This is a genomic window from Microbacterium sp. Root53, from assembly GCF_001426925.1.
Lineage (GTDB): Bacteria > Actinomycetota > Actinomycetes > Actinomycetales > Microbacteriaceae > Microbacterium.
Genome location: NZ_LMFR01000008.1, coordinates 1 through 42947, shown reverse-complemented (window position 1 = coordinate 42947; position 42947 = coordinate 1). Strand labels below are relative to the sequence as shown.

General features: G+C 71.7%; 41 protein-coding genes and 1 riboswitch. Of the genes, 14 read left to right on the top strand and 27 right to left on the bottom strand.

Annotation, left to right across the window (positions count from 1 at the left end; all coding sequences use genetic code 11):
- Positions 1 to 99: 99 nt before the first annotated feature.
- Entirely contained in the window at positions 100 to 3813 is a 3714-nt protein-coding gene (locus ASD19_RS04085) for a YobI family P-loop NTPase (RefSeq protein ID WP_156377102.1), read from the bottom strand.
- A 799-nt stretch (positions 3814 to 4612) separates the two neighbouring features.
- Positions 4613 to 5137 (bottom strand): hypothetical protein, encoded by a 525-nt coding sequence (locus tag ASD19_RS04080; protein WP_055988885.1) that lies wholly within the window; start codon positions 5135 to 5137, stop codon positions 4613 to 4615.
- Positions 5138 to 5234: 97 nt separating this feature from the next.
- On the opposite strand from ASD19_RS04080, the gene ASD19_RS04075 reads away from it, so the two are divergent.
- The 3 genes from ASD19_RS04075 (at position 5235) to ASD19_RS04065 (ending at position 8927) form a co-directional block, all read left to right on the top strand.
- Positions 5235 to 6461: a hypothetical protein gene (locus ASD19_RS04075; RefSeq protein WP_235562963.1), complete on the top strand. Its 1227-nt coding sequence runs from the start codon at positions 5235 to 5237 to the stop codon at positions 6459 to 6461.
- Positions 6462 to 6735: 274 nt separating this feature from the next.
- Entirely contained in the window at positions 6736 to 7353 is a 618-nt protein-coding gene (locus ASD19_RS04070) for a GntR family transcriptional regulator (protein WP_162246646.1), read from the top strand.
- 83 nt (positions 7354 to 7436) lie between these two features.
- A complete protein-coding gene (locus ASD19_RS04065; protein ID WP_055988876.1) occupies positions 7437 to 8927 on the top strand; it encodes a hypothetical protein in 1491 nt (496 codons plus the stop codon).
- Positions 8928 to 9011: 84 nt separating this feature from the next.
- Here the strand turns inward: ASD19_RS04065 and ASD19_RS04060 are convergent, their stop codons facing one another.
- From ASD19_RS04060 to ASD19_RS04035, 6 genes are all read right to left on the bottom strand, one after another.
- Positions 9012 to 10382, bottom strand: coding sequence for a glycoside hydrolase family 32 protein (locus tag ASD19_RS04060; RefSeq protein WP_055988875.1), 1371 nt, complete (start codon positions 10380 to 10382; stop codon positions 9012 to 9014).
- Positions 10383 to 10516: 134 nt separating this feature from the next.
- On the bottom strand, positions 10517 to 12127 hold the full coding sequence (locus ASD19_RS04055; protein WP_055988874.1) for an ABC transporter substrate-binding protein: 1611 nt from the start codon (positions 12125 to 12127) through the stop codon (positions 10517 to 10519).
- Between the two features lie 46 nt (positions 12128 to 12173).
- On the bottom strand, positions 12174 to 13139 hold the full coding sequence (locus ASD19_RS04050) for a carbohydrate ABC transporter permease (protein WP_055988873.1): 966 nt from the start codon (positions 13137 to 13139) through the stop codon (positions 12174 to 12176).
- Positions 13140 to 13146: 7 nt separating this feature from the next.
- The gene (locus ASD19_RS04045; RefSeq protein WP_055988872.1) at positions 13147 to 14112 is read right to left on the bottom strand and encodes an ABC transporter permease; all 966 of its coding nucleotides are present in this window, start codon (positions 14110 to 14112) and stop codon (positions 13147 to 13149) included.
- Positions 14109 to 15134, bottom strand: a complete 1026-nt coding sequence (locus ASD19_RS04040) for a LacI family DNA-binding transcriptional regulator (RefSeq protein ID WP_055988883.1) — start codon at positions 15132 to 15134, stop codon at positions 14109 to 14111. The genes ASD19_RS04045 and ASD19_RS04040 overlap by 4 nt, the downstream gene beginning before the upstream one ends.
- 112 nt (positions 15135 to 15246) lie before the next feature.
- Positions 15247 to 16134 carry a carbohydrate kinase family protein gene (locus ASD19_RS04035; protein ID WP_055988871.1) on the bottom strand — a complete coding sequence of 296 codons (888 nt, stop codon included), beginning with the start codon at positions 16132 to 16134 and terminating at the stop codon, positions 15247 to 15249.
- A gap of 122 nt (positions 16135 to 16256) precedes the next feature.
- Between ASD19_RS04035 and ASD19_RS04030 the strand changes: the two genes are divergently transcribed.
- Complete coding sequence (locus tag ASD19_RS04030) at positions 16257 to 17042, top strand: hypothetical protein (protein WP_200941059.1); 786 nt, start codon at positions 16257 to 16259, stop codon at positions 17040 to 17042.
- 11 nt (positions 17043 to 17053) lie between these two features.
- Here ASD19_RS04030 and ASD19_RS04025 read toward each other — a convergent pair whose 3' ends face one another.
- The 7 genes from ASD19_RS04025 to ASD19_RS03995 form a co-directional block, all read right to left on the bottom strand.
- Entirely contained in the window at positions 17054 to 17539 is a 486-nt protein-coding gene (locus tag ASD19_RS04025; RefSeq protein WP_235562965.1) for a phospholipase A2, read from the bottom strand.
- 154 nt (positions 17540 to 17693) lie between these two features.
- Positions 17694 to 18272 carry a J-domain-containing protein gene (locus ASD19_RS04020; protein WP_055988869.1) on the bottom strand — a complete coding sequence of 193 codons (579 nt, stop codon included), beginning with the start codon at positions 18270 to 18272 and terminating at the stop codon, positions 17694 to 17696.
- 9 nt (positions 18273 to 18281) lie between these two features.
- Positions 18282 to 19013, bottom strand: a complete 732-nt coding sequence (locus tag ASD19_RS04015; RefSeq protein WP_442922500.1) for an ABC transporter ATP-binding protein — start codon at positions 19011 to 19013, stop codon at positions 18282 to 18284.
- Positions 19010 to 19819 carry an ABC transporter permease subunit gene (locus ASD19_RS04010; protein WP_055988868.1) on the bottom strand — a complete coding sequence of 270 codons (810 nt, stop codon included), beginning with the start codon at positions 19817 to 19819 and terminating at the stop codon, positions 19010 to 19012. Before ASD19_RS04010 ends, ASD19_RS04015 begins: the two co-directional genes overlap by 4 nt.
- Positions 19820 to 19825: 6 nt before the next feature.
- On the bottom strand, positions 19826 to 20815 hold the full coding sequence (locus ASD19_RS04005; protein WP_055988867.1) for an ABC transporter substrate-binding protein: 990 nt from the start codon (positions 20813 to 20815) through the stop codon (positions 19826 to 19828).
- Positions 20812 to 22632, bottom strand: a complete 1821-nt coding sequence (gene thiC, locus ASD19_RS04000) for a phosphomethylpyrimidine synthase ThiC (RefSeq protein ID WP_055988866.1) — start codon at positions 22630 to 22632, stop codon at positions 20812 to 20814. The genes ASD19_RS04005 and thiC overlap by 4 nt, the downstream gene beginning before the upstream one ends.
- A riboswitch (TPP riboswitch) is annotated at positions 22629 to 22737 on the bottom strand. It overlaps the preceding gene by 4 nt.
- 46 nt (positions 22738 to 22783) lie before the next feature.
- Positions 22784 to 23494 carry an NRDE family protein gene (locus tag ASD19_RS03995; protein ID WP_055988865.1) on the bottom strand — a complete coding sequence of 237 codons (711 nt, stop codon included), beginning with the start codon at positions 23492 to 23494 and terminating at the stop codon, positions 22784 to 22786.
- 145 nt (positions 23495 to 23639) lie between these two features.
- Here ASD19_RS03995 and coaBC point away from each other — a divergent pair, with 145 nt between their 5' ends.
- Positions 23640 to 24863 (top strand): bifunctional phosphopantothenoylcysteine decarboxylase/phosphopantothenate--cysteine ligase CoaBC, encoded by a 1224-nt coding sequence (gene coaBC, locus ASD19_RS03990; protein ID WP_055988864.1) that lies wholly within the window; start codon positions 23640 to 23642, stop codon positions 24861 to 24863.
- Positions 24864 to 25064: 201 nt separating this feature from the next.
- Entirely contained in the window at positions 25065 to 25904 is an 840-nt protein-coding gene (locus ASD19_RS03985; protein WP_055988863.1) for an aldo/keto reductase, read from the top strand.
- Between the two features lie 52 nt (positions 25905 to 25956).
- Here ASD19_RS03985 and ASD19_RS03980 read toward each other — a convergent pair whose 3' ends face one another.
- From ASD19_RS03980 to ASD19_RS03970, 3 genes are all read right to left on the bottom strand, one after another.
- Positions 25957 to 26430 (bottom strand): VOC family protein, encoded by a 474-nt coding sequence (locus ASD19_RS03980; protein ID WP_082542963.1) that lies wholly within the window; start codon positions 26428 to 26430, stop codon positions 25957 to 25959.
- A gap of 93 nt (positions 26431 to 26523) precedes the next feature.
- Positions 26524 to 27417 (bottom strand): VOC family protein, encoded by an 894-nt coding sequence (locus tag ASD19_RS03975; protein WP_055988862.1) that lies wholly within the window; start codon positions 27415 to 27417, stop codon positions 26524 to 26526.
- Positions 27418 to 27419: 2 nt separating this feature from the next.
- Complete coding sequence (locus tag ASD19_RS03970) at positions 27420 to 27992, bottom strand: NADPH-dependent F420 reductase (RefSeq protein WP_055988861.1); 573 nt, start codon at positions 27990 to 27992, stop codon at positions 27420 to 27422.
- An 84-nt stretch (positions 27993 to 28076) separates the two neighbouring features.
- On the opposite strand from ASD19_RS03970, the gene ASD19_RS03965 reads away from it, so the two are divergent.
- Positions 28077 to 28562 (top strand): MarR family winged helix-turn-helix transcriptional regulator, encoded by a 486-nt coding sequence (locus ASD19_RS03965; protein ID WP_055988860.1) that lies wholly within the window; start codon positions 28077 to 28079, stop codon positions 28560 to 28562.
- Here the strand turns inward: ASD19_RS03965 and ASD19_RS03960 are convergent.
- The 4 genes from ASD19_RS03960 to ASD19_RS03945 all read right to left on the bottom strand — a co-directional run bounded on the left by ASD19_RS03960 (position 28546) and on the right by ASD19_RS03945 (position 32185).
- Complete coding sequence (locus tag ASD19_RS03960; RefSeq protein ID WP_055988859.1) at positions 28546 to 30051, bottom strand: amino acid permease; 1506 nt, start codon at positions 30049 to 30051, stop codon at positions 28546 to 28548. The genes ASD19_RS03965 and ASD19_RS03960 overlap by 17 nt on opposite strands.
- An 83-nt stretch (positions 30052 to 30134) precedes the next feature.
- Positions 30135 to 30989, bottom strand: a complete 855-nt coding sequence (locus ASD19_RS03955) for an NAD-dependent epimerase/dehydratase family protein (protein ID WP_055988858.1) — start codon at positions 30987 to 30989, stop codon at positions 30135 to 30137.
- 150 nt (positions 30990 to 31139) lie between these two features.
- Positions 31140 to 31349 carry a PLDc N-terminal domain-containing protein gene (locus ASD19_RS03950; RefSeq protein WP_055988857.1) on the bottom strand — a complete coding sequence of 70 codons (210 nt, stop codon included), beginning with the start codon at positions 31347 to 31349 and terminating at the stop codon, positions 31140 to 31142.
- 32 nt (positions 31350 to 31381) lie between these two features.
- Complete coding sequence (locus ASD19_RS03945; protein ID WP_055988856.1) at positions 31382 to 32185, bottom strand: siderophore-interacting protein; 804 nt, start codon at positions 32183 to 32185, stop codon at positions 31382 to 31384.
- 130 nt (positions 32186 to 32315) lie between these two features.
- Between ASD19_RS03945 and ASD19_RS03940 the strand changes: the two genes are divergently transcribed.
- Genes ASD19_RS03940 through ASD19_RS03925 form a run of 4 tightly spaced genes read left to right on the top strand, consistent with a single transcriptional unit; the run spans position 32316 to position 36088 of the window.
- Entirely contained in the window at positions 32316 to 33323 is a 1008-nt protein-coding gene (locus ASD19_RS03940) for a siderophore ABC transporter substrate-binding protein (protein ID WP_055988855.1), read from the top strand.
- A gap of 5 nt (positions 33324 to 33328) precedes the next feature.
- Complete coding sequence (locus ASD19_RS03935; RefSeq protein WP_374198170.1) at positions 33329 to 34303, top strand: iron chelate uptake ABC transporter family permease subunit; 975 nt, start codon at positions 33329 to 33331, stop codon at positions 34301 to 34303.
- Between the two features lie 4 nt (positions 34304 to 34307).
- Positions 34308 to 35336, top strand: coding sequence for an iron chelate uptake ABC transporter family permease subunit (locus tag ASD19_RS03930; protein WP_055988853.1), 1029 nt, complete (start codon positions 34308 to 34310; stop codon positions 35334 to 35336).
- A complete protein-coding gene (locus tag ASD19_RS03925) occupies positions 35333 to 36088 on the top strand; it encodes an iron ABC transporter ATP-binding protein (protein WP_055988852.1) in 756 nt (251 codons plus the stop codon). The genes ASD19_RS03930 and ASD19_RS03925 overlap by 4 nt, the downstream gene beginning before the upstream one ends.
- Positions 36089 to 36162: 74 nt before the next feature.
- Here the strand turns inward: ASD19_RS03925 and ASD19_RS03920 are convergent, their stop codons facing one another.
- From ASD19_RS03920 to ASD19_RS03910, 3 genes are all read right to left on the bottom strand, one after another.
- Positions 36163 to 36351, bottom strand: a complete 189-nt coding sequence (locus ASD19_RS03920; RefSeq protein ID WP_055988851.1) for a hypothetical protein — start codon at positions 36349 to 36351, stop codon at positions 36163 to 36165.
- A 25-nt stretch (positions 36352 to 36376) separates the two neighbouring features.
- Positions 36377 to 37342 (bottom strand): DNA-3-methyladenine glycosylase family protein, encoded by a 966-nt coding sequence (locus ASD19_RS03915; protein ID WP_082542962.1) that lies wholly within the window; start codon positions 37340 to 37342, stop codon positions 36377 to 36379.
- 177 nt (positions 37343 to 37519) lie between these two features.
- On the bottom strand, positions 37520 to 38233 hold the full coding sequence (locus ASD19_RS03910) for a winged helix-turn-helix domain-containing protein (RefSeq protein WP_082542961.1): 714 nt from the start codon (positions 38231 to 38233) through the stop codon (positions 37520 to 37522).
- Positions 38234 to 38775: 542 nt separating this feature from the next.
- Here ASD19_RS03910 and ASD19_RS03905 point away from each other — a divergent pair.
- Positions 38776 to 39210 carry a pyrimidine dimer DNA glycosylase/endonuclease V gene (locus ASD19_RS03905; protein WP_055988850.1) on the top strand — a complete coding sequence of 145 codons (435 nt, stop codon included), beginning with the start codon at positions 38776 to 38778 and terminating at the stop codon, positions 39208 to 39210.
- Positions 39211 to 39225: 15 nt separating this feature from the next.
- Positions 39226 to 41418 carry an MMPL family transporter gene (locus tag ASD19_RS03900; protein ID WP_082542960.1) on the top strand — a complete coding sequence of 731 codons (2193 nt, stop codon included), beginning with the start codon at positions 39226 to 39228 and terminating at the stop codon, positions 41416 to 41418.
- Positions 41419 to 41420: 2 nt separating this feature from the next.
- On the opposite strand, the gene ASD19_RS03895 is transcribed toward ASD19_RS03900, so the two are convergent.
- Positions 41421 to 41768, bottom strand: a complete 348-nt coding sequence (locus tag ASD19_RS03895; RefSeq protein ID WP_156377100.1) for a hypothetical protein — start codon at positions 41766 to 41768, stop codon at positions 41421 to 41423.
- A gap of 209 nt (positions 41769 to 41977) precedes the next feature.
- Between ASD19_RS03895 and ASD19_RS03890 the strand changes: the two genes are divergently transcribed.
- Positions 41978 to 42277 carry a GNAT family N-acetyltransferase gene (locus tag ASD19_RS03890; protein WP_055988848.1) on the top strand — a complete coding sequence of 100 codons (300 nt, stop codon included), beginning with the start codon at positions 41978 to 41980 and terminating at the stop codon, positions 42275 to 42277.
- Positions 42278 to 42295: 18 nt separating this feature from the next.
- Here the strand turns inward: ASD19_RS03890 and ASD19_RS03885 are convergent.
- On the bottom strand, positions 42296 to 42947 hold a 652-nt coding region (locus tag ASD19_RS03885), incomplete at its 5' end, for an HNH endonuclease signature motif containing protein (protein WP_156377099.1).

Here is a 42947-nt window from a genome sequence, read left to right as displayed (position 1 = left end):
CTCCCTGGTTCAGAGCGGATGCGGTAGCAGCTCCACTCTGCCGGGAGGTTCTCGTCACATCAGGGAAGCCAGATCAAACAACGTCCCTGGGCAGTACATCTAGGCCGGATGCCGGAGCGCAACACGACGTCGACCGCCGTCGGCACGGTGACTGCTGACCACGCCGGCAGTCGCCAACCGGTCCAGCACGGCAACAATCTCGGCCTCGTCAGGAACCAGCGGGCGTTCAGTCCCCGGGTCGGCGAGCACGACGTACGGGGGCGGCAGCCGCCGCAGGAAGGCGCGAAGATCCCCGAGCGGCAGATCGACCAGGCGTGCCACGAGCCGCACCATGTCGTCCGCCTCGGCACCGCCCGCGCGCAGGAACTCCAGCATCCCCGGCTGCACGGTGGCACCCGAGGCGACCGCGTACGAGACCGCGGATCGGATGTCGGCTCGCGCCGCCCCAGCGGCGAACGAGTCGAGCCGGGCAAGCACATGCGTCTTGACCGCGTCCGGTACGACGGCGCTGTCGAATAGGTTCCGCACCGCGGGCGACGGCAGGATCTGCGGCGTGAGGAACTCGATGATCCGGCGGGACTTCGCGGCTGCGAACGCCCATGTCTCCCAGTCCTGGGTCACCGGTGGGAGGAACGACGATGCGTCATCGGCGATCAGGCCGGCGGCGAGCATCAGCCCGGCGCGTTCCCCGCTCTCCGGGGTGAACGATGCCGGCGGCAGGGGTGTCGGCGGGTGAAGGCTCGTCGCGACCGACACCCGATCCGCCGGCCGAGGAATCGAAATCTCCGCGTTGAGGACATGTGTGGCCAACCGAGTCCGTTCCGCGTCATCGAGGTCGTCCGCGTCAGCGGCACGGAAGCCTGGTTCGATGAGAGCGGCGACGTTCTCGTCGATCTCATCGAACTCATCGAGGTACGTCAGCAGGTTCCGCGCCGACGGATCGGTACGTTTCGACGCCGCCAGCGACGCCCACGCCGACTCCGGGGCATCCGCCAGGACCGGCACCGCGCAGGACGCGGCGGCGCGCCGCACCACCTCCGACACCCGGACGGTGTCCTTCCCGGTCGCCGCGTCGACCGAAGCCAGGATCCGTGCGAACTGGTCGGCATCATCCACGGAGGTCGAGCCGGTTTCGGTGGCGAGCATGTCCAGGTACTCGCCGATCCGCTTCAGCGCGGTGCCGGCGATGCGCGTGTCGGACGCCACGAGCGAGTCCAGCGCCAGCGAATCGCGGGACGTCAGATCCCGCAGGTTCCTTGCCGTCAGGTCGTATCCGCCGTGCCGGATCACGGCCTCACGGGCCGTGTCGCTGAGGAACGACGTGTCCGGCAGCCGGCACCCGAACCGGGCGAGGGAATCCACAACTCTCGTCGCGCGCACCGTCGTCAGGGGTTCCTCCGGCGTGTCCGTGCGAAGGCTGGTGAAGTCGGCGGCATACGCGCGTACGACATCGTCCAGCTCCAACGGCACCGCGTACTCGACATCGTCATCGGTCGAAGCCAGGACGGCTTCCACGAGCGGGGCAAGCTGCTCACCCGACAGCGGCGCGTCTTGGATGAGCCACCGCAGCAGATCGGCGGCCCTCGGGGTGAGCATCTCGATCAGGCGGACCGGCGCAGCCCCCGCTTGCAGGTACTGCTCCAGGAACGCGCGATCATCGTCTTCCCAGGCGGCGATTTGGGCCACCATCAGCGCGGCCTCTCCCGGCCGGCTCACGAGGAGGTGATCGAGGATGGCGATGTTGTAGGCGGCGCGGTCGCCGAGGATGTCCGGGCCCTTGTCGGTGATGATCGCTTCGACGTCGTCGGGCTCGAGCGGATAGTTGATGTCCGGTGCGCCCCGGTCCAGGGCGTGGACGATGTAGTTCTGCGCGTCGCGGCGCAGGTGATCACCGTAGTACTGCGAGATGTACAGCGCGAAGTAGTCGTTGATGTAGCCGCCGGCGACCAGGGCGCGTGCCAGCCGCGACTGCAGCAGCCGATGCGTGGCGGCCGCGAACGACTCCGCCTCGCCTTCGGCGGCGGCATGTGTGAAGTCGGTGCGTGCGTGGATCTCCTGCCACGTGTGATGCCGCAGGAAGCGGATGTCGTCTCGGGCGGAAGCGAGCCGCCGAGTCTGCACGGGCCGCTCCGCATCCGACAGAGCGACCGGGTCGATCTTGTACCCCATCAGCGTCTCGAGACGGGCCGGCGTCCACACCGTGGACCCGCCTCCATGCGTCGAGGCCACGATGATCCTCGTGTCAGGGGTCCTCGCTTTCGTCCAGAACGACGCCTGCCGTACCTCTTCCGCCCGGTACTGGTTCTGCTCGATCTGGATGTACCAGTGGTCCCGATAGGTCGGCTCAACGATGGCGCGCACAACGTTCTCGAGCCGGGCGCCGAGCTGAGCTGCACGGGTGGCGGAGATACCGTGGCGGGCGAGCAGGTCGGCGGCGTCCCGTTCCCGCTTCCGGGCCGCAGCGAGGGACGTGTTCACGATCTCGCGCCACGCGGCGTGAAGCTGATCGAGCCGGCTCTTCCCGAACCGGATCCGCTCGAAGTCCCCCATGTGCACGCTCTTGTACAGGATCATCGCGAACAGACGGTCAGGATCCAGCCCCGGCATCCGGCTCGGGGTGTCCAGGAGACGCGACGCGTACACGTCGTACTCGTTGCGCATGCTCTTGATCAGCCGCATGTCCGCGACGTGCTGCGCGGCGAGGTTCACCAGCGGGGCGGAGACCCCGGTGCCGGTCAACTCACGTGCCATCAGATCGCGCGCGTTGCGGTGCGTGATGAACGGCACCACGGGGATCACCAGGTCAAAGAACTTCGTCCGGTTGGCGCGCTTGACCTCGTCGTCGGCGGCGTCCTCGCCGTCCACCTCGCTGCCGAGCTGTTCGAACACGCTGTCCCGCAAGGCATAGATGAACTTCACATCCGGCGCCGGTTCGCGATCAAACCACGTCCGGCCCGGGCGGCGGCGGTTGCGGACCTGCTCCGAGCCGTTCAGCAGTCCGTTCAAGGCGCGCAGCGCCTCGAAGATCTCGACGTTCTCGAACCGATCGATGTCCTCGAACACCACGATGTCGCGGCCGCTCTGCTCGAAGTAGTACACGATCTCGTCCATGTACTTGTCGAAATAACTGGAGGACTGATCCGACAGGGCGACCGTCGCCGGTCCCGCGCTCAGCCGCTCCAGGAAGATCCGATTGTGACTCACCCACCGCAACGCGGCCACGGTCGAGGCGACGACCAGCACGACCGCCGCGTACGCCGCCTCCGGGGTCAGCGCTAGCGGCTGCTGCTGTAGCACCTCCACGACCGGCTGCAGCAGCCGCAGCAAATACATCACCGCGGCGATCAGCGCCCCAGCCGCGACCGCCAGGCCGATCTCCCGCGGCCATCGGAACCGGGAGATCCGGCGGAACCGGGACCCGCGGGTGCGGCCGGGCTCGTCCCGGTACAGGATCTGCTTGACGATCTCCTTCTGGATCAGATTCGTCGTCGACTCGACCGCCGGCTCATCAACCCCGTCATCCCCATCGTCCCCGTCGGCATTGCGGCGCGCTGGGTTGTCCCCGACCGTGGAGAGCGACAGCTGCAGCACCCGGTCGTGCAGCTGCTCCGACTCGGCGAGATGCTCCAGGATGCTGCTCTTGCCCGTCCCGTACGGTCCCGTCAGTGCGATGTTCCGGACATCGTCCTGCTCGGTGACAGCGCGCATAACTGCACGGAAATAGACATCATGCTGTGCCTCGTCGAACGCTGGCGCGAGGCTCCGAAGGGCAGGCGCGCCGGCACCGGGCTCTGCATGGACCGAGGCATTCATGCCCGCGATGCTAGAGGACGCCAAGGACATCCCGAGGCGACCGGACTGCGAAGCCGGCCTGGGCGAGTCCCTGTCGCGACCAACACGACACACGCTCGGGCGTCGTCCGCTTCGCAGTCTCAGATATCCCAGGGTTCCGGGTTCAGCACCCACACCGCTCCCGCAGCCCGGACCGTCGGCATCAAGGGTCTGCCTATATCAATGAGCGCACTAGAGAGGATCACCCGCATCCGCGGTGGTACGAGCGCATTGGGGTTCACCACGTCGAGGTTACGCGGGGACGAACCTCGCCGGAGGTCCGGCGCGCGAAGCATGGCTTTTGGTCTTCGCGCCGTGACCTTGGGCGGCATAGCGATCGGCAGCGCGCTCGTATGTGAATCGGAGCATCGAGGCGGGCGGAGTCTCGCATTCCGCAACCACGGGCACAGCGCGCGATCGGCGGCTGGCGGACACGCGTACGGGGGCGTTGAACGGATAGCCGACAGCGGCGCTGGCTATGTGTCTCATCGTTTGCGAACAACGACCCGGTTGTCTACCGCGGAGATGTCGGGTGGCCTCAGCCGCCGGGCATTCGCGTTCAGGCGAGCCTGTCCAAGCGCAGGAGGCAGTCACTGACAACTTCCGGGAGACGGATCGCGTGCCTCGGGAAGCTCTGCGCCCGCGTTATTCTGCGGGTCGCGCGTCTCACGCTGTGTCAACTGCAGTGAGAAGGGACATCCGGAGGCTGTGGCGCGGCACCCGCGCGGACGATCTGCCGTGCCATCGTGTCAGCCGCGTCACAGCTCCCGGCGTGCGGCGATCAGCGGGCAGTCGAATGGGCCCCGCCCTCCTCGGCCCAGTCCTGGATGCGCGAGTCGTCGTCGGCCGCCGCCGCGCCGTGACGTCGGGTGAACCCGATCGACTCGGCCAGCGCTGCGACGGATGCGGCGCGGACCTGCTCCCGGTCGGACGCGTCCTGCACGCGGTGCTCGCGCTCGTGGCGCTCGGCCAGGAGCGAGGAGCTGATGTCCGCGAGCCGCTCGGCGAGGACCGCGGCGAGGCCGTCGCGAAGCTCCTCGAGATTGGTGTTCGCGATCTCCAGGCGCCGGTCGGCGACGCGCAGCTCGACCGTCGGGAAGCCGTTGGCGGACAGGAAGGAGCGCGTGGCCGCGCTCTGGATCGCGACGACCTCGTCGTGATCCGTGCGGCGCGTGAACACCGCCTCGACGGTGTACCGGTCAGGTGCGCGCTCGGTCAGGAGCGTGTCCGGAAGCGAGCCGATGAGGACGGACCCCAGACCCAGCGGTTCGGGGCTCTGCCCCGCGATCTTCAGTTGTGCATTCATGTCCTGACGGTACGCCCGGAACATGTGCGGGCACACAGGTTCGAGGGCCGCGGCGGCCGGACGGCCGCGGTTCACGGCGCGGTGCGATACTGCGCGCGTGAAGCAGGTCGCGGTCGGCCTCCCTCGGTGCGGCGCCGCCGCGCGGCTGCGCGATGCGCCCGCCGTCCGGATCGCGGCGATCTACGTCGCGGCGCGCGTGATCACGACCGCGTTCTTCCTGCTCGGGAGCGCGATGGCGCCGGCCGATTCGCGCTTCGGCCCCGGTGCGGACCTCGGCACCTACCTCCAGGCGTGGGACGCGCAGTACTACCGCCGCATCGCGATCGAGGGGTATCCGGTCGTCCTGCCGCTGACGGACGACGGCGAGGTCGCGCAGAACGCGTGGGCGTTCATGCCGCTGTTCGCCTGGGCCGCGGGCGCTCTGGGCGCCGTGCTCGGCGGCTGGGGCGCCGGCGCCGGGGTGATCGCGCTCGTGTCGGGGTACCTCTGCTGCCTCGTGCTGCGGCGGATGCTTGTCGAACGGATCGGGGAGCGGGCCGCGATGTGGGCCGTGGCGTTCTTCGCGGCGGCGCCGCTCGCCGCGATGTTCCAGGTGGGGTATGCCGAGGCGCCCTTCCTGCTGCTGATCCTGCTCGGCATCCGGTGTCTGCAGCGGCGCGAGTACGCGTGGCTGTTCGCGATCGTCCCGGTCATGGCGTTCACGCGGCCGGGCGTGCTGGCGTTCGCGCTGCTGCTCGGGCTGTTCGGCGCGTGGCGCTGGCTCTGCCGCCGGCGCGAACCGCTCGCGCGCGGCGAGCTCATCCGGCTGGCGGGAGCGGCCGCGCTCGCGGTCGGTCTCGGGTTCGGATGGCAGCTGATCGCGGGAGCCGTGACCGGGCGGATGGACGCCTACCTCGAGACGGAGCTCTCGTGGCGCCGGCTGTGGGTGGGCGACACCGGTCCGTTCGTGCCGTTCGAGGGCTGGCTACTCGCCATCGACTACTGGTTCGGCCAGTGGGGTCTCGACCCTGCATGGGGCCTCGCGGGGCTCGTCGTCGCCGTCGTGGGCGTGGGGCTGGTCCTCGCCCTTGACCCGCGGGTGCCGCGCCTCGGCGTGGAGGCGCGGCTGTGGGCCGCGAGCTACCTGCTGTACCTGCTGGCGGTCTTCCTGCCGCAGTCGAGCGTGTTCCGCCTGCTGTTCCCGCTGGCGCCGCTGTGGGGTGCGGTCGCCCAGCCGCGGAGCCTCGCATGGCGGCTCGGCGTGCTCGCCGCGTGCCTCGCGGGCCAGTGGTGGTGGATCTGGTGCATGTACGGCCTGGGCACGGAGTTCTGGCACATCCCGTGAGGTCGTCGCCCCGAGCTGCCGCTTCGAAGCGGCAGCTCGCGGCAACCGGCTCAGCCGCGCCGGGCGCGCTCGGAACTCCCTCGCGGGGCGGCACGCACCGTCTGGCCGGAGCGCGCACAGGCTGGTCGATCTGCGCATCCGAACAGGACCTGTGTGGGCGAATCGTTAGCAGACTGCACGTCAAACCGGGTGAAACGGTGGATTGAGTTGGATCCCGGCGCCCTCCGCTGGCCGTACGCTCACCAGGGGAGGGGGATCCCGGATGGTCGATATCATGCCCAGACTGGAGCGACCGGAGACGCCGCGGCTGAGCGCGCGGGTCTTCGAGGTCCTGGTCGAGGCGTTCCGCGAGGGACGGCTCGACGAGGGAGAGATCCTGCGCGACTCGGAGCTCGCCGCGCGGCTCGGAGTGTCGCGGATGCCGGTGCGGGAGGCGCTGCTGCGACTCGAGCGCATCGGACTGATCGACGTCGAGCCGAGCCGGTTCACGCGCGTGACGCACGTGACGGAGAAGCTCGCGCAGGAGTCGCTTGCGTTCGCGGGGTACACGGGCGGGATGCTGCTGCGGATGCTGCTGCCCGACCTGTCCCCGGCCGATCACGCCACGCTGCGGATGCGCGTGCGCGCGCTCGCCGTCGCCGCCGACGTCGCGGCGTTGGCCTTCGCGCTCGAGGAGCTGCTGTCGTTCCTGATCGGGATCGATCCCCGTCAGTTCGCCGCGCGGATGCTCGCCGACACGGTGCCGGCCGTGGGCCGGAACGTCCGGGCGCTCCGTCGGCCGCTCGAGGAGCTCGCCGACCTCGGCGCGGTCGAGGATCTGCGCGCCGCGGTCGAAGCCCGTGACGCGGCGGCCGCCGAGGCCGCGCTCCGGGATCTGCGCCGACTCGGCTGAGCCGGGCCGGCACGTCAGGATGGGGCGGTCGAAAGGGAGAAGTGGGGGCTGAGACTCCGGAGCGCGGAGAGCACGCGAGAGCCGTGTTCGACGCGCTCGCGCGGGACGACTGGCGCGTCGCCGCGCGTCTGGTCGCCGAGGACTGGGCGGCGCTCATCGCGCGCGACGCGACGGTGATCGAGGCCGTGGCGGACGCCATGCCGGCCGAGGCGTTCGACGAGCACCCGGAGTGGATCGTGGCGCGCTCCTACGCCCGGCACCTGCGGCTGGACGCGAGCGTGCGGCCGCTGGTCTACGCGGATCTCGCGCCCGAACCGGATCCCGCGGACTCCGCGCGCGTCGCCGCCATCCTCTGGACGAGCCGGGCCGGCGGCGCCCGCACGGGCGGCGACCTGCCGGCGGCGCTGGACTACGTGGCCCGAGCCCGCGCCGCGGCCGCGGCGGCGGGCGGAGAGCTCGAGCAGGTGCTCCCGAACCTGCAGTTCCAGTGGGCCCTGTCCCACCTGCTCGCCGACGACGCCCCGACGGCGATCGGGCTGCTGGCAGAGGCGTACGCGGGCGCGGAGGCGACGGGCAACAGCCGCACGCAGATCAACGCGTCGGGCGAGCTCGCCTGGCTGTTCGCGCTGGGCGGTCGCGGCGTCGACGCGGACGCGTGGCTCGCTCGCCACGAGCGGCTGCGAGCGGAGCATCCGGACGTGACCGCCGTCCACGTCTCCGGCGCGATCGCGCGGTCCATCCGGGCGTGGGACCGCGTGGACCTGCCGCTGGCGGACGAACTCATCGGGGCCATCCGGCTGCGCGAGGCCGGCGAGCGCATCCCGTTCCTGGCCGGGGGCCGGCTCATGGTGCGCTCGCGCCTCGACGTAGCCTGCACGGCGGCCCTGCTCAGCGAGTTCGACACCGTGCTCAGCGCGCTGCCTCCGCATCTCGACGCGGTCCCTTTCCTGGCGCAGCACAACCGGATCATCCGCTCGGAGGCGCTGCTGATGCGGGGGAACGCGGCCGCCGCGATCCGGATGTTCACGGAGGGCGACCACTCCACGGGACCGTTCGCCGCAGCGCGCCGCGCGATCTCCTACCTGCTCGTCGACGACGCGGTCCGCGCCGAGAGCGAGGCGTCGTCGGTGATCGCGGCCGAGACCGGCCGCCTGCGGCTGGTCATCGAGGCGCACCTGGTGCGGGCCGCGCTCGCGCAGCGCGCGGGGGACGGCGCCGGCGCGGCGGACGAGCTGCGCCTGGCCCTCGACCTCGCACGGGCGCACACCTGCTTCATGCCGTTCAGCATGATCCCGCTCGACGAACTGCGCGCGCTGACCGCCGCGGTGCCCGGCGCGGCCGGCGCGGCGTGCGCCGCGGGGGCGATCGCCAGCGGCAGGATGACCGCCGTCGCCGCGACCGCGGCGGCGACCGCGCCTCGGGTCCGGCCGGTTGCGCCGCGGGCGTCCGCGGGGCGTGGTGTGATCGGCTGCATCTGCGCGCCGTCCTTCCTCTGCGTCGGGGGATCGTGCGGGCGCGACCGGACACCGGGGAGGAGAGGCGCGACCCTCGCTCACTGTGGTGGCGGCGGGTGAACGCGCGGAGAGCAGGCGGCGACGTGCGGGAGACGCGGAGGAGACGCATCGCGGCGCAGCGCCACGGTGCGGATGTCCGGCGCGTCACTCGGCGGTGTGCCGGACCTCGAAGCGGTTGTAGGGCGCCGAGGGGAACACCTGCTCGGTCAGGCAGACCGTGCCGCCGGCGGCGAACACCTCGACCACGGTGCCGTCCGCGACGATGAGCAGCTCCACGTCGCCGACGCCGGCGGGGAGCGGAGCGCGGGCCACGGCGCGGAACTCCGCGTGGAAGCCGGTGTCGCCCGACGCTCCGCGGTCGCACGCGATGACGCGCGCGTCGGCATCTACCGTGACGACGAACTCCTCGCCCGACGCGTTCGACAGCGACGCGGTGGTGCGGCCCCCGCCCCGCGGGGCCGAGAACCTGTGCGCGCGAAGCATCGACGGAGCGGCCGGAAGCACCGGAGCCTGCGCGAGCGCGAGCCTTCCGTCGGCCCGACGCACGAGCGACATCTCGCGCACCAGCGACATCGCCGAACGCCACGGGCCCGTCGGCGTCTCTTCGGCGTACAGCCAGTTGCTGGCCCATCCGACCATCAGGCGGCGCCCGTCGGGCACGTTCGCGAAGGACACGGCCGCGTAGTAGTCGTGCCCGTAGTCCACCCAGTCGAAGTCTGCGAGGTCGTCGGATTCGACGATCCGCTCGGGGGTGAACGTCGTGCCGTCGAAGTCGCCCAGGAAGTACTGCGTGCCCGAGCCCCCCGCGATGCCGCCGGGGTTGAGGCTGACGATCAGGACCCAGCGGGTCTCGCCCGTCTCCGCGACCGTCAGGGGGAAGAGGTCGGGGCACTCCCACACGCCTCCCGTGGCGTGGGCGGGGCCGAACTGCGACGTCTTCGTCCACGAGATGAGGTCGGGCGACGTGTAGAAGAGCACCCGGTGCTCCGTGGCCGCGACGACCGCCATGACCCAGTGCCCGTCGTCGCCGCCGTACCAGAACACCTTGGGATCCCGGAACTCGCTGGATCCGATGTCGAGGACGGGGTTCCCCGCGTAGCGGGTCCACGTCTCGCCTGCGTCGACGCTGAAGGCGAGCGACTGCGCCTGCGTCGTGCGGCCCGATCCGGGGTGCGCCGCGGCCGTGTAGATCGCCACGAGCGCGGTCTCGCCCGGTCCGGCGAAGCCGGCGGTGTTGTGAGCATCGACCACCGCGCTGCCCGAGAACGCCATCTCGTCCTCGGTGTGAGGGATCGCGATGTCGCGCTCTGTCCACGTCACCAGGTCGGTGGACGTCGCATGGCCCCACGAGATGTTCCCCCACGTGCTGCCCGACGGGTTCGTCTGGAAGAACAGGTGATACACGCCGTCGTGGAAGAGCAGGCCGTTCGGGTCGTTGAGCCAGCTCCGCCGCGCGGTGAAGTGCGCGGACGGGCGGATCGAGGTGGTCGCCGGGCTGGTGGCGGTCGAGGTCACGAAAGGGTCTCCTGGGATTCGAATGCGGTCCGATGGGGCCGGGCGAGGACGCCGATGCAGGGGAGGAATTCAGCAGAGGACGACGGGGAGGGGGGGGAAGGCCGGGGCGCCGCGAGGGACGCCCCGACCCCGGATCACTCGCCGCCCTGCTGGAAGCGGTCGTACGCCTGCTGATAGACCCCGATGACGTCGTCGACGCCCATGGTCTGCAGCTGCGACACGTAGCCGTCCCACTCGCTGTCGATTCCGCCCTTCACGACCCACGAGGCGAACTTCTCCTTGACGAGCGCGTTGATCTCGGGGACGGTCAGCGAGATCTGGTCGAGCTCCTCGTTCGAGAGCATGACGGGCGGGTAGCCCTCGTTCGCGCGGTGCGGCTCGTAGAACTCCTGGACGAGCTGCTGCCGCTCCGCCGCGCGGGGCTCGGGTGCGACGACGGTCGCGAAGTCCTCGGCGGTCGTGATGCGCGGCCCGCCGGGAGCGACGCGCTGGCGGCGCTCGCCCTCGGACTCGCCGGCGGCGGCCGGGATCTGCACGAGCATGCCGGTCTCGTCCTCCTCGAGCGTCACGCCGATCGGGCCCCACGCGACCTGCGCCGACATCACCGGGTCGAACAGGCGGTCGGCCCAGCGGATGGTGGCGGCGGGGTATTCGTTGGCGCGCGTGATCGCCATGGCGCCGCGCCCGATCTCCTGGTTGTTCGCGACGCTCGCGAGACGCTCGCCGTCGACGCCCTCCAGGACGCCCACCAGCGCGTAGTCGTCCATGCGGTCCTCGCCGACGAACTCCTTCAGCTCCCACCAGAAGAACGAGCCCAGGACCGGCGTCTCGGACTTGCCTTTCGCGAGGTAGGCGACGTCATCCTGCGAGAACGACTCTGGGTCGATCAGGCCCTCGGCGTACCAGTCGGCCAGCGCGCTCACGCCGGCGCGGTACTCCTCGGTGTCGGCCGTGAACTCGACCGTGCCGTCGCGCACGATGCGGTGGTCGTTGTTCTCCGGCTGACCGCCCAGCGCCGCGATCAGGTCGTGCGGGTTCGCGCAGAACGAGTCCGTCCGGAAGGAGAGCGGGATCTCGTCCTTCAGGCCGTTGCCGTTGGGATCCTGGGTGGCGAAGGCCGCCAGTGCGTCGTGGTATTCGTCGATCGTGGTGGGCATCGGGAGCCCGAGGGTGTCGAGCCACGCCTTGTTGATGTACAGGAAGTTGGGGAACGCGAGGATCCCGAGCTCCTCGACGCTCGGCAGCGAGTAGATGTGGCCGTCGGATGACGTGATCGCGGCGCGGATGTCGGGACGCTTCTCGAGGATGCCCGACAGGATCGGCGCGTGCTCGGCGATGAGGTCCTCGAGCGGGAGGAGCGTGCCGTTGCTGCCGTACTCCACGATCTCGGCGTCGCTGAGCCCCGTGTTGTAGAGCACGTCGGGCAGATCCTGGCTCGCCAGCATGAGGTTCTTCTTCTCGGCGTACACCTGGTCGACGAGGTTCTCCCACTCGATGGCGATGTTGGTGTCGCTCTGCCACTGCTGCACGAGCTCCATGTCGCCGTACTCGGGGGCGAGCGCCGACTTGGTGCCGCCGAACGTCAGCGTGAGCGTCTCGTCCACGATGGGAAGGCCCTCCGCGTTGAAGCCGTAGTCGGCGGACTTGTCCTCGATCTCGGTGGGGCCTGCGGCGGCGCAGCCGGCCAGGGCGATGCCGGCGGCGGTCAGCCCGGCGGCGGTGACGGTGAAACGACGGTGTCTCATTGACGGTTCCTTCTGTGGGTGGTGGTGGGGGTCTGGGGTGGACCGCTCAGCTCTTCACCGCGCCGAGGAGAGCCCCCTGGGCGAAGTGCTTCTGCATGAACGGAAGGACGATGAGCAGGGGGACCGTCGAGATGACGATCATCCCGTACTTGATGAGCTCGCCCAGGCGCTGGGCGGCGGCGTACGAGTCGAGCGCTCCGGAGCCGCCCGCGGCGGTGACCTCGGACTGGATGAGCACGTTGCGCAGCACGAGCTGCAGCGGGTACTTGGCCTCGTCGCTGAGGTAGATGAGCGCGTCGAAGAACGCGTTCCAGTTGGCGACCAGGTGGATCATGATCATCAGGAAGATGAGCGGCTTTGACAGCGGCAGCACGATCGTGAAGAAGAACCGGAAGTCGTCGGCCCCGTCCAGCTGCGCGGCCTCGCGCAGCTCGTTCGGCACGTTGTTCTCGAAGAACGCCCGCGCGATGATCAGGTTCCAGACGCCGACGGCGCCCGGCAGCACGATCGCCCAGATCGTGTCGAGCATGCCCAGGTCGCGCACGACCAGGTAGCGGGCGATCAGACCGCCGTCGATGAACATCGTGATGAGGAAGACGAGCATCAGGACGCGGCGTCCGAACAGGTCGCGACGCGAGAGCGCGTACGCGCCGAACAGGATGGTGACCACGCTGATCGCCGTGCCGACGACCGTGTAGAGCACGGAGTTGGCGAAGCCGCGCACGATCGTGGGGTCGGAGAAGATCCGCGTGTAGCCCTCGAGCGTGAAGCCCTTGGGCCAGAGCCACACGTTGCCGTTGAGGATCTCGGCCGGCTCGCTGACCGACGCGATCACGATGAAGTACATCGGGTAGAGGATCGCGGCGATCGCGACGAGGAGCGTGCCGATCGCGATCGCGTTGAAGATCGGATCCGCCGCGCGCTCGCGCCACGAGGCGCGACGAGGGGTGCGGGGGCCGCGCGCGACGGGCGCGTCCGGGGCGATCAGTGCCTGGGTCTGTGTCAGGGTCATGGCTTCGTCACCAGAGGGTCGATTGTCCGGCGCGCTTCGCGACCCCGTTGAAGGTCAGCAGCAGAACGAGGTTGATGAGGGAGTTGAACAGGCCGATCGCGGCGGAGTAGCTGAACTGCGCCTGCTGCAGCCCCGCCTTGTACACGTAGGTCTGGATGACCTCGGACGCCGGGAGGTTCAGGTCGGTCTGCATCAGCAGCACCTTCTCGAACCCGAGGTTGAACAGGTTGCCGATCGCGAGGATGAACAGGATCGTCACGACCGGCATGATCCCGGGGATGTCGATGTGCCGGATTCGCTGCCACTTGTTGGCGCCGTCCACGCGGGCGGCCTCGTGCAGCGCCGGATCGATCGCGGTGAGGGCGGCGAGGTACACGACCATCGAGAAGCCGGCGTTCTGCCAGATGTCCGAGCCGATGTAGAGCGGCCGGAACCACTCGACGGAGCCCATGAAGAACACGGGGTCGCCGCCCAGCAGGACGATCGCGTTGTTCACGATGCCGGAGCGCGGCGAGAACAGCAGGAAGATCATCCCGACGACCACGACGACGGAGATGAACGACGGCGAGTACAGCACGGTCTGCGTGAACCGCTTGAAGCGCCGGCTCTGCAGCTGGTTGACGATGAGGGCCAGGACGATCGGCACCGGGAAGGCGATCAGGAGGCCGAGCCCGTTGATCGTGAGCGTGTTCACCATGAGCCGCTCGAACTGGAACGACTGCATGAAGCGCACGAAGTGCTCGAGCCCGACCCAGGGGCTGCCGGTGAAGCCGAGCGCGGGGTTGTAGTCGCGGAAGGCGATCTGCGCGCCGTACATCGGCCAGTACTTGAAGACGACGACGTAGATCAGCGCCGGGGCCAGTAATACGTATAACTGCCAGGAGCGCAGGGCGCGCCGCGCGGCCGACGCGGCACGCCGGTGCGGCGGGATGCGGGTCGGCGCCTCCGGGGCGCGGTCTCGGGTGAGGGTCATCGATGCACCTTTGCAGTCGCGGTCGAGGGGGTGGAGACGGAGTCGCGCGCGATCAGCGCGCACTCGATGGGGATCCGCTGCGGGTCGGACGTGGTGCCGTCCAGCAGGATCTCGAGCGCCCGGCGGGCCATCCGCTCGTAGGGCAGCTCGACGGTGGTCAATCCGGGGTCCAGGTAGGGGGCGAGGGTCTCGTGGTTGTCGAAGCCCACGATCGAGCAGTCCTCGGCCGGGCGCAGTCCGAGCGCCTCGAGTGCGCGGTACGCGCCCCACGCCGTGCGGTCGTTGCCGCAGAAGATCGCCGTGGGCGGCGCGTCCCGCGTCATCAGGCGGGTCGTCAGGGCGAGGCCGTCCTCCACGATGCCGGTGCCGTAGAGCACCAGCTCCGGGTCGGCCTCGATGCCGGCCTCGGCGAGCGCACGGTGGTAGCCGGCGAGGCGGCCGATGCCGGCCGGCAGGTCGCTCACGGGCGGCTGGATGTTGATCATCGCGATGCGCTCGTGGCCCGCCTCGATCAGGTGGCGGGTGGCCGCGTATCCGCCGCCTTCCTCGTCCGGGAACACGCTGGCGAAGCGGCGGTTCCTGTCCTGCGCGTTGACGACGACGGTCGGCACGCCCTCGAGGCCGGGGGGCAGCTCGAGGTTGCGGTGGTACATCGAGGCGTAGACGACGCCGGCGACCCGGTACGACAGCATCATGTCGACCGCGGCGGCCTGGAGATCGGGGTCGTCGAACGTGTCGACCGAGAGGATCACGTTGCCGGTCTCCCATGCGAGCATCTGCGCGCCCTTGAGGAGGCGTCCCGCAAAGGGGGAGCTCGCGACCTCGTCGGAGATGAAGCCGATCATGCCCGAGCGCCCGCTGCGCAGCGACTTGGCGAACGCGTTCGTGCGGTACCCGAGCTGCTCGACCGCGAGCATCACGCGGTCACGGGTCTCGTCGGCGACGCGGCCGCCGTCGACGTTGTTGAGGACGAGGGACACGGTGGCCTGGGAGACGCCCGCCTGCGCGGCTACCTGTGACATCGTCACCGCCTGCGACCTCCGCGCCATCGCGTTCACCTGCCTTCACCTCGTCGTGGGGGTTAATCGTATAACGAGGATCAGCGTACGGCCACGTCCGTCGGAAAGTCAACTGTCAGTCGAGCTCGTTCGCCCAGGGGAGGTCGGCGCCCGCGCGCGAGACCGTGATGGCGGCCGCGCGGACCGCATCCGCGCCCATCCGCTCGAGCGCGGCGCGGTCGGGCGTCGTCCCGCCGCGGGCGAGCGTCGAGTGGATGAGCGACGCCATGAACGTGTCGCCCGCGCCGATCGTGTCGACCGCGCGCACCCGGACCGGGGGCACGTGCACGCGATCGTCGGCCGTCGCGAGCGTCGCGCCGGCCGCGCCCTGCGTGATGGCGACCACGCGTGGTCCGAGCGCGAGGACGGCGCCGAGGACCTCGTCGATCGCCCGCCCCGGGAACAGCCAGGCGGCGTCCTCGTCGCTCATCTTGACGACCGTCGAGAGCCGCGAGACCGCCTCGAAGGCCGCGAACGCCTCGTCGTGGGCGCCCAGCAGATCGGCGCGGATGTTCGGGTCGAACGTCACGTCTGCCGCCCCTGTCCGGGCGAGCAGGTCGCGGATCGAGGACGCCCCGGGCTCGAGGAACGCCGCGATAGAGCCGGTGTGCACGAGGCGCGGCACGAGCGCGACGGGCGGCAGGGCATCCCATGCGATGTCGAACTCGTACTCGGCGCTGCCGTCGGCCGCGAGGCGGGCGCGGGCCGTCGAGGTCGGGTGCCCGATGGTCGACTCCGGCAGCACGCGCGCCCCGGACTCGGTGAGGCGCTGCGTGATCGCGCGCCCGCGCTCGTCGTCGCCGAGCTGCGTGAGGAGGGCGACGTCGACTCCGCGCCGCCCGAGCCCGAGCGCGACGTTGGCAGGACTGCCGCCGACGTGCTCCACGGTGCCGGTCTCCGACTCGACGATGTCGATGAGCGCCTCGCCGATCACGAGGACCTCGACGTGCTGTGCGGTGTCCATGGTCGTCCCTTCGTTCGAGGCCCGACACTATCGCGCCGCCGGACGGGCAGAACACACCGGGCAGAGCCGCCCGGGCCGTCCTGCCCTCGCCCCGTCCGTGCGCCGGTTGACAGGATGGGCGCGTGAGACGTCGAACCGGTGACGAGACCCGGGCCCTGCTGCTGAAGGTCGGCCTCCAGATGCTGTTCGAGCGGGGCGCCGCCGCCGGCGTGCAGCACATCCGGCTGCAGGATGTGCTCCGCCGCGCGGGCCTGACGACCGGAGCGGCCTACCGGCTCTGGGCCGACCAGACCGACTACCAGGGGGATCTCGCGGTCGCGATGGTTCGCCTGCGTCTCGCGTCGCCGGTCGAGGGCGCCGCGTCGGCGGTCGGCGAGCTGGTTGCCCGTCGGGCCCCGCTCGACGACGTGATCCGCGCCGCGGCCGAGACCCACGTGGCCGGTGCGACGCGGGCGGCGGAGGACCGGTGCGCGCGTGACTCCCAGGCGTTCCTGATCGTACTCGCACTGCGCGCGACCGCCACGACGTGGCCGGAGCTGCGCGAGGCCAGCTGGCAGCGCCACCAGGAGTCGATCGCCGAGTTCGCGGGCTTCTACGGACGGCTCATGGACGCGTACGGCTACCGGATGCGCGCGCCGTTCACGCTGCACGACTTCACGGCGGCCATGGCGGCGCTGGGCGAGGGGTTCGCGATCCATGCCCTCGAGGGCCTGGAGCACCCGGTCGTCGAGATCGCGGACGGGCAGGCGCTGCCGTCGGGGCGATGGACCCTGTTCGCGGTCGCGGTGCGCGCGCTCATGACGACGTTCATGGAGCCGGATCCGTGCGCGGTGCCGCGGGATGCGGATCCGGCACGCGAGACGGCCCCGGCGCCGCGCGAGGCGACATCCGGGGCCGTCCTGGTCTGACGGCGGACGCCCTAGAACCAGGTCGACGCGCGCACCACGCCGTAATAGGTGTAGGCCGTGGCGTTGCACGTCGCGCGCGTGCCGCTCTCCCACCAGCGGTCGTACGCGTGGTTGCACTCCTGTCGGAGGTTCGAGAGGAAGCGGCTGTCGCACGTGGCGCGCGAGACGTCGCGGTCCATGATGCAGAGGTCGTGGCGGGCGCACGGGCCGCGGAAGTCGGCCGAGCCGAACGCGTCGGGGGACTTGGTGCAGTAGTCGTGCAGCGTGCGCTGGTAGGTCGTGTTCGGGTTGTAGACGTAGCGGGCGGGGATCGAGACGTGGCCCTCGCCGGCCTCCATCGGGAGGATGCGCGATCCGATCGCGGCGACCGCGCCGGCGCCGGTGAGCGACGCGGCGGCGGTCGTCGGGGTGGCGGGCTGCGCGGCGGTCGCGGGGCTCGCCATGAGCACCGAGAGGCCGACGAGCAGCGCGGCGGCCAGGGCCGCGAGTCGCTTCATGATCTTCACAGGAGTCCTCTTTCCCGGCCCCCGGCGGGCCGACAGGACTCATGCTGGCGACGCGTCTCGGCGCGCCGGAAGAAAGATAAGCTGTTTCTCCTCGCGGGCGGGGCGGCCGCCGAATACACACCAGACTTCGTGTACTCGAGCCGGCTCAGCGCGCGCGGCGGCGCCAGAAGCCGCGGCGGCGGGGCGCCTCGGCCTCGGCGCGGGCGGCGGCCTCGCGCGCGGCGCAGGCGCGGGCCTCGCGGCGCTCGTGCCACGCGGCGACCTCGGCGTCGACGTCGCGCAGCGCGGTCACGACCGGCGGGCCGCCGAGCAGCTGCAGCCGCGCGTACTTCACGCGCCGGTTGAAGTCCTCGAGCGTCTCGCGCACGTCGCTCTCGCGGTGCATTCCGTCGAGCCGCTCGGTGAGCTCGGCGTCCTCGACCCGCAGGGCGAGGGCGGGCGGCGCGAGCCCGCGCAGGTTCTCGCGCTCGATCTTCTGCCGGATCCACCAGTCCGGGTCGTGGCTCTGGCCGAGGCCCGTCAGGGGCTTGCCGGCGCCGGGGAGGTCGTCGAAGTCGCCGCGGCGGATGGCCTGCTGGATCGCCTGCTCGACGACGGCCGCGCGCTCCTCGGGCGTCGACCAGGTCGGCGTGCGCTCCTCGCTCTGGCCGCGCTGCTCCGGCGGCAGGTCCCGCTCCGCGAGGTAGCGGGCCGCCTCCTGACGCGGATCCGGCCGATCGCCCACCCCTCCAGGCTACGTCGGCTCGCCGGGGGCGGGGTCCGCGCCGAGCAGGCCGAGGATGCGACGGCGCAGGGCGCCCGCGTCCCCTGCCTCGTCGACGGCCTCGTCGGCGACCAGCCGGCCGTCCCGCAGCACCAGGATCCGGTCGGCGAGGGCGATCGCCTCGTCGACGTCGTGCGTGACCATGAGCACGGCCGGCGCGTGGCGGGCGACCAGCTCGGCGACCGTGCCGTGCATCCGGCGGCGCGTCAGGGCGTCGAGCGCGGCGAACGGCTCGTCGAGCAGCAGCAGCTCGGGATCCCGCACCAGCGCCCGGGCGAGCGCCACGCGCTGCGCCTCGCCGCCCGACAGAGTCGCGGGCCAGTCCCGCTCGCGGCCGGCGAGGCCCACTTCGGCGAGCGCCTCGCGCGCCGCCGCGCGGTGGGGCGCCGTGCGCGGGAGGCCGAGCGTCACGTTGCCGAGCACGCGCAGCGACAGCACGAGCCGCGGCTCCTGGAACACACTCGTCACCCTCGGCGGCACGCGCACCGCGCCGGCGTCGGGCGCCTCCAGCCCCTGCAGGATGCGCAGCAGCGTCGACTTGCCGGTGCCGCTCGGCCCGAGCAGCACCGTGAACTCGCGGCGCCGGAGCGTCAGGTCGAGGCCGTCGAGCACGGCACGCCCGGCGTACTGCTTGCGCAGCCCCGTGATGCATGCCGCGGCGGTCTCCATCGCGACGGTCGACACCGCCGCGCCCGCGCTCACCGCGCCACCCGCGGCCGCCACGGCAGCAGCGCCGCCTCCGCTACCCGCACGAGCGCGTCGAACGCGACCCCGAGCAGCGCGTACAGCACGAGGCACACGAACAGGTGGTCGACGCGGTTGTACTCGCGCGCCATCGCGACCAGGTAGCCGATGCCCTCGCGCGTGCCGACGTTCTCGGCCGCGACGAGGGCGGTGACGGCGACCGCGAGGCACACGCGCACCGCCATCAGGATGCCCGGCAGCGCCTGGGGCAGGACGACGCCCGCCACGAGCCGCGCGCCGGTCACGCCGAAGCAGCGCGCGGCCTCGAGGACCTTCGCGTCGATCGCCCGCACGGCGAGGAACGTGTAGGTGTACATCGGCACCACGACCGCGAACGCGATCACCGCGACCTTGAACGGCTCGTCGATGCCGAACCACGCGATGAACAGCGGGATCATCGCGAGGAACGGCACGGCGCGCAGGATCTGCAGGGTCGAGTCGACGAGCTCCTCGCCGAGCGTCGAGACCCCGGCGAGGAGCCCGAGCACGAGTCCCGCACCGGCGCCGACCCCGACGCCCGCCGCGATGCGCAGCAGCGACGCCTGCAGGTACGTGCCGAGCATGCCGGATCCGGCGATCTCGGCCGCGGCGGCGACCACCGCGCCGGGGCCGGGGAGCACGGCGGCGGGCGCCCATCCTGCCGCCGACACGAGCGCCCACGCCGCCACCAGGCCCACCGGCACGGCCGCGCGGCGCACGGGGCGCCACCCGGACCGTGCCGGCGCGGCGGCCGCGAGCGGGCGCGGAGCGACGAGCGTCGTCATCGCGGGTCAGCCGTCGAGGTCGGCCAGCAGGTCCCACGGGTCGAGGTCGGTCTGGATGACCCCCGCCCGGCGGAACAGGTCCAGCACGCGCTGGAGCCGCTCCGCGTCGGCCGGCCCGGGGACGTGCACCTCGTAGCGCCCCTGCAGCTCGCGCAGCTCGTTCTCGTACGCGTCGCCCACGAGCGCGGTGGGGCCGGATTTCTCGAACACGTTGAGGAAGGCCTCGGGGTCCTCGTGCTGGCGGTCGAGCAGCTCCTGCAGCGTCTCGACGAACGCGACGCCGATCTCGGGATGCGCGTCGATCAGCTCGGACCGGAACGCGTACACGTTGTCGTCGACCGCGTCGAGCGAGCGCTCGGTCGCGAGCACCGTGCCGGTGCGGGCCGCCTGCGCGAAGTAGTCGCTGAACGTGCTCCACGCGTCGATCTGCCCGGACGCGAACGCCGCGACGCCGTCCGACGGCTGCAGCGCGACGCGCTCCACCGCGTCGAACGGGATCCCCACCTGCTCGAGCGCGTCGAGCAGCAGGTACTCGCCCTTGCCGCCGGCGTTGACGGCGACACGGCGGCCCACCAGGTCCTCGATCGTCTCGATGCCGGATCCGGGGGCCGCCACGATGCCCGCGTTCTCGGTCAGCACCTCGCGGCGCTGCACCGACACGATCTTCACGGGCAGGCCCTTGGCGGTCGCGCCCGCGATCGGCGCGAACGCGGCGTTCGCGACATCCAGCTGCCCCGCGTTGAACAGCGGCACGTTGGCCGTGAACGCGTACTCGCCGTCGACCCATTCGAGCTCGGCGCCGACCTCCGCGAACGCCTCGGCGAGCTCGCCGGTCTTCTTCGCGACGGCCAGCGGGCCCTGGTTGCCCGGGTCGTTGACCCGCACGACCACCGGCTCGCCCGACCCCGCCGCGGGATCGCCCGCCGCGGGCGCCGCGGCGCATCCGGCGAGGGTCAGAGCGAGCGCCGCCAGCGCGACGGCACCGGCCGCCCTCATCGGGCCGCCTCCGCACGCAGCGCGGGAGCCGGAAGGTAGACCTGTCCGCCGGAGGCGGCGAACTCGGCGCTCTTCTCGGCCATGCCGGCGACCGCGGCCTGCGCCGCGGCGTCGCCGTACGTGTCGCGGATGTCCTGCGAGATGCGCATCGAGCAGAACTTCGGGCCGCACATCGAGCAGAAGTGCGCGGTCTTGGCGGGCTCGGCCGGCAGCGTCTCGTCGTGGAACTCCTGCGCCGTGACCGGGTCGAGGCCCAGCGCGAACTGGTCGCGCCAGCGGAACTCGAACCGCGCCTTCGACAGCGCGTCGTCGCGCGCGATCGCGCCCGGGTGGCCCTTGGCCAGGTCGGCCGCGTGGGCGGCGATCTTGTAGGTGATGACGCCGGTCTTGACGTCGTCGCGGTCGGGCAGGCCGAGGTGCTCCTTCGGGGTGACGTAGCAGAGCATGGCGGTGCCGTAGCGGGCGATCTCGGTCGCGCCGATCGCCGACGTGATGTGGTCGTAGCCGGGCGCGATGTCGGTGACCAGCGGGCCCAGCGTGTAGAACGGGGCGCCGTCGCACAGCTCCTGCTGGCGCTCGACGTTCTCGCGCACGAGGTGCAGCGGCACGTGGCCGGGGCCCTCGACCATGACCTGCACGTCGTGCGCCCACGCGCGGCGGGTCAGCTCCGCGAGCGTGTCGAGCTCGGCGAACTGGGCGGCGTCGTTCGCGTCCGCGATCGATCCGGGGCGCAGGCCGTCGCCCAGCGAGAACGCGACGTCGTACTGCGCGAAGATCTCGCACAGCTCGTCGAAGTGCTCGTACAGGAAGTTCTCGCGGTGGTGCGCCAGGCACCATCCGGCCATGATCGATCCGCCGCGCGACACGATGCCCGTCACGCGGTCGGCCGTCAGCGGCACGTAGCGCAGCAGCACGCCGGCGTGCACGGTCATGTAGTCGACGCCCTGCTCGCACTGCTCGATCACGGTGTCGCGGTAGATCTCCCACGTCAGCGCGCTCGCGTCGCCGTCGACCTTCTCGAGCGCCTGGTAGATCGGAACCGTCCCGATCGGGATCGGCGAGTTCCGGATGATCCACTCGCGCGTCGTGTGGATGTCGTTGCCGGTCGACAGGTCCATGAGCGTGTCGGCGCCCCACTTGGTCGCCCACTGCAGCTTCGACACCTCCTCGGCGATCGAGCTCGTCACGGCCGAGTTGCCGATGTTCGCGTTGATCTTCACGAGGAAGGCCTTGCCGATGATCATCGGCTCGGACTCGGGGTGGTTGATGTTGCTGGGGATGATCGCCCGCCCGGCCGCGACCTCGCTGCGCACGAGCTCGACGTCGCACTGCTCGCGCAGCGCCACGTACCGCATCTCGGGGGTGATGATCCCGCGGCGGGCGTAGTGCATCTGCGTCACGGTGCGGCCCGGCTTGGCACGGCGCGGCTCGGGCTTCGCGCCCGCCCAGCGCTGCGAGGGCGCGCCGCGGCGCACCGCCGCGCGGCCGTCGTCGCTCAGCCGGTGCCCGCGCGCCTCGTACGGCTCGGTGTCGTCGCGCGCGGCGATCCACTCGGCACGCTGCGGCGGCAGGCCGCGCTCGGGCACGCTGCCGGGACCTGCCGTGCGGTACACGCGCAGCGGCGGGTTGGGCGTGCCGTCGGGTGAGTCCTCGAGCGCGATCTCGGTCACGGGGACGCGGATGCCGTGCGCGGCGTCCTCGACCCACGCGAGCGAGTGGGAGGGGTGCTGTTCGGTCCCGTGCTCTTCAGCGGATGCGTCGCCGGGAGCGGCGGGATCGACGGGAGGGATGGATGTCGGGAGAGTGCGCGCCACCATGGGCTGTCCTCACTTCCTACGCCGGTACGAGCCGGATCAGGTTCGACGGTCTCGGGCGGTGTCAGCCCGGTCTCAGCCTCTTCCGAGGCCCCCGTGTGGTCAGGACATGTGTATCACGAGCGCCGGGAGTCGGCGCAAATCGGGCCGTGCGTCAGTCGAAGGCGAGCGGGTTCCAGAGACCGGGACGGTCCAGCGGCGCGTAGCGCACATCCGCGCGGCCGTCCTGGATCGACGCGACGCACGCGAGCAGCGACACGGTCGGGTAGCCGTGCGGATGGTTGTCGCGCACGATCGCGCGGTCATCGGTCGGCGGCAGCTCGGCCGTGCGGCCCAGCACGTCGAGCCACGGGCGCCACCAGGCGGCGTCCCCGTCGGTCGGGGCCTGCTCGAAGGCCTCATGCCACGCCGCGATGCGCGGGGTCGCGGGGTCGTCGACGCCGTCGTGCGCCAGCATGTGCGTGCCCGGGGCGAGGGTCTCGCGGCGCAGCTCGGCACCGTCCCAGGACGTCACCCGCACCTCGGCGCCGTCGACCTCGACCAGGTTGAACCCGAGCGTGCGCGGCGCGCCCTCGGGCGACGACCCGGCGACCGAGGCCAGCACGATCCCGCCGCGCGACTCGAGCTCGGCGGCATCCAGTCCCTCGGGGTACCCCGCCCGGTTCAGGAGCACCGCCAGCCGGCCGCCCTCGGCGGCGAGCCAGGCGCCGCCCGCGAGCCGGTCCTGCACGCCCACGAGCCCGGGCCGGTCCGGCCACCACGCGCCGAGCGGGTTCCACGGCCGGTTCGGATCCTCGTCCCGCACCGCGAGCAGGCGCACGGGCTCCGCCGACGACTCCGGGACGCGGACGATCACGGTGCACATGGATCCATTCTCGGGCCCGGGACGGGGCTCGGCTTCGACTCGCTGCGCTCGCTCAACCCGTTTCGACTCCGCTCCTTCTTCGCTCCGCTCGACGACCACAGGGTGATGCCGCGGGGCGTCGAGGCGCGTGAGCCACAATGAAGGCGTGAACATCGTCGTGGGCGTGACCGGCGGCATCGCCGCGTACAAGACCGTGCAGCTCGTGCGGCTGCTGGTGAAGGACGGGCACGAGGTGCACGTCGTGCCGACCGACGATGCGCTGCGCTTCGTCGGTCAGCCGACGTGGGAGGCGATCAGCCGCCACCCCGTGACGACGTCGGTGCACGACGACGTGGCGCAGGTGCGGCACGTCGCGCTCGGCCAGAACGCCGACCTCGTGGTCGTCGCCCCTGCCTCGGCGAACACGATCGCGAAGATGGCCGCGGGCCTGGCGGGCGACCTGCTCGGCACGACGCTGCTCGCCACGCGCGCGCCCGTGCTGATCGCTCCCGCGATGCACACCGAGATGTGGCAGCACGCGGCCACGCAGGCGAACATCGCGACGCTCGCCGCGCGCGGCATCCGGATGATCGGTCCCGACAGCGGGCAGCTGACGGGCGACGACGTCGGCCCCGGCCGGATGAGCGAGCCCGAGGCCATCCACGCCGAGATCGGCCGGATCCTGCAGTCGCGGCGCGATCTCGCGGGCCTGCGCTTCGTGGTCTCGACGGGCGGCACGCGCGAGCCCATCGATCCCGTCCGCTTCCTCGGCAACCGGTCGAGCGGCCGGCAGGGTGTCGCCATCGCGCTCGCCGCCGCGGATCGCGGCGCCGAGGTCACGCTGGTCGCCGCGCACGTCGACGAGTCGGTCGCGGCGCCCGCGGTCGCGCATCCGGGCATCCGGATCGAGCGGGCCGGCACGGCCGCCGAGCTGGGGGAGCGGATGACCGCCCTCGCCGGCGACGCGGACGTGATCGTGATGACCGCCGCGGTGGCCGACTATCGCGTCGCCGACGTGGCCGACCACAAGCTGGCCAAGGAGGACGGCAAGCCCACGCTCGAGCTGGTCGAGAACGCCGACATCCTCAGCGGGCTCGCGGCCGCGCGCCGTCCGGGCCAGACCGTCGTGGGCTTCGCGGCCGAGATGCCGACCGCCGACGAGACCGTGCTCGAGCGCGGCATCCGCAAGCGCCGCCGCAAGGGCGCCGACCTGCTCGCGGTCAACGAGGTCGGCTGGGAGGCGGGCTTCGAGCGCGCCGACAACACGGTCACGGTCATCGGCCCGGACGACGCGCCCGTCGCGACCGCGAGCGGCAGCAAGCGCGAGGTCGCCGACGCGCTGCTCGACGCGATCCTGGCGGTCCGCGGGGCGCCGGCGCCCGCTCAGTAGGCTCGTGCGCATGATCACCGAATGGGTCCACCAGCCGCTGGTGGACGACGCCACGGCCCGCACGAACACCGGCCGCGGCTGGGAGGACTGGGTCGCCGAGATCGACGGGGGTCAGGGCGCCGACGCGGGCCACACCGCGATCGCGCGCTGGCTGGTCGCCGACCTGGGCGTGCGGCCCGTCCCCGCCGTTAGGCTCGGGGCATGGCGACCATCGACATCCCCCGGATCACGCTCAACGACGGCACCGCGTTCGCCGAGCTCGGCCTCGGCACCTACAAGCTGACCGGCGAGGAGGGCATCGCGGCCATCGAGGCCGGCATCCAGACCGGCTACCGCGTGCTGGACACCGCGGTCAACTACGGCAACGAGCACGAGGTCGGCGAGGCCGTGCGCCGCAGCGGGATCGACCGCGACGAGATCGTCGTCACCACGAAGATCCCCGGCCGCCACCACGGCTACGACGAGGCGATCGCGAGCGGCCGCGAGTCCAACGCCACGATCGGCCTCGGCCGCATCGACCTGCTGCTCATCCACTGGCCCAACCCGAGCGTCGACAAGTACGTCGACACGTTCAAGGGCATGATCGCGCTGCGCGACGAGGGGCTCGTGCGCTCGGTCGGCGTCTCGAACTTCACCGAGGAGATGCTGCAGCGCCTGATCGACGAGACCGGCGTCGTCCCGGCCGTGAACCAGGTCGAGCTGCACCCGTACTTCCCGCAGACCGCGCTGCGCGCGTTCCACGCCGAGCACGGCATCCGCACCGAGAGCTGGAGCCCGCTCGCGCGGCGCAGCGAGCTGCTGACCGAGCAGCTCATCACCGACCTCGCCGAGGTGTATCAGGTGAGCCCGACGCAGGTCGTGCTGCGCTGGCACGTGCAGCTCGGCTCGACGCCCATCCCGAAGTCGGCGGATCCGGACCGCCAGCGCGAGAACGCCGACGTGTTCGACTTCACGCTCGACGACGAGCACGTCGAGGCGATCTCGGCCCTCGAGCGCGGACGCCTCTGGGACGGCGACCCGCTCACGCACGAGGAGTTCTGAGAACGGATGAGGCGCCCCCGCGGGGGCGCCTCATCCGTTCGGGCGACGGCCGCTACTGCTCCTCGTCCTCGAGGTCCTCGAAGTCCTCGTCGTCGTCCTCCTCGTCCTCCTCGAAGTCCTCCTCGTCGAGGATCGAGATCATCCACTTCACGCCGAAGCGGTCGGTGAGCATGCCGAACAGCCCGCCCCAGTCGGGCTCGGACAGCGGCAGCACGATGGTTCCGCCCTCCGAGAGGGCCTCCCACCACTCGGTGAGGTCCTCCTCCTCGTCGCCGCTGATCGAGATCGAGTGGCCGCCCGCGCCGTCGTAGGGCACGCCCTGCGGGGTGTCGCTCGCCATCAGCACCATGCCGTCGGGCGTCTCGAGCACGGCGTGCAGCACGAGATCGGCGTCGTCCGGGTGGTGGTCGATCTCGCTCTCGCCGAACGTCTCGATCTCGAGCTCGCCACCGAACACCGACTGGTAGAACTCCATCGCCTCGCGCGCGGTGTCGTGGAAGTGGAGATACGGGTTGAGCACGGGCACGGCGGACTCCTGACGTGTCTGGCGGGCGGGGTCGCGATCAGTCTCGCCGCCCCGCGCCGCGCGTGGCAAGGGTCTGCGCGCGGCGTGTCCGGGTCAGCGGGCGGCGGCGGGCGGCGCCTCGGCGGCGGCGTCCGGAGGCAGAACGCGCACGGCGTTGCCCCACGGGTCGTCGAACGACAGCATCCGTCCGTCGTGCGCGGTCGGCACGCCGAAGTGCCGCAGCCGATCGTCCAGCGCGCCGAGGTCGTCCGCCGTCGGGACGGCGATGTCGACGAGTCCCAGGCCGAGGGTCATCCGGCGCCGGCCGGCCCCGCGGCTGCGCCACGTGTTCATCGCCATGTGGTGGTGGTAGCCGCCCGCGCTGACGAACAGCGCTGAGTCGCCGAGCGTCGACGTGGTGTCGAACCCGAGCCGGTCGACGTAGAACTCGCGTGCGGTCGCGACGTCGCCGACGCTCAGGTGCACGTGACCCACGCGCGCACCGCCGATCACCGGATCCTCGATCGCGGCGTCGGTGAGGTGCTCGCGCAGGAAGGCGTTCGGGTCCAGGTACAGCGTGTCCATCTCGACGCGGCCGTGGGTCCAGCTCCACAGCGACCGGTCGCGGTCCCAGTACAGCTCGACGCCGTTGCCCTCGGGGTCGGTGAAGTAGAACGCCCGGCTCACGAGGTGGTCCGAGCTGCCCGTGAACGTGCCCGGGGCGTGGCGCGAGACCGAGTGGACCGCGGCGGCGAGGGCCTCCTGGGTCTCGAACAGGATCGCGGTGTGGAACAGACCCGCCTCGCGGGGGCCGGCGTGGCGCAGCTCGGGCGCGTGCTCGAGCACCAGCACCGGCGTGCCGCCGCGCCCGAGCACCGCGCGGGGGCCGTCGTGCCGCAGGACCGTCAGCGGCACGGCCTGCGTGTAGTAGCGGATCATCGCGTCGAGAGCGGCCACGCGCAGCGTGACCGCCCCCATCGCGGTGTCGGCGGCGAGCCGGTCGGTCATCCTCACCGGACCAGCGCGAACCCGGCGGTCCAGGCGATCTGCTCGCGCGCGGCGAGCGTGAGCTGCAGGAACCCGAGGGCCTCGAGCTCGCGGGCGCGCGCCAGCGAGCCGGCGTCGACGGCGGCGAGCGAGCCGGCCTCGATGGCAGAGATCAGCGCCGCCTTCGCCTCGGCGTCGTCGCCCGCGACGAGCACCGTGGTCGACTGCGCGCCGACCTGGCCCGAGTTCAGCGTGCCGGCGAAGGTCGTGTTGAAGGCCTTCAGGACCTTCGCGCCCGGCAGCTGCTTCTGCAGCTCGGCGGCGGCCGACGAGTCGGCCGGCACCACGAGCGAGTCGAACGTCTCGAAGTCCACGGGGTTCGTGATGTCGACCACCGTGCGGCCCTCGAGCTCGGCGCCGCGCGTCTGCGCGATCTCGGCCAGCGCGCCGTAGGGCACGGCCAGGATGACGATGTCGCCGGTCACCGCGGCGGTGTCGCCGTGGCCGAGCTGCTGGATGGAGGCGCCGCCCCGGGCGAGCACGCCCGCGATCGCCTGACCCATGTTGCCGGTGCCGATGATGGTGATGTCCGTCATTGCCGTTCTCCTTCGTGATGCTTGTACCTACAAGTAATGAGCCCAACCCGGTTGTGGCTACAACTATTCCCGTAGGATCCGGGCATGGGAAGAGGCCGGTCGTTCACCTCTGAGGAGCGGGACACGTGGGCGCCCGTCGCGGCCATGCTCGAGCTCATGCCGCGGCAGCTCGACGCCCAGCTCCTGGCCGACGAGGGGCTCACCCACTTCGACTACTTCGCGCTCTCGGTGCTCGCGCTGGAGCCCGCGCACCGGATGCGGATGACCGAGCTCGCGTCGCACACGAACGCGACCCTGCCGCGCCTCTCGCACGTCATCACGCGGCTCGAGAAGCGCGGCTACGTGCGGCGCGAGCGCGCCGCCGACGACGCGCGCGCGACCGACGTCGTGATCACCGCGGAGGGGCGCCGCAAGGTGGTCGGGGCGACGCCCGGGCACGTCGAGAACGTGCGCGCCATGATCCTGGATGCGCTCACGCCCGAGCAGCGCGCTCAGCTGCGCGAGATCACCGCCGCGGTGCTGGCGCGGCTCGACCCCGAGGGCCGGATGGCGATCACGCGCCGCGGCTGACGCCCGCGCTCAGGCGCTCGCGCTCGCCCAGGCGGCTGTGCCGGCGCGAGTACGCGAAGTACACGACCACGCCGATCGCGAGCCACACGACGAACCGGATCCACGTGTCGAGCGTCAGGTTCAGCATCAGGTAGAAGCAGATCACCGCCGAGATGATCGGCAGTACCGGCACCCACGGCACGCGGAACGCGCGGGGCAGGTCGGGGCGCGTGCGGCGCAGCACGATCACGCCGATCGAGACCAGCACGAAGGCCGCGAGCGTGCCGATGTTCACCAGCTCGGCGAGCGTCGACAGCGGCACGAACGCCGCCAGGATCGCCACGACCACGCCGGTGATGATCGTGATCCGGTACGGCGTGCGGAACCGCGGGTGGGTCTTCGACAGGCTCACGGGCAGCAGGCCGTCGCGCGCCATCGCGAACGCCACGCGGGTCTGGCCCATGAGCAGGATCATCGACACCACGATCAGGCCGATGCACGCGCCGATCGCGATCAGGTCGCCCATGATCGGCAGGCCCGCGGCGTCGAACGCGGTCGCGAGCGGGGCGCCGTCCTCGGGGTCGATGTCGCGGTAGTTCTGCATGCCCGTGATGACGAGCGACACGGCCATGTACAGCACCGTCACGATCGCGAGCGCGCCCAGGATGCCGCGCGGCAGGTCGCGCTGCGGGTTGCGCGTCTCCTCGGCCGTCGTGGCGACGACGTCGAAGCCGATGAACGCGAAGAACACCATGGCCGCCGCGGCGAACACGCCGCCGATGCCGTACACGCTCGGCTCGAGGCCGAAGATGCCCTGCACGATCGGCAGGTGGAAGACGTCACCGCCGTCCGCTCCGGCCGGAGCCTCGGCCGGCGGGACGAACGGCACCCAGTTCGAGATCTTCACGAGGAACGCGCCGACGACCACGACCGCGAGCACCACGAGCACCTTCAGGCCCGTGACGATCTGGTTGATCCGGCTCGAGAGCTTGATGCCGCCGACCGTCACGGCGGTCAGGCCGAGGATGAGGAGGCCGGCCGGCAGGTTCACGAAGCCGTCCTCGACCGTCGCGATCGCCGCGGGGATCTCGAACCACGTGCCGTCGAGCACGACCGCGAGGTACTGGCTGAACGACGTCGCGAGCGCCGCGGCGCCGACCGTGAACTCCAGGACGAGATCCCAGCCGATGATCCACGCGAGCAGCTCGCCGAGGGTCGCGTACGTGAACGTGTAGGCGCTGCCCGCGACGGGCACGGTCGACGCGAACTCGGCGTAGCAGAGCGCCGCGAGCGCGCACGCGACGCCCGCGATCAGGAACGAGATGGCGATCGCGGGGCCTGCGTTCGTCGCGGCCGCGTGACCCGTCAGCACGAAGATGCCGGCGCCGACGCAGACGCCGATGCCGAACAGGATGAGGTCGAAGACGCCCAGGTTCTTCTTGAGCTGGTGCTCGGGCTCCTCCGTGTCGGCGATGCTCTGCTCGATCGACTTCGTGCGGAACAGGCTCATGGATCTCTCCTCGTTCGCGGCCGGGCCGCGCGCCGGAGGGTGCGGGCACGGGAGGACAGCCTAGTCGCGGGTCCGCGCGAGGACTACTCGAGGGCGGTCTCGGCGTCGCGCCAGCTGTGCTTCGGCGCGTAGCCGAGCAGGCGCCGGGCCTTGTCGATCGACAGCATGGTGTCGTGCTCGCCGAGGTCGCCCTTCAGCGGCACATCCGGGAACACCTCGGCGACCAGCTCGGCGTTCGGCCGCGTGGTCACGGTGTCGGCGGCGGCGATGATGAACCGGTCGAAGCCCGGAGGGGCGACCTCGAGCGCGCGCTCGACCGCGTGCGCGCCGTCACGGGCGTCGATGTAGCCCCACAGGTTCCACTTGCGCTCGCGCGGGTCTGCGTCGTACGGGAAGCGGGCGTAGTCCTCGGGCCACATCACGTTCGAGAAGCGCAGCGCCGTGATCGACAGGGTCGGGTTCCAGCGCACGAGCTCGATCGCGAGCTGCTCCTCGAGGTGCTTCACGAGCGAGTACACCGACTCGGGCCGGGCCGGGTACTCCTCGTCGACCGGGATGTACGGCGGCGGCACGTCGAACGGCAGGCCCAGCACGGTCTCGCTCGACGCGTACACGATCCGGTCGATCCCGATCCGGGTCGCGGCCCAGAACACGTTGAACGTGGTGGCCATGTTGTTGTGGAACGTCGCCACGTCGGGCGCGAGCCCGGGCGCCGGGATGGCCGCGAGGTGCACGAGCGCGTCGATGCCGTCGTGCGTGTCGCCCACGGCCGTGAGCGCGTCGACGACCTGGCCGTAGTCGGTCAGGTCGACCTGGACGAAGTCGCGGTCGCGCGTGCCGACCCGATCCATCCCGATGACGTGGTGGCCGGCGGCGCGGAGCTCCCGCGCGACGACCGACCCGAGCTTTCCCGACGACCCCGTGACTGCGATGCGCATGCCCCCAGCCTCACACGTCCGGCGAGGTTTCAGGCGTTTCGACTCCGCTCGCTGGCGCTCGCTCCGCTCAACGACCGGGGTTCGTCGCCGGTCGTTGAGCGGAGCGAAGCGGAGTCGAAACGGTCGAAGCCGCCGGCGGGGCTCAGCGCCTCAGCGCTTGACGCCGCCGATGAAGTACGCGAGCGGGCCGATCCAGTTGATCAGGATGATCGGGATCCACGCGGGCTTGGTCATCCGGATCTCGCTGTCGCGGCGCGCCCACAGGTCCGAGAACGCCGCGAGCGCGAGCGCGATCTGGAGCAGTCCCACGATCCCGAGCGCGAGCTTGGCGGGCGGGGACACGGTCTTCTTCGCGGTCATGATGCCTCCAGAGCAGTGGGGGAGCCTGGCTTCTAGTGTGGCGCGTGGTGGTGCGCGCCGTCCTCGCCGCGCTTCCAGTAGCCCTTCACAACGATCCCGTCGGGCGCGAGCGCCCAGCGGTCGACCAGCAGCGCGCGGGCGGGCTTGACGATCGCCTGCTCGGCGGCGACGAAGCCGAACACGTCGCCGGCCGGGCGCTCCGCGGCGGTGATCGCGTCGAGCCGCGCGGCGAGCGCCGAGCTCGCCGGAGCGTCGCCGCGGTGGACGTACTCGACCGCGACGGGCGCGTCGATCGGCATCTCGTGCTCGGCGTCGGCGACCTCGACGAGGATCGTCGCGGGAGCGCCGTCCGGGATCAGGGCCGCGTAGCGGCGGATCTGCGGCACGGCGGTCTCGTCGCCCGCCAGGATCCAGCCGTCGGGTGCTCCGGAGATCGACAGCGAGCCGCGCGGGCCGCCGACGCCGGCGAGCGAGCCCAGGGGAGCGCCCGCGGCCCACGGTCCGGCCACGCCCTCCTCGCCGTGCACCGCGAACTCGAGGTCGAGCCATCCGGTGCCGTCCCCGTTCGCGCCCCAGGCCAGCGGCGTGAACTCGCGGCTGGGGAAGGCCCGCATCTGCTCGACCGTGTCGGCCGGGCCCTGCGCGAAGAACATGCGGATGTGGTCATCGTGACCCGGCGTGCCGAAGCCCGCGAGGTCCTCGCCCTCGAGCCGGATGCGCACGTAGTCGGCCGCGAGCCACTCGCGCGCGACGAGGCGGGCGAAGCGGAATCGCAGGTCGAGTCCCTGCCGCTCCAGCGTGAAGGCGAGCGGGGCATCGGCGGTCGACGAGATCATGGAAGTTAGGTTAGCCTACCCAACGGCGGGACGGACGGTCCTGTCCGGACCGGGACGCGATCCGCGCCCCGCCGATCCCCGCACCGAGAAGACCGCGGCTGATACCGCGCTCTGGAACAGGAGCCCCGCCATGTCCGTGCCCCGTCCGTCCGTGACCCGTCCGGTCGCCGCGCTGTCGATGTTCGCGGCGTCCGCCGTCGCCCTCGCCGGCTGCGCCGCGCCCGCCGCCGAGGCCGAGGTCGAGCCGAGCGCCGCGGCCGAGGCCACCTCGGTCGAGGTCGAGGACAACACCGGCACGCACACGATCGAGCTGCCTCCCACGTCGGTCGTCGCGACCGACAACCGGACGTTCGAGACTCTCGCGGACTGGGGTGTGGAGCTCACGGCCGCCGCGGTCTCGCTCATGCCGTCGACCGTCGCGTACAAGGACGACGCGTCGATCATCGACCTCGGCACGCACCGCGAGCCCGACCTCGAGGCCGTCGTGGCGGTCGAGCCCGACCTGATCATCAACGGGCAGCGCTTCGCCCAGTTCCACGACGACTTCGTCGCGCTCGCCCCCGACGCCACGGTGCTCGAGCTCGACCCGCGCGAGGGCGAGCCGCTCGACGCCGAGCTCGCGCGCCAGACCACCGTGCTGGGCGAGATCTTCGGCAAGCAGGACGAGGCCGCGCAGCTCGTCGCCGACCTCGAGGCCGCGATCGAGCGCGCGGCCGCGGCGTACGACGCCGACCAGACCGTGATGGCGGTCACCACCTCGGGCGGCGAGATCGGCTACATCGCCCCCGGGCTGGGCCGCACGCTCGGCCCCGTGTTCGACATCCTGGGCCTGACCCCCGCGCTCGAGGTCGAGGGCGCGAGCGACGACCACCAGGGCGACGACATCTCGGTCGAGGCGATCGCGGACTCGAACCCCGACTGGATCCTCGTGATGGACCGCGACGCGGCCGTCGCCGCGGACGACCCGGCGTACGAGCCCGCCGCGGACATCCTGGAGAACTCCGAGGCGCTCGCCGACGTGACCGCGGTCAAGGAGGGCAACATCCTCTACATGCCCGCCGACACCTACACGAACGAGGGCATCCAGACCTACACGGAGTTCTTCGACGCGCTCGCGGACGCGTTCGAGGGCAGGTGACGGCAGTGACGGGAGCGGGGCCGCGGCCCCGCTCCCCCCTGCTCGACCCCTGGCTGGCGGTCGGGGTGCTCGTCGTGGCCGGGCTGCTCGTCCTGTCGCTGTTCACGGGCGTCTACGACGTCGTGGGCGCCGAAGACGGCGGCGAGATGTTCCAGATCACGCGCGTCCCGCGCACGGTCGCGCTCGTGCTCGCGGGCGCCGCCATGGCGATGTCGGGGCTCGTGATGCAGCTGCTCACGCAGAATCGCTTCGTCGAGCCGACCACGACCGGCACGACCGAATGGGCGGGCCTCGGCCTGCTCGCGGTCATGATCGTCGCGCCGACCGCCGGCATCGTGCCCCGGATGATCGGGGCCGTGATCGCTGCGTTCGCCGGGACCATGGTCTTCTTCCTGTTCCTGCGCCGGGTGTCGCTGCGGTCGTCGCTGATCGTGCCGATCGTCGGCATCATGCTGGGCTCGGTCGTCGGGGCCGCGTCGACGTTCCTGGCGCTGCAGACGAACATGCTGCAGAACCTCGGCGTGTGGTTCGCGGGCAGCTTCACCTCGGTGCTGCGGGGGCAGTACGAGGTGCTGTGGGTGGTCCTCGCCGTGGTCGTCGCGGTGTTCATCGCGGCGGATCGGTTCACCCTCGCCGGCCTCGGCGAGGAGGTCGCCACGAGCGTCGGGCTGGACTACGACCGGATGATCCTGATCGGCACGGGCCTGATCGCGGTCGCGACGGGCGTGGTCACGGTCGTGGTGGGCAGTCTGCCGTTCCTCGGGCTGATCGTGCCCAACGTGGTGTCGATGATCCGGGGCGACGACCTGCGCAGCAACCTGCCGTGGGTGTGCCTGCTCGGGATCGCGATCGTCACGGTGTGCGACCTGATCGGCCGGACGATCATCATGCCGTTCGAGGTGCCTGTGTCGCTCATCCTGGGCGTCGTCGGGGCGGTCGTGTTCGTCGTCCTGCTGCTGAGGGGGCGCCGCCGTGGCTGACACGATGACCGCCGTCGCGCCGGCTCTCGCGTCGCGCCACTCCGGGGCGCTGCCCACGCCGCGGGCGCGCCGCCGCTACGCGATCGTGCTGGGCTCGCTCATCCTGCTCGCGGCCGTGTTCGCGTTCGGGCTGCTGGCCTGGGACAACCCCATGCCGGTCGGATCCGACGGGTTCTGGAAGATCGCGCAGCTGCGCGGCACGGCGCTGGTCACCATGGCGATCGTCGCGGTGTGCCAGGCGGTCGCGACCGTGAGCTTCCAGACCGTGACGAACAACCGCATCATCACGCCCTCGATCATGGGGTTCGAGGCGCTGTACGTGGCGGTGCAGACCTCGGCCGTGTACTTTCTCGGCGTGGCCGGGCTGGTCTCCATCCAGGGGCTCGGGCAGTTCGCGCTGCGGATCGCGCTCATGGTCGGGCTCGCCCTCGCGCTCTACACGTGGCTGCTGTCGGGCCGGTACGCGAACCTGCAGGTCATGCTGCTGATCGGCATCGTGATCGGCGGCGGGCTCGGATCCGTGTCCGCGTTCATGCAGCGCCTGCTCACGCCGAGCGAGTTCGACGTGCTGTCGGCGCGGCTGTTCGGCTCGATGGCCAACGCCGACGCGGGCTACTTCCCGCTCGCGATCCCGCTCGTCGCGGTGGCGGCGACGCTGCTGCTCCTGCGCGCCCGCACCCTGAACGCGATGGCGCTCGGGCGCGACGCCGCGATGGGGCTCGGCCTGAACCACCGGCGCGAGCTGATCCTCATCCTGCTGCTGGTGTCGGTGCTCATGGCGGTGTCGACCGCGCTCATCGGGCCGCTGACGTTCCTCGGCTTCCTGGTCGCGACGCTGTCGTACCAGCTGGCCGACACGTTCGATCACCGGCTCGTGCTGCCGGTGGCGGTGCTGACCGGGTTCGTCGTGCTGACGGGCGCGTACTTCGTGATGAAGCACGTGTTCTATGCGCAGGGCGTCGTGTCGATCATCATCGAGCTGGTCGGCGGCACCGTGTTCCTCATCTTCCTGCTGCGAAAGGGCCGCCTGTGATCACGCTGCGCGAGGTGCGCAAGAGCTACAGCGACGAGGTCGCCATCGGGCCGGTGGATCTGCAGATCCCCGCCGGAGGCATCACGGCGCTCGTCGGACCGAACGGGGCCGGCAAGTCGACGCTGCTGACCATGATCGGCCGCCTGCTCGGGATCGACGCGGGTGCGATCGAGATCGCCGGCTACGACGTGGCCCGGACGGCGTCGAAGGATCTCGCGAGGATCGTGTCGATCCTGCGCCAGGAGAACCACTTCATCACGCGGCTGACCGTGCGCCAGCTCGTCGGGTTCGGGCGGTTCCCGTACTCGAAGGGGCGGCTGACGCGGGCCGACGAGGAGATCGTGAGCCGCGCGATCGACTTCCTCGATCTGACCGCGCTCGAGGGCCGGTACCTCGACGAGCTGTCGGGCGGGCAGCGGCAGCGCGCCTATGTGGCGATGGTGCTCGCGCAGGACACCGACTACGTGCTGCTGGACGAGCCGCTCAACAACCTCGACATGCGGCATTCGGTGCAGATGATGCAGCACCTGCGCCGGGCCGCGGCCGAGCTCGGGCGCACGATCGTGATCGTGCTGCACGACATCAACTTCGCGGGGCACTACGCCGACCACATCTGCGCCGTGAAGGACGGGAAGGTCGTGGAGTTCGGCACGCCCGACGCGATCTTCACGGACGAGGTGCTGACCCGCGTGTTCGACACCCCCGTCCAGGTGGTGCAGGGGCCGCACGGCCCGCTCGCCGTCTACTACTGAGGTGGATTCCCCTGGTGCTCGTTGAGCGAGGGAGCGCCAGCGACCGAGTCGAAACGGTCCAAGCCCCCTGCGGCCTAGAGCCGTGCGCCGTCGTCGTCCTCGTCGTGGCCGGGGCCGCCGCCCTTGCGCGCCTCGAACGCCATGAACAGCCCGAGCGACAGCAGGAGCCCCAGCAGCAGGCCGAGCCACACGCTGCCGAGGTAGGTCGACCCGATGATCGCGCCCGCGATCAGGATCCCCGCGGTGCGCAGGAGGAGCCACATGCCGCCCAGGCTACGCGGCAGGCGATCAGCGGTCGCGGTGGTCCATGGGGTGCAGGCGGGGCGCGCGCCGGGGCTCGCTCACGCCCGACGCGAGGATGAGCCGGATTGCGCGCTGACGCTGGCCCGCCCACGGGGCGAGCAGCTCGAGCATGCCGTCGTCCTCGACGCGGCGGCCCGTGAGGGCGTAGCCGACCTGGTGCGCCAGGTGGAAGTCGCCGACGCTGACGGCATCCGGATCGCCGAGGGCGCGGATGCGGGTCTCGGCGGCGGTCCAGGGGCCGATGCCGGGCAGGGAGGTCAGCACGGCGTCGCGCGCGGGGCCGTCGGTCGCGCGCTCGACCGCGGCGACCAGCGAGGTGCCGCGGCGGGCGGCCTGGACGATCGTGCGGCTCTGCGGCGGCTCGAGGCCCGCGCGGTGCCACGCCCACGACGGGATGCGGCGCCATCCGTCGATCGACGGGGGAGCGAACATCGGCTTCGGCGTGGGGCCGGGGGCGCGCTCGCCGAACCAGGTGACAAGGCCGCGCCAGGCGGCGAAGGCCTGGATCGCGGTCACCTTCTGCTCGGTGATCGACTGCACGAGCGCGTCGAAGACGAGGTCGGAGCGGCCGAGACGCAGGCCCGGGTGGCGGTGGTGCGAGTCGGCGATCAGCGGATGCAGCGACGGGTCGAAGCCGGTCGGGTCATCCTCGGCGCCGCAGAGTGCGGGCACCTGCGCGATGGCCCATTCGCGCCCGGGGCCCCACGCCGCGGCGCGGACCGCGCCGTCGGCCTGCTGGCGCAGCGCCACGGTCGCGACGCCGAGGGGAGTGCGGGTCGCCCGCCAGAGCACGGCGCCGTCGCGGGTCTGCGCCGGGTCGCCCGGACCCCGCTGGAACACCCCGACGGTGGCGCCCAGGCTCAGGGCACCCCGGGGCCGGTACGCGGTCTCGAGTCGCGGACCCGGATCGGGCCGCGGATCGCGCGTGCGCGTCACGGCCGTGGAGATCATGCCGCCACGCTACGCGGTCGCTCCGACATCCGTCTCATCAGTGGGCCGCCCCCTTGTGGTCGTTGAGCGGAGCGAAGCGGAGTCGAAACGTCCTGAAGCCGCCGGCGGCCGAAACTGCCCGGTCGTTGAGCGGAGCGAAGCGGAGACGAAACGACTGAAGCCGCCCGCGGGGCCCTGTCAGAAGCGGTCGGGCGAGGGAGCGCCGGTGCCGTAGCGCACGGCGACGTCCGCGTGGCGGTCGAAGCGGTAGCCCACGCCGCGCACGGTGCGGACGATGTCCTGGAAGGCGCCGAGCTTGGAGCGCAGGCGGCGGACGTGCACGTCGATCGTGCGCTCGCCGGGGGCGTCCGCGTCGTTCGCGTCCCAGAGCGAGCCGACGAGCTCGGCGCGCTCGATCGTGCGGCCCTCGCGGAGGACGAGGTACTGCAGCAGCTCGAACTCCTTGAACGTCAGAGCGGCGGTCTCGCCGTCGATGACGACGCGCTTGCGGGAGATGTCGACCACGACGCCGCGGGCGGCCTCCTCCTGCTCCTCGGCCTGGGCCTTGGTGCGGGCGACGGCGCCGGGCTCGTGCAGCGCGAGGCGCACGACGTCGACGTCGCGGCCGCCGGCCTGCTGCGGGGCGAGGGCGACGGCGGCGTAGGTCTCGGCGCTCGGGGCGAGCTCGGCGAGCGTGCGGCGCAGGGCCTCGACCACGGCGGGGAGGCTGACGCCGTCGGCGGCGGCCTTCAGCTCGTCCAGGCCGACGTACAGGGCGAAGCCGCGGGGCGCGGCGGTCGACTTGGCCTCGGGGGCCGGCTGCGCGGGAACGAGCGGGGGCAGCGGGCGCAGGTGGCCGGGGCGGGGCGCGGCGGAGTTCGAGCGATCGGCGAGGGCGGTGATGTTCGACATCGGGGAAGTCCTTCGGGGGTGCACCGGTGGTGCGGGTGTGCGTCGGTCGGCCGTTCGTGCTCAGATGACGTCTGGCCGGTGCCGGCGGTGCGGGTGGCACCTATCGGCGGGTGAGGATCCGGGTGATCCGGACACTCGGCATCGCAGCCGCGGTTGTGCGGAGGGCGAGCCTGGTGCAGCGAGGAGAGGTTGTCGACTCAGCGGCACATTCGACAGCACATGCCAACGCGACCGGGCATCATGATCCCGGCAGTCCCGTTCGCCTCCGAGGCGGACAGAAGGTGTGCGTTGACAGACATGCTCCGATTGTGACCGGGCGTGTCGCGACATGTCAAACCGTTTCGGCCTGTGACGGCTTGCATAACGCAATGTGACAACCCGGGCGTGCCATCGGGGCGCACATCTCGGAGACGACGCGGATCGTCGGGGCTTGCGACACGTCGGACGGATGCCGTCAAGAGGTCGCCACGCGGGCCCTCTCTCGCGCAGGATGGAGGGGTGCGCCGCGACCTGACCCCCTCCCCTTTCGACGGGGAGCTGCCGTGAGGCTCTGGTCGCTTCATCCCCGGCTGCTCGACCGTCAGGGGCTCACGGCGTGTTGGCGCGAGGCGCTGCTCGCCCAGGCCGTGCTGCTCGGCCGCACGCGCGGCTACACGGCGCACCCGCAGCTCGAGCGCTTCCGCGCCACCGCGGATCCGGTCGCCGCGATCGGCGCCTACCTCGACGGCGTGCGCGACGAGGCCGCGCGCCGCGGATACCGCTTCGACGCGTCCCGCATCGCGCGGGTTCCGGACGGGCCGGTCGAACGGATCGCCGTGACGTCGGGCCAGCTCGAGCTCGAGTGGCGGCACCTGATCGCCAAGCTCGCGGTCCGTTCGCCCGACGCGCACGCGCGTGCGCTCGCGGACGCGCCCGATCCCCATCCGCTGTTCTTCGTGGTCCCCGGCGACGTCGCGCCGTGGGAGCGCGCCGTCTGACCACTGGAGACATGCATGGACGAGCATCCCCGCCGATCGCGACGGGCCGCAGCCGCGCGCGGGGCGGGCGCGGCCGCCCGCGTGCCGCGCCGGCTCCGCGTCGCACTGCCCGCCGTGCTGATCCTGGTGTGGCTGGCGGCGGCCGCCGTGGGCGGGCCGTACTTCGGACGCGTCGACGAGGTGTCGTCGAACGACCGCACGGCCTACCTGCCCGAGACCGCGGAGGCCACCGAGGTCCAGGAGCGGCTCGAGGGCTTCACCGAGGGCGACGCCATCCCCGCCGTGGTCGTGTTCGCCGCGGATCGCGAGCTGACCCCGGATGACGTGGCCGCCATCCAGGAGCGGCTGGACGCGGCCGCCCGCCTCGACGTGGTCGGCGGCGAGCCGTCGCCCGCCCTGCCGTCCGAGGACGGCGAGGCGGTGCAGGCGTTCGTGCCGCTCGACGGCGCCGCCGACCTGGGCGACGCGACAGCCGAGCTCCGGGAGGCGCTCGCCGAGGGCCTGCCGGACGGCGTCGAGCTGTACGTGACCGGACCGGCGGGCTTCACGAGCGATCTGGTCGGCGCGTTCGCCGGCATCGACGGGCTGCTGCTCGGGGTCGCGCTCGCTGCGGTGCTGGTGATCCTCGTGATCGTCTACCGGTCGATCCTGCTGCCGCTGGCCGTGCTGACCACGAGCATGTTCGCGCTGTGCGTCGCGCTGCTGGTGGTGTGGTGGCTCGCGAAGGCGGGCGTGCTGCTGCTGAGCGGGCAGACGCAGGGCATCCTGTTCATCCTCGTGATCGGCGCCGCGACCGACTACGCGCTTCTCTACGTGGCGCGGTACCGCGACGAGCTCGTGCGCACGCCGCGGAAATGGACCGCGACCCTGCGCGCGCTGCGGGGATCGCTCGAGCCGATCGTCGCGTCGGGTGGCACCGTGATCGCGGGGCTGCTGTGCCTGCTGCTGAGCGACCTGCGCTCCAACAGCGCGCTCGGCCCCGTGGCCGCGATCGGCATCGCGTTCGCCGTGCTGGCGGCGCTCACGTTGCTGCCCGCCGTGCTGCTGGCGTTGGGCCGCGCCGCGTTCTGGCCGCGCCGCCCGGCCTACGACCCGCGGGCGCCGGAGCCGGGGGAGGGCGGCGGGCTGTGGGCGAGGGTGGGCGGATGGATCGCCCGGCGGCCGCGGACGATCTGGATCGTGACGGCCGCCGTGCTCGCGATCGGATGCGTGGGCGTGACGCAGCTGCAGGCCTCGGGCGTGCCGCAGTCTGAGCTCGTGCTCGGCGCCTCGGAGGCGCGCGACGGTCAGCGGGTGCTGGGCGAGCACTTCCCGGCGGGATCCGGCAGCCCGGCGTCGGTGATCGCGCCCGAGGACGAGCTGCAGGACGCGGCCGAGGTGCTGCTCGCCGAGGACGGCGTGGAGGAGGTCTCGGTCGTCATCGACCGGGCCGGCAGGACCGCGCCCGTCACGGAGGACGGCATCCAGGCGTTCGGCCCGCCGGGCACCCCGGCCCCGGAGCCCGTGGTGGCCGACGGCCGGGTGCTGCTGCAGGCCACGCTGGCGGATGCCGCGGACTCCGCCGCCGCGGAGGACACGGTGCGCTCGCTCCGCGCCTCGTTCGCGAACGCCGTGCCCGACGCCCTCGTGGGTGGTGTCACGGCGACCGACGTGGACACGAACGACGCGTCGATCCGGGACCGCACCCTGATCGTGCCGCTCGTGCTCGCGGTGATCCTGGTCATCCTGATGCTGCTGCTCAGGTCGGTGCTCGCGCCCGTGCTGCTCGTGGCGACGACCGTGCTGTCGTTCGGCACGGCGATGGGCGTCGCGGGCGTGGTGTTCCAGCACGTGCTGCGGATGCCCGGTGCGGATCCCGCGGTGCCGCTGTTCGGGTTCGTGTTCCTCGTGGCGCTGGGGATCGACTACAACATCTTCCTGATGTCGCGTGTGCGCGAGGAGTCGCTCGTGCACGGCACGCGCGAGGGAGTGCAGCGCGGGCTTCGGCTGACGGGCGGGATCATCACGTCGGCGGGACTCGTGCTCGCGGCGACGTTCACGGCCCTGTCGGTGATCCCGGTGCTGTTCCTGGTGCAGATCGCGTTCATCGTGGCGTTCGGCGTGCTGCTCGACACGTTCGTCGTGCGGTCGCTCCTCGTGCCCGCCCTTGCGACCGACATCGGGCGTGCGATCTGGTGGCCGTCGAGGCTCGGGCGCGGTGAGCCCTGAGCTCACCGCGCGCAGACGTGGGGGCCGGCGTCGTTGACCTCGGCGATCAGGAGCTCTCCGTCGATCTCCTGGTAGACGACCTCCGGGGGCTCGAGGTCGCGCTGCGGGTGCTCGACCGTGCCGTCCGGGTGGGTCATGGTCACGTCCGACCGGTCGAGGCACGCCTCGGCGACGGCCGTGGCGGGGATGCTCGTGCCGGCGAACGTCTCGATCTCGTTGCCCGCGGCGTCGACCATGCGGAAGCTCACCAGACGCTGCCGACCCGACTGGACGAAGCCGCTGTCGAGGAGCCCCACGATGCGGTCGACGAGGATGAACCGCTGCTCGGGGATGGTGATCCCCGCGAGCACCACGGACGCCTCCGCGGCATTGCGCTGTGCGAGGAAGTCGTCGCGCGCGGCGACGTAGGCCGCGAAGAGACGCTCCTCCTCGCTCGGGGTGTGGACGCAGCCGGCCAGGGCCGACGTTAGGGACGGCGCGAGCCGCGTGGGGCGCCGTCCACAGCAGAAGGTCAGCGGGGCGCGATCCCGGTGCCTGTGGACGGACGTAGCCTGTGGGCGTGACTGAGTTGACGTTCACGAACGACAAGAGCGCCTCCCGCTATGAGCTGCGGCGGGGCGACGAGCTGGTGAGCGTGCTCGACTACCGCGACAACGGCCGGACGATCGCGCTCACGCGGGCGTTCACCATCCCGACCTACCGCGGCCATGGGTACGCCGCCGTGATCACCGAGCGCGCCGTCGAGGAGATCGAGCGCGCAGGCGACCGCACCGTGCTGCCGGTGTGCTGGTACGTGGCGGACTGGTTCGCCGACAACCCCGCGCACGCGGGCGTGCTGGAGGGTCAGCGCGTGCGCTGAGCCGGTCCGGGTTCGGACTCAGGTCCGGGCCCCCAGGGGTGGTCGTGCTCTGCCGCGTGCTCTGCGCCTCGTCATCGCGCAGGGCGCGGGCCGGTGGGTGCCGCGGCTGTCGATCCACGGCGGGGCTTTGACTTCGGGGACGCCGTTGCGCATCCGGATGTCCCAGCCGGATCGTTCGAGGTTGTGGTGGTGCCACCAGCAGAGGAGCACGCCGTTGTCGGTGTGGGTGGGGCCGCCTTTGGCGTGGTCTTGGACGTGGTGGATCTCGCACCAGGCGGCGGGGATGGTGCATCCGGGGATGATGCAGCCGTCGTCGCGGGCGGTGATGGCTTTGCGCTGGTGGTGGTTGAACAGGCGTTCTTTGGTGCCGAGGCGGACGATGCGTCCGTTGCGGTCGAACACGACTTTCTGGACGGCGTCGGTGCAGGCGATGCGGTGGGCGAGGTCGGCGGGGACGGGCACGTCGATGCCGTCGATGGTGGCGACGCCGGTGGGGGACTGGAGGTCTTCGAGGGCGACGTGCACGAGGAGGGTGGGGGCGTCGCCGCCGAGGGTGGGGGTCTCGAGGGAGCGGGTGGCGGCGTGGAGGGCGGCGACGAGCACGTCGTGGCGTTTCTGGGCGGGGGTGCGGGGGTCGTCGACGGGTTCGTCGTCGGTCCACGGCTCGCCC

Bases quoted from the DNA above. Each gene is read 5' to 3' on its own strand.
- ASD19_RS04085 (WP_156377102.1), bottom strand. From the start codon at position 3,813: ATGAATGCCTCGGTCCATGCAGAGCCCGGTGCCGGCGCGCCTGCCCTT.
- ASD19_RS04080 (WP_055988885.1), bottom strand. From the start codon at position 5,137: ATGAATGCACAACTGAAGATCGCGGGGCAGAGCCCCGAACCGCTGGGT.
- ASD19_RS04070 (WP_162246646.1), top strand. From the start codon at position 6,736: ATGCCCAGACTGGAGCGACCGGAGACGCCGCGGCTGAGCGCGCGGGTC.
- ASD19_RS04055 (WP_055988874.1), bottom strand. From the start codon at position 12,127: ATGAGACACCGTCGTTTCACCGTCACCGCCGCCGGGCTGACCGCCGCC.
- ASD19_RS04050 (WP_055988873.1), bottom strand. From the start codon at position 13,139: ATGACCCTGACACAGACCCAGGCACTGATCGCCCCGGACGCGCCCGTC.
- ASD19_RS04045 (WP_055988872.1), bottom strand. From the start codon at position 14,112: ATGACCCTCACCCGAGACCGCGCCCCGGAGGCGCCGACCCGCATCCCG.
- ASD19_RS04040 (WP_055988883.1), bottom strand. From the start codon at position 15,134: ATGTCACAGGTAGCCGCGCAGGCGGGCGTCTCCCAGGCCACCGTGTCC.
- ASD19_RS04035 (WP_055988871.1), bottom strand. From the start codon at position 16,134: ATGGACACCGCACAGCACGTCGAGGTCCTCGTGATCGGCGAGGCGCTC.
- ASD19_RS04025 (WP_235562965.1), bottom strand. From the start codon at position 17,539: ATGAAGCGACTCGCGGCCCTGGCCGCCGCGCTGCTCGTCGGCCTCTCG.
- ASD19_RS04010 (WP_055988868.1), bottom strand. From the start codon at position 19,819: ATGACGACGCTCGTCGCTCCGCGCCCGCTCGCGGCCGCCGCGCCGGCA.
- ASD19_RS04005 (WP_055988867.1), bottom strand. From the start codon at position 20,815: ATGAGGGCGGCCGGTGCCGTCGCGCTGGCGGCGCTCGCTCTGACCCTC.
- thiC (WP_055988866.1), bottom strand. From the start codon at position 22,632: ATGGTGGCGCGCACTCTCCCGACATCCATCCCTCCCGTCGATCCCGCC.
- ASD19_RS03995 (WP_055988865.1), bottom strand. From the start codon at position 23,494: ATGTGCACCGTGATCGTCCGCGTCCCGGAGTCGTCGGCGGAGCCCGTG.
- ASD19_RS03985 (WP_055988863.1), top strand. From the start codon at position 25,065: ATGGCGACCATCGACATCCCCCGGATCACGCTCAACGACGGCACCGCG.
- ASD19_RS03975 (WP_055988862.1), bottom strand. From the start codon at position 27,417: ATGACCGACCGGCTCGCCGCCGACACCGCGATGGGGGCGGTCACGCTG.
- ASD19_RS03970 (WP_055988861.1), bottom strand. From the start codon at position 27,992: ATGACGGACATCACCATCATCGGCACCGGCAACATGGGTCAGGCGATC.
- ASD19_RS03965 (WP_055988860.1), top strand. From the start codon at position 28,077: ATGGGAAGAGGCCGGTCGTTCACCTCTGAGGAGCGGGACACGTGGGCG.
- ASD19_RS03960 (WP_055988859.1), bottom strand. From the start codon at position 30,051: ATGAGCCTGTTCCGCACGAAGTCGATCGAGCAGAGCATCGCCGACACG.
- ASD19_RS03955 (WP_055988858.1), bottom strand. From the start codon at position 30,989: ATGCGCATCGCAGTCACGGGGTCGTCGGGAAAGCTCGGGTCGGTCGTC.
- ASD19_RS03950 (WP_055988857.1), bottom strand. From the start codon at position 31,349: ATGACCGCGAAGAAGACCGTGTCCCCGCCCGCCAAGCTCGCGCTCGGG.
- ASD19_RS03945 (WP_055988856.1), bottom strand. From the start codon at position 32,185: ATGATCTCGTCGACCGCCGATGCCCCGCTCGCCTTCACGCTGGAGCGG.
- ASD19_RS03940 (WP_055988855.1), top strand. From the start codon at position 32,316: ATGTCCGTGCCCCGTCCGTCCGTGACCCGTCCGGTCGCCGCGCTGTCG.
- ASD19_RS03930 (WP_055988853.1), top strand. From the start codon at position 34,308: ATGACCGCCGTCGCGCCGGCTCTCGCGTCGCGCCACTCCGGGGCGCTG.
- ASD19_RS03920 (WP_055988851.1), bottom strand. From the start codon at position 36,351: ATGTGGCTCCTCCTGCGCACCGCGGGGATCCTGATCGCGGGCGCGATC.
- ASD19_RS03915 (WP_082542962.1), bottom strand. From the start codon at position 37,342: ATGATCTCCACGGCCGTGACGCGCACGCGCGATCCGCGGCCCGATCCG.
- ASD19_RS03910 (WP_082542961.1), bottom strand. From the start codon at position 38,233: ATGTCGAACATCACCGCCCTCGCCGATCGCTCGAACTCCGCCGCGCCC.
- ASD19_RS03900 (WP_082542960.1), top strand. From the start codon at position 39,226: ATGGACGAGCATCCCCGCCGATCGCGACGGGCCGCAGCCGCGCGCGGG.